The 57,671-nt window shown below is 66.7% G+C and carries 50 protein-coding genes, 2 tRNA genes and 1 pseudogene (1 of these 53 running past the window's edge); 27 read left to right on the top strand and 26 right to left on the bottom strand.

Features of this window, described 5'->3' with window-relative positions; genetic code table 11:
• From ACP96_RS00260 to ACP96_RS00250, 3 genes are all read left to right on the top strand, one after another.
• On the top strand, positions 1–633 hold the final stretch of the coding sequence (locus tag ACP96_RS00260) for a TIGR00341 family protein (protein ID WP_050031700.1). It extends 642 nt beyond the left edge of the window; only the last 633 of its 1,275 coding nucleotides appear in the window; its start codon lies off the left edge, out of view; it ends in the stop codon at positions 631–633.
• A 112-nt stretch (positions 634–745) separates the two neighbouring features.
• The gene (locus tag ACP96_RS00255; RefSeq protein WP_050031671.1) at positions 746–3,013 is read left to right on the top strand and encodes a formate/nitrite transporter family protein; all 2,268 of its coding nucleotides are present in this window, start codon (positions 746–748) and stop codon (positions 3,011–3,013) included.
• Between the two features lie 92 nt (positions 3,014–3,105).
• Complete coding sequence (locus ACP96_RS00250) at positions 3,106–3,867, top strand: SIMPL domain-containing protein (RefSeq protein WP_050031670.1); 762 nt, start codon at positions 3,106–3,108, stop codon at positions 3,865–3,867.
• Positions 3,868–3,946: 79 nt separating this feature from the next.
• Here the strand turns inward: ACP96_RS00250 and ACP96_RS00245 are convergent, their stop codons facing one another.
• Positions 3,947–4,933 carry an NOG1 family protein gene (locus tag ACP96_RS00245; protein ID WP_050031669.1) on the bottom strand — a complete coding sequence of 329 codons (987 nt, stop codon included), beginning with the start codon at positions 4,931–4,933 and terminating at the stop codon, positions 3,947–3,949.
• 198 nt (positions 4,934–5,131) lie between these two features.
• Between ACP96_RS00245 and arcD the strand changes: the two genes are divergently transcribed.
• A complete protein-coding gene (arcD, locus tag ACP96_RS00240; RefSeq protein WP_050024227.1) occupies positions 5,132–6,595 on the top strand; it encodes an arginine/ornithine antiporter ArcD in 1,464 nt (487 codons plus the stop codon).
• 69 nt (positions 6,596–6,664) lie between these two features.
• On the opposite strand, the gene ACP96_RS00235 is transcribed toward arcD, so the two are convergent.
• From ACP96_RS00235 to ACP96_RS00225, 3 genes are all read right to left on the bottom strand, one after another.
• A complete protein-coding gene (locus tag ACP96_RS00235) occupies positions 6,665–7,384 on the bottom strand; it encodes a DUF2270 domain-containing protein (RefSeq protein WP_050031667.1) in 720 nt (239 codons plus the stop codon).
• Positions 7,385–7,511: 127 nt separating this feature from the next.
• Positions 7,512–8,321: a class I SAM-dependent methyltransferase gene (locus tag ACP96_RS00230; RefSeq protein ID WP_050031666.1), complete on the bottom strand. Its 810-nt coding sequence runs from the start codon at positions 8,319–8,321 to the stop codon at positions 7,512–7,514.
• 9 nt (positions 8,322–8,330) lie between these two features.
• Positions 8,331–9,215, bottom strand: coding sequence for an aldo/keto reductase (locus tag ACP96_RS00225; RefSeq protein WP_050031664.1), 885 nt, complete (start codon positions 9,213–9,215; stop codon positions 8,331–8,333).
• Between the two features lie 121 nt (positions 9,216–9,336).
• Here ACP96_RS00225 and ACP96_RS00220 point away from each other — a divergent pair, with 121 nt between their 5' ends.
• The gene (locus ACP96_RS00220) at positions 9,337–9,867 is read left to right on the top strand and encodes a DUF2240 family protein (RefSeq protein ID WP_050031663.1); all 531 of its coding nucleotides are present in this window, start codon (positions 9,337–9,339) and stop codon (positions 9,865–9,867) included.
• Entirely contained in the window at positions 9,867–10,265 is a 399-nt protein-coding gene (locus tag ACP96_RS00215; protein WP_050031662.1) for a hypothetical protein, read from the top strand. Before ACP96_RS00220 ends, ACP96_RS00215 begins: the two co-directional genes overlap by 1 nt.
• A gap of 24 nt (positions 10,266–10,289) precedes the next feature.
• Here the strand turns inward: ACP96_RS00215 and ACP96_RS00210 are convergent, their stop codons facing one another.
• Positions 10,290–12,233 (bottom strand): methyl-accepting chemotaxis protein, encoded by a 1,944-nt coding sequence (locus tag ACP96_RS00210; protein ID WP_082222419.1) that lies wholly within the window; start codon positions 12,231–12,233, stop codon positions 10,290–10,292.
• A gap of 280 nt (positions 12,234–12,513) precedes the next feature.
• Between ACP96_RS00210 and ACP96_RS00205 the strand changes: the two genes are divergently transcribed.
• Together ACP96_RS00205 and ACP96_RS00200 are read left to right on the top strand one after the other, a co-directional pair.
• Positions 12,514–12,789 carry a hypothetical protein gene (locus tag ACP96_RS00205; RefSeq protein WP_050024220.1) on the top strand — a complete coding sequence of 92 codons (276 nt, stop codon included), beginning with the start codon at positions 12,514–12,516 and terminating at the stop codon, positions 12,787–12,789.
• 57 nt (positions 12,790–12,846) lie between these two features.
• Positions 12,847–14,127, top strand: a complete 1,281-nt coding sequence (locus ACP96_RS00200; protein ID WP_050031661.1) for a DNA double-strand break repair nuclease NurA — start codon at positions 12,847–12,849, stop codon at positions 14,125–14,127.
• 267 nt (positions 14,128–14,394) lie between these two features.
• Here ACP96_RS00200 and ACP96_RS00195 read toward each other — a convergent pair whose 3' ends face one another.
• The 6 genes from ACP96_RS00195 to ACP96_RS00170 form a co-directional block, all read right to left on the bottom strand.
• Positions 14,395–14,823 carry a DoxX family protein gene (locus tag ACP96_RS00195; RefSeq protein ID WP_050031659.1) on the bottom strand — a complete coding sequence of 143 codons (429 nt, stop codon included), beginning with the start codon at positions 14,821–14,823 and terminating at the stop codon, positions 14,395–14,397.
• A 107-nt stretch (positions 14,824–14,930) separates the two neighbouring features.
• Entirely contained in the window at positions 14,931–15,524 is a 594-nt protein-coding gene (locus ACP96_RS00190; RefSeq protein WP_050024217.1) for a DJ-1/PfpI family protein, read from the bottom strand.
• Between the two features lie 87 nt (positions 15,525–15,611).
• A complete protein-coding gene (locus tag ACP96_RS00185; RefSeq protein ID WP_050031658.1) occupies positions 15,612–16,028 on the bottom strand; it encodes an SRPBCC family protein in 417 nt (138 codons plus the stop codon).
• A gap of 260 nt (positions 16,029–16,288) precedes the next feature.
• Positions 16,289–17,386 carry a copper-containing nitrite reductase gene (gene nirK, locus ACP96_RS00180; RefSeq protein ID WP_050031656.1) on the bottom strand — a complete coding sequence of 366 codons (1,098 nt, stop codon included), beginning with the start codon at positions 17,384–17,386 and terminating at the stop codon, positions 16,289–16,291.
• A 210-nt stretch (positions 17,387–17,596) separates the two neighbouring features.
• Entirely contained in the window at positions 17,597–18,256 is a 660-nt protein-coding gene (locus tag ACP96_RS00175) for a helix-turn-helix domain-containing protein (protein ID WP_050024213.1), read from the bottom strand.
• A gap of 255 nt (positions 18,257–18,511) precedes the next feature.
• Complete coding sequence (locus tag ACP96_RS00170; RefSeq protein WP_050031654.1) at positions 18,512–18,949, bottom strand: hypothetical protein; 438 nt, start codon at positions 18,947–18,949, stop codon at positions 18,512–18,514.
• A gap of 163 nt (positions 18,950–19,112) precedes the next feature.
• Here ACP96_RS00170 and ACP96_RS00165 point away from each other — a divergent pair, with 163 nt between their 5' ends.
• Entirely contained in the window at positions 19,113–19,595 is a 483-nt protein-coding gene (locus ACP96_RS00165; RefSeq protein ID WP_161785346.1) for a metal-dependent transcriptional regulator, read from the top strand.
• Between the two features lie 277 nt (positions 19,596–19,872).
• Entirely contained in the window at positions 19,873–20,973 is a 1,101-nt protein-coding gene (nirK, locus tag ACP96_RS00160; RefSeq protein ID WP_050031650.1) for a copper-containing nitrite reductase, read from the top strand.
• A gap of 37 nt (positions 20,974–21,010) precedes the next feature.
• Here nirK (ACP96_RS00160) and pdxS read toward each other — a convergent pair whose 3' ends face one another.
• Positions 21,011–21,919: a pyridoxal 5'-phosphate synthase lyase subunit PdxS gene (gene pdxS / locus ACP96_RS00155; protein ID WP_050031649.1), complete on the bottom strand. Its 909-nt coding sequence runs from the start codon at positions 21,917–21,919 to the stop codon at positions 21,011–21,013.
• Between the two features lie 162 nt (positions 21,920–22,081).
• On the opposite strand from pdxS, the gene mobA reads away from it, so the two are divergent.
• A complete protein-coding gene (mobA, locus tag ACP96_RS00150; protein WP_050031648.1) occupies positions 22,082–22,777 on the top strand; it encodes a molybdenum cofactor guanylyltransferase in 696 nt (231 codons plus the stop codon).
• Between the two features lie 41 nt (positions 22,778–22,818).
• Here mobA and ACP96_RS00145 read toward each other — a convergent pair whose 3' ends face one another.
• Positions 22,819–23,361, bottom strand: a complete 543-nt coding sequence (locus ACP96_RS00145; RefSeq protein WP_050031647.1) for a J domain-containing protein — start codon at positions 23,359–23,361, stop codon at positions 22,819–22,821.
• A gap of 112 nt (positions 23,362–23,473) precedes the next feature.
• Between ACP96_RS00145 and mutS the strand changes: the two genes are divergently transcribed.
• The 3 genes from mutS (at position 23,474) to ACP96_RS00130 (ending at position 30,037) form a co-directional block, all read left to right on the top strand.
• The gene (gene mutS, locus ACP96_RS00140; protein ID WP_050031645.1) at positions 23,474–26,329 is read left to right on the top strand and encodes a DNA mismatch repair protein MutS; all 2,856 of its coding nucleotides are present in this window, start codon (positions 23,474–23,476) and stop codon (positions 26,327–26,329) included.
• Entirely contained in the window at positions 26,319–28,088 is a 1,770-nt protein-coding gene (mutL, locus tag ACP96_RS00135) for a DNA mismatch repair endonuclease MutL (RefSeq protein ID WP_050031643.1), read from the top strand. The genes mutS and mutL overlap by 11 nt, the downstream gene beginning before the upstream one ends.
• Positions 28,089–28,216: 128 nt before the next feature.
• On the top strand, positions 28,217–30,037 hold the full coding sequence (locus ACP96_RS00130; RefSeq protein WP_154020372.1) for a right-handed parallel beta-helix repeat-containing protein: 1,821 nt from the start codon (positions 28,217–28,219) through the stop codon (positions 30,035–30,037).
• Here ACP96_RS00130 and ACP96_RS00125 read toward each other — a convergent pair.
• Positions 30,030–31,277, bottom strand: coding sequence for a mechanosensitive ion channel family protein (locus tag ACP96_RS00125; protein WP_202593890.1), 1,248 nt, complete (start codon positions 31,275–31,277; stop codon positions 30,030–30,032). The genes ACP96_RS00130 and ACP96_RS00125 overlap by 8 nt on opposite strands.
• A gap of 120 nt (positions 31,278–31,397) precedes the next feature.
• A complete protein-coding gene (locus tag ACP96_RS00120; RefSeq protein ID WP_050031640.1) occupies positions 31,398–32,780 on the bottom strand; it encodes a DUF7115 domain-containing protein in 1,383 nt (460 codons plus the stop codon).
• 191 nt (positions 32,781–32,971) lie between these two features.
• Between ACP96_RS00120 and ACP96_RS00115 the strand changes: the two genes are divergently transcribed.
• From ACP96_RS00115 to ACP96_RS00105, 3 genes are all read left to right on the top strand, one after another.
• Positions 32,972–33,125, top strand: a tRNA-Met gene (locus tag ACP96_RS00115).
• A 520-nt stretch (positions 33,126–33,645) separates the two neighbouring features.
• A complete protein-coding gene (locus tag ACP96_RS19435) occupies positions 33,646–34,050 on the top strand; it encodes a hypothetical protein (RefSeq protein ID WP_237561584.1) in 405 nt (134 codons plus the stop codon).
• 162 nt (positions 34,051–34,212) lie between these two features.
• A complete protein-coding gene (locus ACP96_RS00105; protein ID WP_050031637.1) occupies positions 34,213–34,707 on the top strand; it encodes a CBS domain-containing protein in 495 nt (164 codons plus the stop codon).
• A 515-nt stretch (positions 34,708–35,222) separates the two neighbouring features.
• Here the strand turns inward: ACP96_RS00105 and ACP96_RS00100 are convergent.
• Complete coding sequence (locus tag ACP96_RS00100; protein ID WP_050031635.1) at positions 35,223–36,332, bottom strand: zinc-dependent metalloprotease; 1,110 nt, start codon at positions 36,330–36,332, stop codon at positions 35,223–35,225.
• Positions 36,333–36,435: 103 nt separating this feature from the next.
• On the opposite strand from ACP96_RS00100, the gene ACP96_RS00095 reads away from it, so the two are divergent.
• Positions 36,436–37,500, top strand: coding sequence for a M28 family peptidase (locus tag ACP96_RS00095; protein ID WP_050031634.1), 1,065 nt, complete (start codon positions 36,436–36,438; stop codon positions 37,498–37,500).
• 132 nt (positions 37,501–37,632) lie between these two features.
• Positions 37,633–37,707: transfer RNA gene (locus ACP96_RS00090), tRNA-Glu, on the top strand.
• A 485-nt stretch (positions 37,708–38,192) separates the two neighbouring features.
• On the opposite strand, the gene rdfA is transcribed toward ACP96_RS00090, so the two are convergent.
• A complete protein-coding gene (gene rdfA / locus ACP96_RS00085; RefSeq protein ID WP_050031632.1) occupies positions 38,193–38,816 on the bottom strand; it encodes a rod-determining factor RdfA in 624 nt (207 codons plus the stop codon).
• Positions 38,817–39,155: 339 nt separating this feature from the next.
• On the opposite strand from rdfA, the gene ACP96_RS00080 reads away from it, so the two are divergent.
• The 3 genes from ACP96_RS00080 to xacR all read left to right on the top strand — a co-directional run bounded on the left by ACP96_RS00080 (position 39,156) and on the right by xacR (position 42,428).
• Positions 39,156–40,670: a phosphoenolpyruvate carboxykinase (ATP) gene (locus ACP96_RS00080; RefSeq protein ID WP_050031631.1), complete on the top strand. Its 1,515-nt coding sequence runs from the start codon at positions 39,156–39,158 to the stop codon at positions 40,668–40,670.
• A gap of 255 nt (positions 40,671–40,925) precedes the next feature.
• The gene (locus tag ACP96_RS00075; RefSeq protein WP_050031630.1) at positions 40,926–41,567 is read left to right on the top strand and encodes a polysaccharide deacetylase family protein; all 642 of its coding nucleotides are present in this window, start codon (positions 40,926–40,928) and stop codon (positions 41,565–41,567) included.
• 105 nt (positions 41,568–41,672) lie between these two features.
• Positions 41,673–42,428, top strand: a complete 756-nt coding sequence (xacR, locus tag ACP96_RS00070; RefSeq protein WP_050031629.1) for an HTH-type transcriptional regulator XacR — start codon at positions 41,673–41,675, stop codon at positions 42,426–42,428.
• Positions 42,429–43,137: 709 nt separating this feature from the next.
• Here the strand turns inward: xacR and xacF are convergent.
• Positions 43,138–44,616, bottom strand: a complete 1,479-nt coding sequence (gene xacF / locus ACP96_RS00065; RefSeq protein ID WP_449272131.1) for a 2,5-dioxovalerate dehydrogenase — start codon at positions 44,614–44,616, stop codon at positions 43,138–43,140.
• Positions 44,617–44,754: 138 nt separating this feature from the next.
• On the opposite strand from xacF, the gene gfo6 reads away from it, so the two are divergent.
• Complete coding sequence (gene gfo6 / locus ACP96_RS00060; protein ID WP_050031626.1) at positions 44,755–45,843, top strand: D-xylose 1-dehydrogenase Gfo6; 1,089 nt, start codon at positions 44,755–44,757, stop codon at positions 45,841–45,843.
• A gap of 494 nt (positions 45,844–46,337) precedes the next feature.
• Here the strand turns inward: gfo6 and ACP96_RS00055 are convergent, their stop codons facing one another.
• The 6 genes from ACP96_RS00055 to ACP96_RS00030 form a co-directional block, all read right to left on the bottom strand.
• Positions 46,338–47,621, bottom strand: a complete 1,284-nt coding sequence (locus ACP96_RS00055; RefSeq protein WP_050031624.1) for a TRAP transporter large permease — start codon at positions 47,619–47,621, stop codon at positions 46,338–46,340.
• On the bottom strand, positions 47,614–48,195 hold the full coding sequence (locus ACP96_RS00050; protein ID WP_050031622.1) for a TRAP transporter small permease: 582 nt from the start codon (positions 48,193–48,195) through the stop codon (positions 47,614–47,616). The genes ACP96_RS00055 and ACP96_RS00050 overlap by 8 nt, the downstream gene beginning before the upstream one ends.
• A gap of 127 nt (positions 48,196–48,322) precedes the next feature.
• Positions 48,323–48,760 (bottom strand): universal stress protein, encoded by a 438-nt coding sequence (locus ACP96_RS00045; RefSeq protein ID WP_050031621.1) that lies wholly within the window; start codon positions 48,758–48,760, stop codon positions 48,323–48,325.
• 68 nt (positions 48,761–48,828) lie between these two features.
• Complete coding sequence (dctP, locus tag ACP96_RS00040; RefSeq protein WP_050031620.1) at positions 48,829–49,797, bottom strand: TRAP transporter substrate-binding protein DctP; 969 nt, start codon at positions 49,795–49,797, stop codon at positions 48,829–48,831.
• 743 nt (positions 49,798–50,540) lie between these two features.
• Positions 50,541–51,614, bottom strand: a complete 1,074-nt coding sequence (locus tag ACP96_RS00035) for a C-terminal binding protein (RefSeq protein WP_237561583.1) — start codon at positions 51,612–51,614, stop codon at positions 50,541–50,543.
• A gap of 51 nt (positions 51,615–51,665) precedes the next feature.
• Complete coding sequence (locus ACP96_RS00030; protein ID WP_050031618.1) at positions 51,666–52,427, bottom strand: HpcH/HpaI aldolase family protein; 762 nt, start codon at positions 52,425–52,427, stop codon at positions 51,666–51,668.
• Positions 52,428–52,609: 182 nt separating this feature from the next.
• Between ACP96_RS00030 and ACP96_RS00025 the strand changes: the two genes are divergently transcribed.
• From ACP96_RS00025 to ACP96_RS00010, 4 genes are all read left to right on the top strand, one after another.
• Positions 52,610–53,611: an ABC transporter substrate-binding protein gene (locus tag ACP96_RS00025; protein WP_050031617.1), complete on the top strand. Its 1,002-nt coding sequence runs from the start codon at positions 52,610–52,612 to the stop codon at positions 53,609–53,611.
• Positions 53,608–54,282, top strand: coding sequence for a DsbA family protein (locus ACP96_RS00020; protein WP_050031616.1), 675 nt, complete (start codon positions 53,608–53,610; stop codon positions 54,280–54,282). Before ACP96_RS00025 ends, ACP96_RS00020 begins: the two co-directional genes overlap by 4 nt.
• On the top strand, positions 54,279–54,935 hold the full coding sequence (locus tag ACP96_RS00015; protein WP_050031615.1) for a hypothetical protein: 657 nt from the start codon (positions 54,279–54,281) through the stop codon (positions 54,933–54,935). The genes ACP96_RS00020 and ACP96_RS00015 overlap by 4 nt, the downstream gene beginning before the upstream one ends.
• Before the next feature lie 315 nt (positions 54,936–55,250).
• The gene (locus ACP96_RS00010) at positions 55,251–56,117 is read left to right on the top strand and encodes a fumarylacetoacetate hydrolase family protein (RefSeq protein WP_050031696.1); all 867 of its coding nucleotides are present in this window, start codon (positions 55,251–55,253) and stop codon (positions 56,115–56,117) included.
• Between the two features lie 115 nt (positions 56,118–56,232).
• Here the strand turns inward: ACP96_RS00010 and ACP96_RS00005 are convergent, their stop codons facing one another.
• Positions 56,233–57,408 (bottom strand): mandelate racemase/muconate lactonizing enzyme family protein, encoded by a 1,176-nt coding sequence (locus ACP96_RS00005; RefSeq protein WP_050031695.1) that lies wholly within the window; start codon positions 57,406–57,408, stop codon positions 56,233–56,235.
• A 47-nt stretch (positions 57,409–57,455) separates the two neighbouring features.
• Positions 57,456–57,671, bottom strand: a pseudogene (locus ACP96_RS17405) (IS66 family transposase); the annotation flags it as partial.

Here is a 57,671-nt window from a genome sequence, read left to right as displayed (position 1 = left end):
GTCCTGGTGCTCGTCGTGGCGATCGGGGCCGGCGTCGCCGGGATCCTCTCGCTGATGACCGGCGTCTCCGCGACGCTGGTCGGCGTGATGATCGCGGTGGCGCTCATTCCGCCGGCGGCCGCCGTCGGGATCGGGATCGCGTTCCAGATCCCGCGGCTCGTGATCGGCGCGGGCGTGATCGTCGCGGTGAACGTCCTCTCGATCAACCTCTCCGCGCTGGTGATGCTGTGGTACGAGGGGTACCGCCCACAGCGCTGGTTCCGCGAGGACGAGGCGCGAGCGGCCTTCGTGAAGCGTGTCGCGGTCCTCGTCGCCGCCATCGCCGTGCTGTCGGTGTTCCTCGGCGGCGTCACCTACGACTCGTACGTCGCCTCGACGACCGAGACGGACATCCGGTCCGCCGTCGGCGACGAGCTGGCCGCGATGGACCCCGGGATGGAGCTGATCGAACTCGAGGTCGAGCGCGGCGGGACGATACCGCCTCTCGACACCGAACGCGTGGTGGTTACCGTCGGAGCGCCTCCCGGCGTCGGTGCGGAGGCGGTCGCCGACGCCCTCGACCGCCGGATCGAGGCGGCGATCGGAGAGGACGTGCAGGTCGAGGTGCGGCTCGTGGCGGTCAGCCGCGCCTGAGACCGGGGGGTTCGGCAGTTCGGCGATTCTCCGAGGACGCGTTCAGCGCCGTCTTTTTTCGACCCCTGCCGAAAGAGGAACTACTTTTTATCGCGCCGACAGTGATCCGGCAGTGACCGACTCACAGCGACCCGACGACGATTCGATGCGCGAGGTCGTCGAGCGCTCCCGAAGCGGCGCCCCGGCGGTCGGCGAGGCCGTTCGGGATCGCTTCTCGTCCGACGAGGTGTTCCAGCGGATCATCGCGGCCGCGGACGAGGAGGTGACATCCGGGAGCCGCGAACTCTTCTTCAGCGGGCTCGCGGCGGGGCTGGCGATCACGATCACCTTCATGCTGTACGCCTCCCTGACCGCTGCGACCGACTCTCATCCGATCTTGAGCGTGCTCCTCTACCCGCTCGGGTTCATCTACATCATCATCGGCGGTTACCAGCTGTACACCGAGAACACGCTGCCGCCGGTCGCGCTGACCTTGGAGCGGCTCGCGAGCCTCCCCACGCTCCTCCGCCACTGGACGATCGTGCTCGCGGGCAACTTCGTCGGCGGCGGGATCGGCGCGCTCGTGCTGTCCTACGGCGGCGTCTTCACGGGCGACACCGTTGACGCGGCGCGGTACATCTCCGAGGGCGGATTCAGTATCGGCGTCGTCCCGCTGTTCTTCAAGGCAGCGATGGCGGGGCTGATCGTCGCCGGCGTCGTCTGGGTCGGGTTCGCCTCCACCGACTCCGTGAGCCGGATGCTCGTCGTCTACCTCGCGTTCCTCGCGATCCCGCTCGGCGACCTGTTCCACGTCGTCGTCTCGTTCACCGAGGTCCTCTACCTGTTCTTCGAGTACAGCATTCCGCTGTACGGCGCGGAGATCAGCCTCTACTCCGGGATCGTCGGCTTCGTGATCCCCGTGTTGCTCGGGAACACCATCGGCGGGGTCGTCCTAGTCACGCTGGTGAACTACTTCCAGACCAGCGAGGAGCGCTTGGAGGAGGCGCGCTTCGAGGGGATGACCCGCCGGCTGACGGTGCCCGAGTGGGTGCTCGGCCGCGCCGCGGGGCGCTCGTACGTCCCGATCCTCGACGCCACGGAGGCGACGCTGTTCGCCAACGAGGGCCACCGGATCATGGTCCCCATCACGAACCCGCGGACCGACGGCCCCATCGTCGAGCTCGCGAGCCGGCTCGCCAGCGACCACGAGGACGGGCTCGTCCACATCGTCCACGTCGTGCAGGCGCCGGAGCGGATGTCGCTGTCGGCGGGCGCGGGCCGGATCGCCGACGTCTCCGAGGAGGGGATGGCCGGGCTCCGCGAGACCGCCGAGGAGTACGACATCGGCGTCTCCACCTCCACGGTCGTCTCGCACCGCTCCTTCGAGGAGGTGTTCAACATGGCCCGTCGGACCCGCCCCGACGCCGTGTTGATGGGGTGGGGCGACGACCAGCTGTGGAACGCCGCCCGCGCGGAGCGACCGATCGACGAGCTGACCAACCAGCTCCCCTGCGACTTCCTCATCCTGAGCGAGAGCGACCTCGACACCTCGCGGGTCCTGCTCCCGACCTCCGGCGGCCCGGACTCGACGCTGGGCGCGGAGGTCGCGAGCGTGCTCTCCCGGACCGCTGGCGCCGAGGTGAGCCTGCTCCACGTGGTTGACGGCCCCGAGAACCGCGCCGAGGGCGAGGGGTTCCTCACCGCGTGGGCCGCGGAGCACGGGCTCTCGGACGCCGAGCGGATCGTCGACGACAGCGGCGACGTCGAGGGCGCGATCGCTCGGGAGGCCGCGGACAACACCCTCGTCATCATCGGCGCGACGGAGAAGGGGATGCTCTCGCGGCTCGTCTCGAACTCGCTCCACCTCGACGTGGTTCACGACGTGGACTGCTCGCTGCTGCTCGCCGAGCGCCCCAGCCGACGCACGTTCCGCGAGCGGCTCTTCGGCACCGGTCGGCGCGTGTCCGGCCCGCCGGATGGCGGCGTCGACCGCGACCCGGACGCGTCGAGCGGGGCGAAGATCGGGGCCGGCGAGCGAGACGACGGGGAGTCCGATCGCGGTGATCGCGCCCCCGAAGGCGACGCCGATGACGACGACAGTCGGGGTGACGGCGGCGACGCTACCGGTGGCGACGACGGCGGCCGCGCCGAGAACGACGACGCGCACCGGACGGTGATCACGGATCACGACGACCCCGACGAGGATGAGGGTGGCGAGGCGGAATCGGACGACGACCTCTCGCCGGAGCCCGCGGTGATCATGGATCACGACGACTCTGACGACGCGGAAGACGACTCGGACGACGACGCGGAAGACGACTCTGACGACGACGGTGAGGAAGCGGACGAGGGCGGGACCAACGGGGGAGACACGGACGGCGACGACGCCCGATCCGCCTGATCGCGGCAGTCGGATCGCCTCTCGTCCGATAGCGCAAACGGCTCTTTGTCCTTTCGGCGACTTATTTGATGGTTCCCGACGACGGGTCAGGTATGAACAGGAAACTGGCAACTGCCGTCGGCGTCGCGCTGATCGTCTCGCTCGCTGGCTGTTCGGGGTTCGTCGGCTCGACCGGAGGCGCCGGCGTCGACGCGGGAGACGAATCGGCGCTCGACAGGAACATCGAGGTGACCGCGGACGGCGAGGCCACCGCCGAGCCGGACCGCGCGACGATCAGCGTCGCGGTGACCGCGACCGGGAACGACTCCGCGGCCGTCCGCGACGAACTGGCTGCGAGCGACGACCAAGTTCGCGCCGCGCTCACCGACTGGGGGCTCGACGAGGACGACATCCGGACCGAGCAGTACGACGTGCGAGAGTCCTACGAGACGCGCGAGAACCCCGAGCGAACGCGGTACCAGGGCGTCCACCGCTACGCGATCGCGCTCGACGACGTGGACGCGGTTGGCGAGGTCATCGACGTCGCGATCGGCGCCGGCGCCGACGAGGTCCAGCGGATCGAGTTCGGGCTGAGCGAGGAGCGCGAACGCGAGGTCCGCGAGACCGCCATCGAGAACGCGATGGCGAACGCCGAGGACGACGCGGCCGTGCTCGCGGATTCCAGCGGACTGGAGATCGCCGGCGCATACAGGGTCTCCACCGCGGACGCGGGCGTGACACCGTATCGGGTGTCCGACGCGTCCATGATGGCCGAGAGCGACGGCGCCGACGCCGGCGCCGCCACCGGCGTCGAGACGGGAGACGTGAGCGTGCAGGTCAGCGTCAACGTCGTCTACGCCGCCGAACAGGCCTGAAGCGAGCGCTCGCTCGGCGATTTTTCGAGGGAGAAGACCAACCGTCGAGCCGCGGCGCTACCTGCTTATAAGCGACCGCTCACTCCTCGCCGTCGCGGGTCGGGAGGTCGGGCTCGAACGCGGCCGCCTCGACGGCCATGTCGAGCACGCGCTCGACGTTCTCGTCGTTAGTGACGCTCATCGTCGCGTCCACGGACTCCGCCTGCACCGCGTCGAAACGGTCGTGTTTGTTCGCCACCGTGAGGAACGGGACGGCCTCGCCGAACAGCGCGCGGACCTCCTCGCGGAGTTCGAGCTGCACGTCGAGGGGGTAGCCGCAGTCGCCGGACGGATCCAACACGAACACGACCACGTCCGCGAGGTGTTCGAGGGCGCTGACCGCCTGCCGCTCGATGTCGTTGCGCTCGTCGGCGGGTCGGTCGAGCAGGCCGGGGGTGTCGACGATCTGGTACCGGACGTGGTCCCGCTCGAAGTGGCCGATCTGGACGCCCTTCGTGGTGAACGGGTACTCCGCGATCTGGTTCGAGGCGCGGGTGACCCGGTTGACGAACGACGACTTGCCGACGTTGGGATAGCCCGCGATCACGATGGCGGGCTCGTCGGTGCGCACGTCGGGAAGCACCTTCAGCTGGTCCCGCGAGTCGCCGATGTACCGCAGGTCGTCCTCGATCTGGTCCATCACGTCGGCCATGCGCGCGAACGCCTGTTTGCGGTGCTTCCGTGCGGTGTCCACGTCCGAGTTGCGGACCTTCGTCGTGTACTCGTCGCGGAGGTCCTCGATCTGGCGGCTGGCCCACATCACCTGCGAGAGCGCCTGTCGGAGCCGGTCGACGTCGACGATGGCGTCGGCGAGCTCGTAGTAGAACGGCTCCACGTCGAAGCCGAAGTCGGGCCACGAGACGACGACGTTCTCCAGGTTGTCCGAGAGCACGTTGCCGGCGGTCCGCAGCATCGACTCCTGCGCCTCGTGTCCGTGCTTGGCGCGCCCCGCCCGCGCCGCCCGCGAGAACGCCTTGTCGACGAGTTCCTCCGATCGGGGGGTCGTCGGGAGGCCCTCAAATATCATGTTGCCCCGACTTGACCGCCGACGCGTATAAGACCGTCCGTTCGGCGACCCCCGCGACACGGCGGCGCACGGACGGACGCGCGTCACAGCTGCGGTGTCGGGTGGGTTCGCCGCCTGCCGCAAACGACGATGAACGATCGTTATCTTCCTCGCTCATATTTCGAGATATATTTATGCCCCAAAGGAATATAGGAGGGCATGGCACGATCGTTCACGCCGACGACCTACGAGGACCTCGATCCGGACCGCCGCCCGAGTCTGGCGCTGGCGCTGATCCCGGTCCTCGCCGTCGTGGCGTTCCTCGGTATCGGCTCGGCCGTTCTCGGCCTCGACCCGCACCCGCCGCTCCTCTGGAGTATCGCCTTCGTCGGCGGCTTCGGGCTGTGGCTCGGCTACGACTGGGAAGAGCTGTTCGACGGGATCGCCAACGGCCTCGTGATGGGGCTGCAGGCGCTTTTAATCATCTTCACCATCTACGGGCTGATCGCGACGTGGGTCAGCGCCGGCACGATTCCGGGGCTGATGTACTACGGGCTGGAGATCCTCTCGCCGACGACATTCCTGCCGGCGGCCGCGGTCGTCGCCGCCGTCGTCGCGTTCGCCATCGGCTCCTCGTGGACCACGGTGGGGACGCTCGGCGTCGCCTTCGTCGGCATCGGCGCGGGGCTCGGCGTCCCCGCCCCGATGACGGTCGGGGCCGTCCTCTCGGGCGCGTACGCCGGCGACAAGCAGTCGCCGCTCTCCGACACCACCAACCTCGCCGCCGGCGTCACCAACACCGACCTGTACGCGCACATCCGTCGGATGCGGACCGGAACCGCCGTCGCCTTCGGGCTCGCCGTGCTCGGCTTCCTCGCGCTCGGCCTCCGCGCCAGTGGCGAGATCCCGACGGGACGGATCGCGGAGATCCAGGGCGCGCTCGGCGAGGTCTACGCCATCACGCTGCTGGCGTTCATCCCGCTCGTCGTCACCTTCGGGCTGGCACTGCGCGGATACGCCGCGCTCCCGACCCTCGTCGCCGGCGTGTTCGCGGGCGCGATCACGACAATCCTCGTGCAGGGGGTCGGCTTCGTCGCCGCGTGGGAGACGTTCATGTACGGCACCGCGCCGGAGTCGGGCTCCGACCTGGTGAACGAGCTGCTCGCGACGGGCGGGCTCACCGGCTCCGCGTGGACGATCACGGTCGTCGTCGCCGCGCTCGCCCTCGGGGGTATCTTGGAGCGCACGGGAGTCCTCGCGGTGATCTCCCACGCGTTCACCTCATCCGTGAAGAGCCCGGGCGCGCTCGTCGCTGGGACCGGCGTCTCGGCGATCGCCATCAACGCGCTCACCGCCCAGCAGTACATGAGTATCGTCCTCCCGAGCGTCACGCTCCGGAACACCTACGACGAGTTCGGGCTCGACACCGACCAGCTCTCCCGCGCCGTCGAGGCCGCCGGGACGCCGACCGGCGCGCTGTTCCCGTGGCACGCGGGCGCCGTCTACATGGCGGGCGTCACCGGGGTCCCGACGCTGGAGTACGCGCCGTACTACCTGTTCGCGTTCCTTTCGCCGCTCGTGCTGTTCGTCATGGCCGCGACCGGCTACTCGCTGAACGTGACGCCGGCCGCGGACCGGGCGCCCGCCGCCGACGAGCCGTCCGCGGCGACTGACGACGACTGACGACGACTGACGGGTCGATTGCGGCGGCCGACTGACGTATCGCTGCGGCGATCGGACGACGCGTTTCGACTATCCGCCCGTCTCTTTCCAGTCGTCCGGGTCCCCTTCGCGGAATTCGCCCTTGGCGTGGCGCTCGCGGGGCCAGAAGGCGAGGCCCAGCAGGACGACGTAGAACACGCCCACGACGGCGACCACAGCAGTTCCCGGGATACGGTCGACTCCGGCGGTCGTCAGCCAGTCTTGGCGCGGCGCGAACGCCGTGATCCTGAACGCCCACGCGCCCAAGAGGACACCGAGCAGAGCGAGGTACACGCTCCGGAGTCGGTTCGCGAGCGCTTCGTGCAACGAGACTTTCAGCGTCGGCCTGCGGTAGTCCCTGCTCAGTTCCGCTCGCCAGTCGTGACTCTCGGTGCCTTGGGACGGATCGAGGGCGTTTGCGAACAGATTCTCTTGGATGACTCGAACGCGAGAGCGAAAGACGTCGTAGTCCCGGTACCGCCGCGCTTCGATGCCCAGAAAGACGGTGACGACGACGATTCCGACCAGCAGGATGTAGTGCGGGTTATCGGTGCTCGAAAACGCCCACGTCAGGATCGCCGCCATCAGCGTCACCGCCCACGTCGTCGTCTCGTCGAGGCGCTGCCGCCACGTCCCCACCCGATCTATCTCCCCGCGGTAGGCGTGGGCCATCACCGAACCGAGTCCCGTGCTGTCGTCGACCATCTCGCGGCCGATCTCCCGTTGATCCGATGCCGTCGGGTCGAACTCGTCGCTACTCGAATCGGTCATAGCGGATAGACAGCTCCCCGCTGCATAAGTAGACACTGTGATAGTATAATTTAAGTGTTATATACGGAGAACATCGCGGGTCGCTCAGTTACGGAGCGCTTCGACGGGGCCGCTGCTTCCGCGGCCGTCAGCCCGGTCGGCGAAACGCGAGACTGTACATCCGCCCGGCCGATTCCGACCCGATCTCGGCCGCGAGCCGCCGAGCGGTCGCCGCTAGCGCGTCGCCCGCTCCACCGGAACCGTCCGCGGCCGAGGCAGCCGCGTCGGCCGCCTCGTCGGCGTGTGCCGAGACGTGGCTCTCGGTCCAGGGCACCGGCTCTAAAAGCGCCCGCTCTCGCTCGAACTCCCAGCCGTGGCCCGCGAAGAATCGCCGCAGGAACGCCGCCGGGTAGAAGGTGAGCGCCGGCCGGCCGCGGGCCAGCTCCGACGCGGCGTTCTCGACGGCGAACAGCTCTCGCATCGCGGCGCCGTCGGGCGGCGGGTCGTAGTCGTCGACGACGAGCTGCGCGCCCGGAGCCGCGACCCGCGAGAGTTCCTCGGCCACCGTCGACAGCGACGCGGGATCGAGGACGTTACAGAGCCCGTGTGCGGTGATCAGATCGACGGATCCGTCGGGGAGCGGGATCGCTCGGAGGTCCGCCTCCAGCACGGCCAGGCGGTCGCCGTGGTCGCCGCTGTTCTCGTCGCTATCGTCGCTGTCGTTGGCGCCGTCGCCGTTCTCGTCGCCACCGTCACCACCGTCACCGCCCTCGCCGTCAACGCGCCGTCGCGTCGTCCGCGCGTGATCCCGGTCGTTCGTCACGGCGTACACCCGCGCGGCGCCGTTCGCGAGCAGTCCGCCGGTCGTGTTTCCGACGCCCGCACCGGCCTCCAGACAGCGCTTCCCGGCAACCGGTTGATCGTCGAGCGCGGTCGTAACCGTGTGCGGCACGTCCATCCGTCTCGCTCAGTGGTGCAGCTGTTCGGGAACCGGACTGTCGTCGTGGCGCACCCGTTCGATCAGCGACCGCTGGGCGGTCGCGTCCATCCCGTCGTAGTCGGCGGCAGCTTCGAGGATCATGGTGACGAGCTTCGGATCGCCGGCGCTGACGACGCTGGTGAGCCCCTGTGCGGCGGCGAAGTCGAACCGGTCGCTGATCTCGTCGGGCGCGGTGACCGGTCGGTACCAGTTCGCCAACGGTCGGTCCGCCTCGGGGAGCTCGTCGGTCGAGGGCCACGAGCCGCCGGCGAACGCCTTGATCCCCAGCGTGCCGACGTTCTTCTCGTCGGCGCGTGCGAGGACCGCCTCGTAGTCGTACTCCTCGTCGTCCTTCCCGGCGACGACGGGGTTCAGGGGGAACATCAGCGACTCGAGGTCGTCGATACGGTCGAGCGCGTCGAGGATGAGTCCGGGGTCGCCGTGGCTCGTCAGACCGATGTGGTCGATCAGTCCCTCCTCTTTGGCCTCGCGAAACGCCGCCAGCGCCCCGTCGTCGCCCGTGATCTCGTCGAGCTCCGAGTCGTACTCGAGCCCGTGTACCTGATACAGGTCGATGTTGTCGACGCCGAGGCGGTTCAGCGATCGGTCGAGCTTGCGCCACGCGCCCTCGTAGGTTCGCTCTTGGGTCTTGCAGCCGAGGAAGATATCCTCGCGGTGTTGGCGGAGCTTCGGGCCGAGCTTCAGCTCCGCGTCGCCGTACTCCGGCGCCACGTCGAAGTGGTTGACGCCGTAGTCGAGGACGTGTTCGACCATTTGGTTCGCGCCCTCCTGTTCGAGCCAGTTGAGCGCGATCGCGCCGAACGTCATGACGGTGCTGTCGTGACCGGTGTCGCCGAGCGGGCGGGTCTGCATACGTACGCCATCACGCCGGCGCGGCATAACGGTTGTCGGCCGCGAGTCGGATCTCGCAACTGCCCCGAGTCCGGCTCGCGGTCCGGTAGGTTTACCGCCGTCGACGCCCCCCGATTCGCACATGAGCCTCGAGGTCGCCGTCGCTGTGCCCTTCCAACAGCGAGCGACGGAGCGGTTGGGCGAGGGGGAGTTCGTCGTCGCGCTGTCGCTCGATCGGGACTGGTTCTCCCCCGACCAGGCGAAGCGGCTCGTCGACGTCGCGGTCGGGCGCGGGCTGGTCGCCGAGGAGGACGGCGACCTCGTCGCCCGCTTCGACCCGGCCGACGTGACCGTCCCGGAAGGCTTCGCGCCCGACGAGTCGATCCTCCGCGAGCAGTCCACCTTCGAGACGGCGCTCGACGCGATCGTCGCCGCCGGCGTCGAGAAGCAGCGCGCGGTCGCCGGCATCAACGAGCGCCAGCGCTCGCTCGCGGTCAGCATCGAGGCGGCCGCGGTCCTCTTCGCGAAGGAGCACGGCGCCGCCGTCGACCAGCTCGCGGCCGACGTTCGCGAGGGACTGGCCGCCGCCGGTGATGAGACCGGCGAGGGAGATGCGGCCGGCGACGGTGACGAGACGGACGACCCGACCACCGGCGCCGCGGAGGCCGAGTGATGGTCGACGAGCGCCTGACCGACGGGGTTCGGATCGGCCAGCTGCTCGCCTCGGAACTCTCCGGCAACGAGGGTCGCCTGCGGCACCTCGCGCTGGCCGACGCGGACCCCGATGTCGAGCCCACCCCGGACGGCGCGCTCGCGTATCGGGTGGTCCGCGGCGGCGAGAACGACGGCGACCTCGTCGCCGAGGCCTACGTCCAGCCGGACCGGCTCCGGATCGAGTTCGTCGTCGCGCCCGACGCGGCCGCCGATGCGGCGGGCGAGGCCGACCTACGCGTCAGGCCGAAGGCGGTCCGCCCGCCGCGGACGCTGGTGTTCGTCGAGGGCGGCGCGCAGGTGAAGCGGGCGCTCCCGGCCTTCGAAGCCGTCGTCGACGCGATCGGAGAAGAGCAGTAGCGCGGGGGAAAACGCGTCGCCGCCTCAGTTCGTCTGTCCGCCGTCGCCCACGGCGACGTTGCGTGATCCCGACGCCGACGGGTCGTCGAGCGACCCCCCGCCGACCTCGAACTTCCGGAGCAGCGCCCGGAGCCGCTCGGCCTGCTCGGCGACCGAGCCGGCTTCGGCGGTCGCCTGCGACATCGCGGCGAGCTGCTCGTCGGCCGCCGTACCGACCTCGTCGGCCTCGTCGGCGGTCGACCGGCTGATCCCCGCGACCTCCTCGACCATCGACACCGCCTCCTCAGTGCTCGCGGCCTGGTCGTCAGTCGCCTTGCTGATCTCGCGGATCCCGTCGTCGGTCTCCCCGGCGTTGGCCGCCACCTCGGCGAACGCGTCTGCGGCGTCCCCGACGGCCTCGGCACCCTCTTCCATGTGCTCTTCGGCGGTCCGGACCTCCTCGACGGTCGCCTGCGTCTGCGCCTGCGTGCCGGCGATGAGCTCCTCGATCTCCTGGGCCGCCTCCTGCGTCTCCTCGGCCAGCTGTTTCACCTCGTCGGCGACGACCGCGAACCCGTCGCTCCCGCCGCCGGCGCCGCCGGCCCGCGCCGCCTCGATGTTGGCGTTCAAGGCGAGCAGGTTCGTCTGCTCGGCGATGTCGCCGATGAGGTCGACGATCTCGCCGATGTCCTCCATCCGCTCGTCGAGGACCCTGACCTTCTCCGCCGTCTCACCGATCGCGTCCTGCGACTCCCGGACGCTGTCGATCGCCTCGCCCGCGGTGTCCTGCCCCTCGTCGGCGATCGACGCCGTCTCCTGGGCCGCGTCGGCGACGGTCTCCGTCGAGGAGGCGACCTCCTCGATCGTCGCCGAGAGGGTGTTCATCTCGCCGGAGACCTGTTCGAGCATCTCGCGCTGGTCGGCGGCGCCCTCGGCGATCTCCTCGATCGACCCGCGAACGTCCTCGCTGCGCGCCTCGGCGGCGTCGACGCCCTCGACTGTCTTCCCGCTGGCCGCGGACACCTCGCCGGCGAACGACTGCACGTCCCGCATCGTCGCCTCCATGTCGTCCATCATCTCGTTGAACGCCGCGCCGATCTGCTCCATGGCCTCGCTCTCGCTGTCGGCGTCCAGCCGGACGGTGAGGTCGCCGCCGGCCGCGCGGTCCATCGTCGCGCTGTAGTCGTCGGCCTTCGTCTCGAGGTGTCGGTTCAGCCGTTCGACCTCCTCGCGGCGCTTCTCGACCTCCGCCTTCGCCGCCTCGACGTCTTGGATCTCGGCCTTCTGCTCGGCGACCAGATCGAGCTGCCGTTGCGCCTCCTCGCGGGATTTCTCGATGGAGTACCAGTTCACCATCAGCGCGCCCACGAGCCCGAGGACGAAGGCGGCGTGGATGCCGCCCCACGCGACGGGGTTCTCGATGGCCGCCGCGTGGTTGTACACGAGGCTGGCGTCGATCTGACTGAACGCGGCGTGGCCGACCGCGACGTACGCGACTCCGACCCCGAACGGGAGCCAGTCCTCGTACAGCGCCAGCACGCCGGCGAACACGAAGAAATGGAAGTGCGCCTCGATGTAGCCGCCCGAGAGCTTGACGAGCGCCATCGACACCGTCATGACGCTGAACGCGGCGAGCACGGCCCGCTTTCGCCGGTCGATCGGCGCCCACATCGATAGCGCCGCGGTGGCGAGGATGGTCGTCACGAACGCGACGAGCATCCACGTCGGGGTCGCGGGGATCTGCGCGCCCGTGACGAGCGACTCCGTCCCCTCGTACAGCCCCAGCGCGATCAGGAACGGCACCTGTGCGACGACGACGAGGAGGATGTTACGGTGGCGTCCGTGCCACATCTCCTCCGGCATCGACGTGCCGTCCGGGACGTATCTGAGCACCTCTCGGAGCTTCTCTACCGGTCCTGACGGCCCGCTCTCCTCCGCACTCGACGGGTCGTAGTTCCCCCCGCTCGACCCGACCGTTGACTCGGCCATGGTGAATACACGTCGTACCATTTAAAAGAATACACCCTCCGAATATTACCCCTGATACTCTTCTCGACGCTCAAGCGGTTCCGTGACGCGCGAACGGGCGTTCTCGGGACTGGTGGTGCGGACCCGCGCCAACTTCGGTGAGCGTTCTCCGAACAGGGGTTGAACGAGTTCGAGTTGGCGAACTGAAAGACGTTGAAAATCGCACAGTCACACAATAAGTACGGTCTTATTTATATGAAAACAACTTATGTACCACCACAAAGATACTCCGGTTAAGGTGATGATAACAGTCACATTGCTGAGACTGATACGCGACGCCGACGAGGATCTGCTCAACCAGCTCACCGGTCTCACGGGGATCGGCTGGACCGCGTCGGTTCTGGGGTATCTGAGCACCGTGATCGGCTACGGGAACAGCCTGATCAGCCGACTCGTCTCCGAGCCGCAGTCGCTGCTGTACGTCGGCGGCAGCTTCTTCCTTCTCACGCTCGGACTCGACAGATTACAGAGCAAACTCGTGGCCGAACGGGACGGCGAGGACGGAGCGGGCGAGTAGCGCTCTGCGCCCGCCTGAGCCGACGCGTTTTATATCCCTCCGAACCGCGGTACGGCCGTGACGCTCGATCCGATCCACGTCGAGAACATCGCGCAGCTCGCGTACGGCATCGCGGGCGACGTGGACACGACCGATCACGACGACCTCGCGGGCCGGGTGTGGCGCGACTGGCTCCCCGAGCTCCGCCGCGACGGACGGGTCGTGATCGAACCCGTCGACGGGCACGAGCGCCGGCGGGCCCCCATCGACGACGCCGCCCTCACCGACCGCCCGTTCGAGACGGTCCACGGGCTCGACTCCGGGACGATCAACCCGACCACTTTTAAAAACGGGCTCGTCGTCGACGTGGCGCACGCCGCGATGGCGAGCACGCCGAGCGACCTGGACCTCCACCGCGACCGGACCATCGTCGCGACCGTTCACGCCGGCGACTCGACCGCGAACTTCGACGGCGAGTGGCGCTCGCGCGACGACGGCCACACCCGCCAGCGCGTGCTCCACGCTCCCCGGGTAAATCGGTACGCGGAGGGAGTCGTCCACGCGCTCGCCTTGTACCTCGCCGAGGGGACCCACGCGCTCGACCACGCCGACGAGGTCGACGACCTGCTCGTGTTAGACGGTCCAATATACCCGAAGGAGCTGTTCACGTGGGACGACCGCAACCCCGAGCTCGGCGCGCTCGCTCGCGAGGCGAAGCCCCGGGCCGTCGTCGAGAAGTACGTCCGGCTCGTCGAGCGCTTCGTCGAGCGCGACGTGCCGCTGGCCGGGTTCGTGAAGAACCCCTCCAGCGGGACGATCGTCCGCGCGCTGACCCGGAAGGGCGTCGAGCCGCCGTGGCCCGACGACACGGCGCTCTTCACCCGGCTCTTAGAGCGGCGCGAGGGCGACGGCTCTGGAAGCGGCAACTCTGTCGGCGACGGTCGATCCGACCGCGTCGACGACGAGCTCACCTTCACCACGTGGTTCCGCAGTCGGGGTGGCGCCGACGCGACGATGGCGGCCGACGGCGACGCGCTCGGGATCGACCGCGAGCTCGACCCCGAGCTGTACGAGCCGACGTTCATGGTCGTGTACGACCCCCGGACCGACGTGACCTACAAGCTGGAGGCGCCGTACGCGTTCGCGCGCGACGCTGAGACTCGCGACCGGCTCACCCGGCAGGTGCTCGCCGACGTGGCGACCACCCGCGGGCCGCCGGAGGCGGTCGGCAAGGCCGACGAGCTGGCGCGGATCTCGGCGACGGAGAAGGCTGCGCTCCGCCGGAAGTTTGAGGAGCGCTTCGACAGCGACCAGCAGGCGACCTACGACGACCGGCGGTGGGGGAAGGAGCCGTATTAAACGACCCGTCGACGCGGTCGGTGCGGTCGGCGCGTGCCTGCGAGTGGCCGCCGAAGGCGGCCGCGAGTCAGCACGCGCGAGGTCGCCGGCGACGAGGCTGGGGCTTTGGAAGTGTTCACCGCGGCGGTAGGTTTATAAACAAACGGCTGGGACTTCGGCGGCGTTCACCGCCGCTCCGGAAGTAACGATTCATTAATGAACGATTGCGGCTCCGGACCCGTACTCCGCCTCTCCGATCACAGAGGAACAAGGAGGAAGCCCACGGCTTCAGTCGTGGGCCACTGACTCCGTATACGCCTCGCGCAGGAACACCAAGGCCCCACCGAGCATCGCGAGGTTGCCGAAGAAGGCGAGTCGCTCGCCGCTTTTGTCGTCCTCGTCGGCGTTCCAGAAGTCGTGCATCGTCGCGGTCACGACGGTCAGGAACGCGACCGCCGCGCCGGTCGCGACTCGGGGGAGCCGCCAGAGCGCGATGCCGAGGCCGGCGGTGACCATCATCCCGGAGGCGAACGGGGCGGCGAGGTCGGGCGCAGGCACTCCCGCCGACTCCGCGTACTCGATCGTGTCGTCCATGTCGCGGAAGTCCTCCGAGGCCTGCGCGGCGAGACCGGCGCCGAGCAGGATTCGGCCGAGCCGCGACGGCGCGCCGCGGCCGACCGCCTCGTCGGTCGTCTCCGTGGGTTCGTCGTCGCTCATGGGACGCACAACGCGGCCGCACCTCATAAATCGCGGTGGCGGACTGATCCGTCTTCGGCGAACGACCCTCTCCGCCCACCGGCCCGTCTCCGGCGGCCGCGACGACCTCAGTCCGCGGTCGCGGCCGTCGCCTCGTGGTCGATCTCCGTCCCGAGCACGTCGAGGAACTGCGCGATCCACTCGGGGTGGTCGGGCCACGCCTGTCCCGTGACGAGGTTCCCGTCGGTGGTCACGCCGTCGACCCACGAGCAGCCGGCGGCCTCGACCTCGGGTCTGACCGCGGGGTACGCGGTGATCTCGTAGCCGTCGAGCACGCCCGCCGCTGCGAGGATCTGCGGCCCGTGACAGATCGACGCGACCGGCTTGTCGGCCTCGAAGAAGTGCCGCACCGCGTCGAGTACCTCGTCGTAGCCGCGCAGGTACTCCGGAGCGCGTCCGCCGGGCACGACCAGCGCGTCGTACTCGGCCGGGTCGACTTCGTCGAACCCGTGCGTGAGCGCAAAGTCGTGGCCGCGCGTCTCCAGATACGTCTGGTCGCCCCGGAAGTCGTGGATCGCGGTCTTGACCGTCTCCCCGTCTTCCTTCTCGGGGCAGACCGCGTGGACCTCGTGGCCGACCGCCTGTAACGCCTGGAACGGGACCATGATCTCGTAATCCTCGCCGAAGTCGCCGACGATCATCAGTATCTGTTGTCCTGTCATGTGTGCAACACCACCGCGATCTACGCGCCGCGACCCCATAACGATACTGGCGAGCGGTACCGTGCCACAGGGGAGCGGGTTCGTCGCTCACTCGGAGCAGACGTCTTCGAGCCAGTCGAACTGCGCCGCCAGCTCCGTTCGCCGTTGCCGTTCGATGATCGTCGAGTCGAGCACGTCGCCGACGATCGCGACGTCGAGCGCGAACTCCGTCGTCGCTTCCACCTCGCTTCCGTCGGGAGCGGGCGCGACCGCGTACGTCGTCCGCATCTCCTCGAAGATGCCGTCGCGCTGTTCGTACGCGAGGTCGACCTCGGGGCGGTCGACGAGTTCGAGCGTGAGATCGATCGTCGCGATCCCCACCTCGTTGGCGACGCGGACCGTCTCGCCGTCGACAGTCACGTTGTCGAACCCCGACGCCCGCATGAATCGCTCGATCCGCGTCATCGACTCGCGGACGACCGCCGGCGGTGCGTCGATCGTTCGCGAGAGCGTCACCGAGTTCATGGAACCCTCTTCGCGCCGGAAAACGACCGTCGTCTCGGTAGCGGTGTGGCGACCATTCGACGGCTCATGGAAGGTGCTCAGGCCGCTTCCCACGTGTGCCGAACATGTTCGGCCAGAGCGCGATCGGACTTACGGACGGTCGCTGTCCGAGAGCGCGGTCAGCGGACCTGTGCGACCCCGAAGGGAACGCCGAAGTCGCCGATCGGTCCGTGCGTGGCTATCTCTCTACAAGTTCCGGCAGCGGGATCGGCCCGCGGCGATCACTCGCCGCCGGAATCGCCGTCGGGGTCGGGGTCGTAGATCTCGGGGTTCTGTTCGCCCTGCACGTCGAGCACACCGAGCAGCCCCTTGCGAGCCACGCGGGTCAGCGAGTGGTCGACGATCTTGATCGGACCGGGGACGGGGGTCTCGATCTCCGCGGCGGTGACGGTACCGGGCTCGACCGGCGTCGTCTCGACGAAGCGCGCGGGGTCCGAGACGAGGTCGCCGTCGCGGTAGAGCCTGTCCCAGACGTTGCCGATGGCGTGCCACGAGCTGCTGAGGTTCGGGCCGCCGTTGGAGAGGAAGACCCGGACGGTCTCACCCTGCTCGATCGGGACCCGACCGTAGCCGTCCTTCGTGAACGCGTACGCCTCGCCGTTGAACGCCATGTAGGTCGGGTCTTCCGACTTGGCGGCCTCCACGCTCCACTTGTGGTGACCCTCCTCGCCGGTCTCCTTGTCCGTGTACAGCTCGTGCTGACCGAAGTAGAGCTCCTTGTCGACCTCCGGGAGCCCGTCTTTCGGCTCGACGAGGATAGCGCCGAACATGCCCGCGCTGATGTGCTGGTCCATGTTCGGGACCGCGCAGTGGTAGATGTGGGACCCGGGGTAGGTGGCCTTGAACTCGATGGTGGCCTCCTCGCCCGGAGCGATCGTCGTCGCGTTGGCCCCGCCGCCGGGACCGTAGACGGCGTGGAAGTCGATGTTGTGCGGCATGTCGCTGTCCTCGGGGTTCTGTAGCGTGAGATTCACCGTGTCGCCCCGGCGGACGCGGACCATCGGCCCCGGAACCCGACCGTCGAAGGTCATGTAGTCGAAGGTGACGCCGGGCTCGATCTCGGCGGTCACCTCTTTCGTCTCCATCGTGATGTCGTGCGTGCGCGGCTGGTTCCAGTCGACGGGATCGGGGACATCTGTCGGGTCCGCCGCGACACGGTCCACGTCGACCGACGCGGCGCCGGACTCGTCCGACGTCTGGGCCGCGGTGGTCGACGCGGCGTTCGCGCTGTCCTCGGTACAGCCGGCGAGCGCCGCCGCGCCGCCGAGACCCGCCACTTTCAGGAACGAGCGCCGTTCGATGTTGGGAAGTAGCGCCATCGTGTCTCTCCTCCGGTTGTGGATTGGCGGTTATAGCCCGTATAACGCCACAATTATTCTCATTCAGTGAGCAAATACCTGAACATCATCGTCGTTTTGAGTTAAAGGATGTCCAGGTCCGATACCGGTAGTCCGAATACGTTCGGTCGGCGGGTGGTCGCGGCGAGTCGACGGTTCCCGACGGCGGGGTCGGACCGGGGTCGCACCTCACTACTGGGCCGCCTCGTCGGCGCCGACCTGCGGGGGGAGGTCCTCGACGAGCCGATTGATAGCGATCTCCTCGACGCGATGGAGCGCCTCGCTGCAGGTGGACTTCGCGACCCCGACGCGGTCGGCCAGCTCCGTGAGCGAGCAGTCCCGCGGCGTGTCGTAGTACCCCTCCTCGACCGCGCGGAGGAGCAGGTCCTGATCGGTCTCGGTCAGGAGCTGGCTCGCCGGGAGCCGCTCCCGGACGTACTTGACGCGGAACTCCAAGTCGAGTTCGTCGAACTGCCGGCCCAGCTCCGCGATCCGGTCTTGGGCCCCGGTGACGTCGATGACCGCCTCGCCGCCGCTGATCTCGACGGGCATCTCGATGGGGACGCCCGACCGCTTCGCCGCGAGCTGCAGCAGCGGCGCCGACGTCTCGAACTGCACCGTCGCCTCGTGGTCGGACCGGTCCATCACCGACGTGTCGGTGACGGCGGGGTGGGACTCCATCGCCTCGAGGACGGCCGCGACGTCCGGAGCGGTTATCCACACGAGCGCGAACCCCGGACCGTCCCCCGGGAGCGCGGCGATCACCCGAAACGTCGCCGCCGGGAACTCCCGGGAGACGTCGGCTGCCCACGGCCCCTCCGGCAGCTCGACGACGAGACGCGCCTGTGTCATCGGCCTTCTGGAAGGGGTACTCCCACCTGTCGGTGAGGCGCACCGGCCGGGCACGACCGAGTTCGGCTCCGTCGGGAGCCGGGGAGCGGTTCGGATCGCGGTCGCGGGAGCGGGCGTCCCCTCCCCGACCGCCGGGACGTGAGCGTGACGCGTCGTCGGTCGAGGGCGTGTTCGGCCATGGTCGGACGGATTCACCTACGTCCCGGATGAAAAGGCAGCGTCGGACGTTTTTACGGAGTGACACGGTCGACCGAATTATTCGAGGCGCGGGCTTATACCCGCATCTGAGCGGAGCGACGCCGCCGCCGCAGGGCCCCTCGTCGGGGTGGACGACGGGCGCGACGACGACGGCGGGAGTTCGGGCGACGACGCTTCGCCCGCACACGTGCCGAACACGTTCGCGAGTTCTGTTGCTGCGGCTGTCTCGAGGTGACCCGTCGGCTCGACGCCGGCCTGCGCCGCGTAGGCGATCAGGACCCCGATCGTTCCGAGGCGGACGCCGCGCGAGGCCGCCGTTCGGTGTGCGAGCAGCGCCGCGGCGGCGAGCAGGACGCCGACGGCCACCGCGGCGGCGTGGTGGACCGCGTCGATCGCGGAGCCCGCGTCCGTGGCGGCCGTCGCGCCGAGCGCGAGGAGCAGGTACGTCCCCACGACCGCCCAGATCAGAAGCGCCGTGAGCCGTGGTCGATCCATACGTCCGACTCGCGTCCGCCCCCGCGTTTCTTCCCCCGAATATGTTCGACGAGCCGATCTGAACCCTCTCCCCGGCGCCTGGAGCGCGCGTGACGAAGCACCAACGGCCGGCGAGAACATGTTCGGGAGCGCCCTCATGTCCGGAGCCGTCGAACACGCGGTAATGGCTATCGCCCCCTCGCGGACGGATGCCTGCGGCTGCGTGCGCCCCACCGCCTGCGTCGATCGGAACAGAGGGTTGTACCTCGTCGCAGTCAGGCGGATCGGCGCCGACCGCGACGGTCGGGTCCGGACGGGAGAGGTGAGCGATCTCCTCGACGTCGCGCCCGCGAGCGTGACGGGAGCGTTCGAGCGGCTCGCCGACGCGGGGCTCCTCCGATACGAGAAACGAGAGGGCGTCGCTCTCACCGATCGAGGGCGGGAGGTCGCGCTGGAGCTGGAAGCGCGCCAGTGCGCCGTCCGAACGTTCTTTCGCCGTCGAACGGGGTTCGACATGTCCCTCGAAACGGGCTACCGGATCGGATACGTCCTCTTGGACGAGGCGATCGGTCGGCTTCGCGCGCTCGCGGACGAGACGCCGAACGCGTGCTCCGAGCTCCCGGGCCAGGGTGTCGAACGGTGCCCGTTCGCGGAGACGGAGTGTTGACCCTGATCAGCGGGTGAATTCCCGATACGCTCTGAAAGCGCGTCCCCCGCCGTCACCCGTTGAGCCGGGGCGGTCGCGAGCGACCTGAAAGCGAGACGAGAGTGAACCGAGGCGATCGGGGCCTAAGGCACCAATCGATCGATTCCCGGTCTCATACATTTATCTAGGTATTTAATATCCCCTATATGGGGGTTGATAGCCCGTTTCGTATCAATACTGGGGAACAGTATATATCATATATGTCATTGGGAAGCCTCTCCTGAAACAGAGAAGAATCATGTCACAAGACCTCAGCAGGCGGAAGGTGGTTTCGGCACTCGGGATCGGAGCGGTCGGCGCCGTCGCCGGCTGTATCGGCGCGCCGGTGAACGCGGAGACGACGCCGGAGGGCGAGACCGAGCGGGTCGCCCCCGAGCTGGACCCCGCACGCGACGTCGACGCCGACCGGATCGCGGCCGACCCGACGGACGTGCCGGCCCCGGTCGACTGGGACGAGCCGCGCGAACACGACGTGACGCTCCGTACGAAGGAGCTCGTCGCGGAGATCGAGCCCGGCGTCACGTTCGAGTACATGACCTTCGAGGGTCGGGTCCCCGGACCGATGATCCGGGTCCGGCGGGGCGACACCGTGAACCTCCGGTTCGAGGTGCCGGCCGACGACAACAGCGACATCCACAACGTGGACTTCCACGCCGTGTACGGCCCCGGCGGCGGGGCCGTCGAAACGACGCTGGTGCCCGGCGACGACGCAGCGGAACTCAGTTTCCGCGCTGAGTATCCCGGCCTGTTCACCTACCACTGCGCGGTGCCGGCGATGGACCACCACGTCAGCGCCGGGATGTTCGGCACGATCCTCGTCGAGCCCGAGGGAGGGTTACCGACCGTGGACCGGGAGCTCTACCTCGGCCAGCACGAGCTGTACACCAAAGGCGACCTCGGCGAGAAGGGCCACCACGCGTTCGACCACGGCGCGATGCTCGACGAGGACCCGACGTACGTCGTGTTCAACGGGACCGATCACGGCTTCACGAAGGACCGGCTCGGCGCGATCGACGCCGCGGTCGGCGAGACAGTCCGCGTGTTCTTCGTGAACGGCGGCCCGAACCAGTCCAGCTCGTGGCACCCGATCGGGAACGTCTGGTCGCGGCTGTACCGCGACGGCGACCTCGTCTCGGACCCCGGTCAATACGTCGAGACGACGCCGGTCGCGCCCGGGACGGCGACGGTCGGCGAGATGGAGCTACCGGTTTCGGGACCGATCAAGATCGTCGATCACGCGCTCTCGCGGGCCGGCCGGCGCGGCGCGCTCGCGGTCGTCAACGTCGAGGGAGAATCGAACTCAGACGTGTATGATCCGGGGACCGAGGGGTCGGCCTGAGTGGGACCGAAACCGCGGATCACCTATAAACAGGCGCTCAGACGCCGCGGCCCTGCAGCTGCTCTTCTTCTTCCATATCCTCGTTTGACTGGCCCTTCATCCCCTTGCCGATGCCGGAGGCGATGTCGGCGAGCTCGTCGGGGTCGTCCCAGTTGTTGACGGCCTCGACGATCGCGTTCCCCATCTCGACCGGGTCCTCCGCGCCGAAGATGCCGGAGCCGACGAAGATGCCGTCGCAGCCGTGGTGCATCATCAGCGCGGCGTCGGCGGGCGTCGCGATGCCGCCGGCCGCGAAGTTGACGACCGGGAGCCGGCCGGCCTCGGCGGTCTCGTGGACCAGATCGCGGGGGGCGCCGTGCTCGCGGGCCCACTTCTCGCGCTCCTCGTGGTTCAGTCCGGTGAGCGTCCGGATCTGGTTCTTGATGGTGCGCTGGTGCTGGACGGCCTGGTTCACGTCACCGGTGCCGGCCTCGCCCTTCGTCCGGATCATCGCCGCGCCCTCGCGGATCCGCCGGAGCGCCTCGGGGAGGTTCCGGGCGCCGCAGACGAACGGCGACGCGAAGTCGCGCTTGTCGATGTGGTATTCGTCGTCGGCCGGCGTGAGCACCTCCGACTCGTCGATCATGTCGACGCCGAGCGACTCCAGGATCTCCGCCTCCTTGCGGTGGCCGATCCGCGATTTCCCCATCACCGGGATCGACACCTCGTCGATGATCTCGGTGACGTTCTGCGGGTCGGGCATCCGCGCGACGCCGCCGCGCTTGCGGATGTCGGCCGGGACCGCCTCCAGCGCCATCACCGCGACCGCGCCGGCATCCTCCGCGATCCGCGCCTGTTCGCGGGTGACGACATCCATGATGACCCCGCCCTTCTGCATCCGCGCGAAGCCGCGCTTGACCAAGTCGGTCCCCCGCTTCAGCTCCTCCAGATCCGTGGCCTCTGCCATGTCCGATCCGTGGGTCGCCGGCCACTTAACGGGTCGCTTTGCCGGGAGTTGAAGGGCCATCGGGGCCTCGGATCGGCGGATCCGACCCGACCGCTCTCCCCGGCCGACCGCTCTCCCCGGCCGACCGCAACCGCGAAGTCCCTCGGCGACGATAGGCGACCCGTGACAACCGGAGCCATTCTCGCCGGGGGGCGCTCGACCCGCTTCGGCGACCGCGACAAGGCCGTCGCTCCCCTCGCAGGCGTGCCGATGGTCCGCCGCGTCGCGGACCGGCTCGCCGGCGCCGACGACCCCGTCCCGCCGGGCGCCGACCGCGCCGCCGGCGGCGACCCGGTCGTCGACGAGCTCGTGGTCAACTGCCGGCCCGATCAGCGAGAAGTGATCGAGGACGCACTCGACGGCCTCCCGCTTCCCCGCCGCTGGGCGGTCGACGACGAGCCCGACTTGGGGCCGGTCGCGGGCATCCGGAACGCCTGTCAGGCCGCCGAAAACGAGTACGTCGCCGTGGTCGCCTGCGACATGCCGTTCGTCGACCCGTCGTTCCTCGACGCGCTCCGCGGGGACGCCGCGGGGCGCGAGGCCGCGATCCCGCGGCTTGACGACCGCTGGCTCCAGACGACGCAGGCGGTGTACCACGCCGACGCGATGGCGGCCGCCTGCGACCGCGCCCTCGCCCGCGGCGACCGGAAGGTGTTGGCGCCTATCGACGACCTCGACCGCGTCGTTGTCGGGGACGCCGAGATCCGCGAGCGCACCACGGCACAGACGTTCACCAACGTCAACACGCGGGCGGAGCTCGCGGAAGCGGAGACCGCGATCGCGGCGTCGCTCGACGGCCGCGACGCCGACGCTCGGTGATCGGAGGTCGAGAGAAGACGGGAGTGGACGGAAGACCGCAATCAGTCAGTCAACAGCTCGTACGCCTTGTTCAGCTCCTTGAACGCCGCCTCGTCGCCGTCTGCTCCGTCCGGATGGAGCCGCTTCGCCCGCTCTCGGTAGGCGGACCGGATCGCCTCGCTGTCGGCGGTCCGGTCGAGGCCGAGCGTCTCGTAGGCCTCGCGTTCGGACATCCCGCTCGCCGGCGGGGCGCGGTCTCGGGGGTCTCCGGGGCCGCCGCGACCGCCTGCCGCGGACCGGGCCCCGCCGCGGCCGAACCCGCCGTCCGTCGCGCCGGCGGACCGGTACGCTGACCGGCGGTGTTCGGCGGCTCTCGCGCGCTGTCGGGCCCGTGCGCGCTCACTCGGGCCAGCCCCCGCGGCCTCGCGTTGGACGCGGTCGCGGAGCCGGCCGCTGGCGTGGTACCAGAGGAAGTACGCGACGACGGCGAACGGAACGGCGACTGCCAACAGGACCGGGGAGACGACGACTCCGGCGACCAGCAACAGGGCCGTCAGCCCGATGAACGTCGCTGCCATGCCGACGACGATCGCGCGGTTCGTCACGGGCTCTCTCGGGGCTCCAGCGTTGTAAGCGCTCGGGCGCGGCGGATCCGCTCGGACGATTCCACCGCTCGCCTCCGCACCGTTTATGCCCGCGGGCGCCCGGATACGTGGTATGCCGACCCCGGACCGAGAGACGGTGACCGGGCTCCCGCCGGGGATCGCCGCCGCCCGCGAGGAGCTGACGCCGATGCTCTCGCAGTACGCCGACCTGTGTGCGGCCCACGAGGACGCCCTCGTGCTGTTCCAGGTCGGCGACTTCTACGAGGCATTCTGCGAGGCGGCCGCGGCGGTCGCCCGCGTCTGCGAGGTGACGCTGACGGAGCGCTCCGACTCCACCGGCGACTACCCGATGGCCGGGATCCCCATCGACAACGCCGCGCCCTACCTCGAATCGCTGCTCGACGCGGGCTACCGCGTCGCGCTCGGCGACCAGATCGAGGACGCCGAGCAGGCGTCCGGGCTCGTCGACCGCGCCGTCACCGAGGTGATCACGCCCGGAACCGTCGTCGAGGACGAGCTGCTGGAGGCCGGGACGACGAACTACGTGGCCGCGGTTGCGGGCGGAGGCGACGAGGCCGGCACTAACGCGTCAGATGTCGTCGGCCTCGCCGCCGTCGACGTTTCCACGGGCGAGTGCCTCGTCACGTCGGGCGACCGCGACGCGGTCGCGGAGGAGCTCGACCGGATCGCGCCCGCGGAGCTGATCGCGGGACCCGACTCCCCCGACTTCGAGCCGACCGACGCCGAGCGCGGCTGGACGACCCACGCCTACGACCCCGACGCCTTCGAGCGGCGGGCCGCGACCGAGCGGCTGGAGCCGTACCTCCCCGCCCCCGACCGCCGGTTCGACGGCGACGCCGAACTGCGGGCGGCGGGGGCGGTGCTCGCGTACGCCGAGTACACGCAGGGCGACGACGGCCCGCTCTCGTACGTCACTCGGATCCGGCGGTACAACCCCCGCGACCGGCTCCGGCTCGACGCGGCCGCCCAGCGCAGCCTCGAACTGTTCGAGAACCGCGGGCTGGGCGCCAGCGACACCCTGTTCGACGCGCTCGACGAGACGAGCTGCGCGCTCGGCCGGCGGTGTTTAGAGCGCTGGCTCCGGCGCCCCCTCGTCGACGCCGACGCGGTCCGGAGCCGCCACGACGCGGTCGACGAGCTGGCCGACCGGACGCTGGTCCGAGAGGGGCTCGCCGACGCGCTCGGGGCCGCCTACGACCTCGAACGGCTTGTCGGCCGGATCTCCCGCGGGCGCGCCGACGCCCGCGACCTGCGCTCGCTGCACGCGACGCTCGCGGTCGTGCCGGAGCTGAAGGCGACGCTGGCGGGGGCGGAGGACGGCGAGGCGGGCGCGGACGGCGCCGTCTCCGGGGACGACGACGCCGACCTCCCCCGCACCGACCACCTCCGTGACCTCCGCGACCGCCTCGACGAGCTGACCGAGGTCCGGGAGCTGATCGACGACGCGATCGCCGCGAATCCCCCGCCGGAGATCACCGAAGGCGGCGTGATCGGTTCGGGGTTCGACGGCGACCTCGACGCCCTCCGCGCGACCGAGCGGGAGGGACGAGAGTGGGTCGCCGACTTAGAGGCGAGCGAGCGCGAGCGCACCGGGATCGACTCGCTGTCGGTCGGCCACAACCAGGTCCACGGCTACTACATCGAGGTGACCGACGCCAACCTCGACCGGGTCCCCGACGATTACCGCCGGCGACAGACGCTGAAGAACAGCGAGCGCTACTACACCCCCGAGCTGAAGGAGCGCGAGGAGGAGATCGTCGGCGCCGCGGAGCGCGCGGACGCCTTGGAGTACGAGCTGTTCGCCGACGTGCGCGAGCGCGTCGCGAGCGAGACGGAACGGATTCAGGAACTGGCGGACGCGATCGCGGCGCTCGACGCGCTCCGCTCGCTGGCGACCGTCGCGGTCGATGGCGACTACGTCCGTCCGGAGATCGTCGATGACGCTTCCGATCCCGACGCCGGCATCGAAATCGAAGGTGGCCGTCATCCGGTCGTCGAGCGCGCCGAGGAGTCGTTCGTCCCGAACGACGCGGACCTCCCGCGCGGGTCGATCGCGGTGATCACGGGGCCGAACATGAGCGGGAAGTCGACGTACATGCGGTCGGTCGCGCTCGCGGTCGTGCTCGCGCAGACCGGGTCGTTCATCCCGGCGCAGGCGGCCTCGCTTCCCGTCTTCGACCGGCTGTTCACCCGCGTCGGCGCCTCCGACGACATCGCCGGCGGCCAGTCCACGTTCATGCGCGAGATGAGCGAGCTGACGGAGATCCTCCACGACGCCGGCCCGGACTCGCTCGTCCTCCTCGACGAGGTGGGCCGCGGCACCGCCACGACCGACGGGCGCGCCATCGCCCGCGCCGCCGCCGAGTTCATCCACGACGAGCTGGGCGCGACCGCGCTCTTCGCCACGCACTACCACGACCTGACCGACCTCGCCGACGAGCGGGAGCGCGTCTTCAACCTCCACTTCACGGCGACCCGCGAGGGCGGCGACGTGACGTTCCTCCACCGGGTCGTCCCCGGGGCCTCCTCCTCGTCCTACGGCGTCGAGGTCGCCGAACTCGCCGGAGTTCCGGCCTCCGTCGTGGATCGGTCCCGCGACCTCGTGACCGCGGAGACGGGCGACGCCGAGGCGGCAGACGACGAGACGGGCGGAGCCGAACTCGCGTCCGACGGCGACGACGGCAGCGACGCGGACGCCTCGCTTCGTGAGTTCCTCGCGGAAGAAGAGGGGACTGACGGTGAAGCGGAGGCGGAGCGTGCTGAAGGCGCGAGCGCCGGGGGCGATAGCGACTCCGCGACCGACGGCGACCCCCAGAGCGACCAGTCGGCCGGCTCCCGGACAGATCTGACCGCCGCCCTCCGCGATCTCGACCTCGCCCGGATGACGCCGATAGAGGCGCTGAACGCCCTCCACGACCTCCAGTCGCGAGTCGACGATGGCGGGTGAGGAGCGCGCCCGCGGCGGGGGCGAGACCGACCCGGACAAGTCGGAGGAACTGAACCGCGTCAGCCGGCTCGATCCTGCCACTGTCGACCGGATCGCCGCGGGAGAGGTGGTGACGCGTCCGGCTCGGGTCGTCGGCGAGCTGATCGACAACGCGCTCGACGCCGGCGCCTCGCGGGTCGAGGTCGCGGTCGACGGCGACGGCACCGACCGGATCCGCGTGGCCGACGACGGCCGCGGGATGAGCCGCGAAGACGCCCGGCTCGCGGTCGAGCGCCACGCGACGAGCAAGCTCGCACCCGACGGCGACCCCGTGGGCGTCGACTCGCTCGGCTTCCGCGGCGAGGCGCTGGCGGCGATCGCCGAGGCCGCGCGGCTCGAACTCGTCACCAGCGACGGCAGCGCGGTCGGGACACGGGTGGTCGTCGATGGGGTGGCGTCGGGCGGCGAATCGACCCGCGGTGCCGATTCCGGAGAGCCGACCGTCGCCGACGCCGGGCGCGCCCGCGGCACCACCGTCGTCGTCGAGGACCTGTTCGCGACCCGGCCCGCGCGCCGGGAGTCGCTGGCGGGGGCGGCGGCGGAGTTCGCGCGGGTCTCCGCGCTGGTCGCCGACTACGCGCTCGCGAACCCCGATGTCGCGTTCACGCTGGAGCACGACGGGTCGCGGACGCTGTCGACGCCGGGCACGGGGATCACGGAGGCCCTGCTCGGCGTGTACGACCGCGAGACTGCGAGCCGGTCGACGGAGGTCGCGGCGAGCGTCGAGGTCGAGACAGAGGGATCCGAGAGAGATTCGGTCGAGGTGTCCGGCGCCCTCGCGTACCCCTCGGTGACGCGGTCCTCCCGCGACCACGTCCGGGTCTCGGTGAACGGGCGCCCGGTCCGGAACGACCGGCTCGCGGCCGCGGTCCGGGCGGGGTACGGCCGCCTGCTCCCCGACGGCCGCGAGCCGGTGGCGGCCGTGGACGCGTCGCTGCCGCCCGCCCGCGTGGACCCGAACGTCCACCCCGCCAAGCGGGAGGTCGGGCTCCGCGACGCCGGCGCGGTCGCGGACGCGGTCGAGTCGGTCGTTGCCGACGCGCTCACGGGCGCCGACCTCCGGCGGAAGACCGAGGTCGACACCGGGCTCGACGAGGCGCTGAATCCGGTCGGCGGCGACGAGGGCGAGCGCCCGGCGGCGTTCGCGGACGCGGATCCGATCGGGACGTTCCGCGACCTCTACCTGCTCGTCGAGTCCGGCGACGAGCTGCTCGTGATCGACGGTCACGCCGCCCACGAGCGCGTGAACTACGAGCGGCTCGCCCGCGCGTTCGACGGCGAGGCGGTGCCGACCGCCCCGCTCGATCCGCCGGCGACCGCGTCGCTGTCGGCCGACGAGGCGGCGGCCGCGGAGGCGCACACCGACGCCCTCGCCGCGCTCGGCTTCGAGGCGGAGCCGTTCGGCGGGGGGACCGTTAGGCTCCGGACTGTCCCGGCACCGTTCGGGCGGGCGGCCGACGCGGACGCGTTCCGCGACGCGCTCGCGACGCTCGCGGACGGGGAGTCGCCGCGGGACGCTCGGGAGGCGCTGCTCGCCGATCTGGCGTGTCACCCGTCGCTGAAGCGCGGGGAGATCGGAGAGCTCGACGCCGGGGAGCTGCGCTCGCTGCTCGATCGACTCGGCGAGTGCGACCGCCCCTACGCGTGTCCGCACGGGCGGCCGACCGTCCTCTCGGTCGACGAGGCGACGTTCGCGGCGGGGTTCGGTCGGGACGGGTGAGCGGCGGTTTCGGACGACCCGGGCGGGGCGGAGGTCTTCGACGACCCAACGTCGAGACGCGAGTAGCTGGCTTCTAACGCGAGATTCGCCGGCGCATAACGATGAGAGCCGAGGGGCTCTCTCCGTCCATGTCGAACGAAGCGAATCCGCCGGACGACGGCTCGCAGGACGGGCACTCGCGGCGGGCGGTCCTTCAGAGAAGCGTCGGCGGGTTCGCGTTCGCCGGCTTCGGGACCGTTCGGATGATGACCGCCGGCGACCACGACGGCCCGGGGACGATCACCGAGCCGACGACCGTCGACGAGTCCGGGAGATACGTCCTCGAGAGCGACCTCTCCGCGGCGGGGGAGGGGATCGAAATCGCCGCGAGCGACGTGACGATCGACGGGCGCGGACACCGGCTCGAAGGCGACGGGCGGCGATCGGGAATCCGCGTTCGGGACGGCGCGCGCGGCGTCACCGTCGAGAGCCTCACCGTGCGGAACTTCCGGCTGGGCGTCGACGTCGGGTGGGACAGCTCACTGACCCTCTCCTCGGTGACGATCGAGGGGAACGCCGCCGACGGCGTGGGGAGCGACGGTAGGGCGGAGATTGCGTGCAAGGGCTCGACGATCCGTGAAAACGCCGGTAACGGGGTGCACGTCTACGACGGTCGCGTCTCGATACGCGACTGCGAGATACGGGGAAATGCCGGACGTGCGCTCGACACCGCCGGATCGGGCGCCCGCGCGACGGCGGTCGTCGAGGGCTCTGTCGCCGCGGGCAACGGCGGCGGGGTCCTGCTCCCGGTGACCGCCGGGTCGGGGGTCGAGCGGACGCTGATCGAGGCGAACGACGGCCCGGGAATCGAGACGGCCCCCGTCGATCCCGCCTCGGTTGCGGGGGACGAAGAGACGGGACGCGGGGCGACCCACGTCGGCCGGTCCCCGATCGAGTCGAACGGCGGCCCGCACCTCGAAACGGCTCCGGCCGACGGTCCGCAGCTCGACGAGCCCGTCCCCGTGCGCCGCTGCGACGTTCGGGACAACGCCGGGGCGGGCATCGAGCACACCGACGGCTTCCTCGAAGTCCGAGGCTGCACCCTCGCCGGGAACGAAGTCGGATACAGAGTGCGGGCGGGAGACGAGTTCGAGGGGGTGCTCCGGCACAACGTCATCGAGGGCAACGAGGAGGGCGGTGCGGTCGCGGACCGGGCGTCGTACCTGAACCCCATCGACGCGACGTGCAACTGGTGGGGCGACGAGACGGGACCCACCCATCGGGACAACCCCCTCGAAGACCCGGGAGGGCAGCCGGTCAGCGACCGCGTCGCGTTCCTCCCGTGGAGCGCTGACCGGCCCGGCGACGCCGGCCGAGGCAAGGAGTCCGACGGGGCCGACGGGTCGGATCAGACCGAAGTCTCTGACGGGACCGAAGTCTCCGACGGGACCGAAGTCTCCGCCGGATCCTGCGTCGGAGGTCTCGAAACCGACGATAGCCCCGGCCTCGAACCCGGAGGGGGCGGTGTCGGCTACGTCGCGACGAAGTCGTACCGGCGGATCGTTGGCGCCGACCCGTACGGGGCGGGGTGTTGGGACGGGACGTTCTACGTCACCGACCCGTCAGATATCGAGCGCAACGGGTTCGACGACCCCGGCGCGATCCTTGTCGGGGAGGACGGGCGGTTGGCCGACGGGCACGTCATCCGCGCCGCGGCGGACGCGACCCCGGTCACGCTCCCGACGTGGGGCGGCGAGCGCGGGGACTGCGAGTCCGTGCTGTTCGTCGAGCTGAACCAGTCGCTCTCCGTCGATCGCGCGTATCGAATCGCCGCCGTTCACGACCCGGAGCCCTACCAAGCGGGCGTCGACACGGGCGGGTTCGCCGGAACTCTCGACGACGTGGTCCGGGTGACGTTCGAGCCGGCGGAGTCGGACGCGTCGATCGACGGCGCGGCGCCACTCAGGTAGGGCGGTCGCTCGCCCGTCCGTCGCTTCCGCGGCCCCCGCGCTCGTCGCCGTCGGCGTCGAGGCGCTCGACGCGCTCGACGGTCTCGGCCGCTTCCGCCGTCTCCGGCGGGTACGAGACGGTCCGCTGCGGGTACGGGATGGAGATCCCGGCGTCCGCGAAGCGGTCCTGTATCATCTCGACGGCGGTCGCCTTCGAGCGCCACCGGGCCTGCGGGGTCGGCGGTTCGATCCAGAAGCGGAGGTCGAGTAAGATCGCGGAGTCGCCGAAGCCGGAGGGGATAACGTACGGTTTCGGGTTGTTGGCGATGGTGTCGATCTCGGCCAGGACCTCCTCGGCGATCTCGCTGGCCTCGTCGGGGTCGTCGTCGTAGCCGATCCCGACCTCCATGTGGATCCGGAGCCGGCCCTCGCGGCTCCGATTCGTGATCGCCTGGTTGGTGACCAGGTCGTTCGGGACGACGACGTACTCGCCGTCGAAGTTCCGCATGTGGGTGTTCATGATGGTGATGTCGGTGACGAACCCCTCCTCGTCGCCGATCTCCACCCAGTCGCCGATCTCGAACGGGCGCGCGAACATCAGCACGAAGCCGGCGATAAGCGATCCGAGCGTCTGGCGGGCCGCCATCCCGAGCACGATCCCTAAAAAGCCCGCCCCGACGAGCAGTCCACCGAGGTTCACGCCCCAGATCCCGAGAACGGTTATCCCCGCGATCACCAGCACGCCCACCTGCATGATCCGGCTGAGAAGCTGCTCTTGGTGGGCGGTGATGCGGTCGCTGTCGGCCGAGAGGTCCTCGACGTACTCCTCTAACACGTCGCTCGCGACGTAGGCGGCACCGAGGAGTAGCAGGGAGAGGAACGCCTGCGCGCCGATCGAGAGCGCGTTCCCCGCGACCGGAAGCACCGCCACCACGATCGCGAACTGTCCCCACAGCGCCAAGATCGCGACGGCCGCGAGCGCGAACAGCGCGAGCTGGAGGACCCCGACGAGGAACCGCAACGCGAACGAGGTCGGCACGGCCTCCCGCATCGTCTCTATCGAGTGTTCCCCCCGCCCGTCGAGGAACCGTTCCAGCCAGCGCGTCGCGACGCGCTCCGCGGCTCGGACGACCCGAGGGAGGAGCAGCCAACCGACGGCGAGCGTTGCGATCAGGATCCCGGCGGTCACCGCGACGCGGGCCTCCGTGGTCGCGACGCTCCCCAACAGTGCGTCGAGTCGCGTTCCCAGTTGTGCGGTCACTGTCCGACGGTTCTCCTTCGCATTTAAAAATGGTCCCCTGCGGCTATCGCCCGAGAGAACGGGCCGGAGATCCGGCTTCACCGACCCCGGATTCGGCGGGTCGGAGCCTCCGATCCGGGGTCATCGACCGCGACGGAGCTCCTCGATCAGCTGTTCGATGAGCGAGGACTGCCTGTCGAGACGCTCGGACTGCTGTTCGACGGTGTGACGGAGCTCCGCGACTTCCGTCGCGAGGTCCTCACCCTCGACGCCGGCGCTCTCGAACGGCGAGCCGTCGAAGGCGTCCGCGTCGGTCGCCTCGGCGCCGGCGGGGTCAGTCGGATCGGTCGTCTCGGTCGCCGCGATCTCTTCTGCGGTCGCCTCTCCCGCGGCATCGCTCGCGAAGTCGGTCTCGGAGCGGGCCGTCGGGTCCGCGCCGGCGATCGGATCAGTCTCCGCGTCCGCGACCGGGTCGTCAGCGATCGGATCGTCGCCGAGCGGGTCGTCGGTAAGCGAGTCTGCGTCGGTCCCGTGACCGCTGACCGGCCCTTCGACGGACTCCGCGTCCGCGACATCGGCGGAGTCCTCCGCGAGTGACGAGGACGCTTCTCCGGCACGCGTCGGATCCCCGCCGCGCGCCGGCTCTTTGCCGGCGACCGACTCGCCCCCGGACGTCGAGTCCGTTCCGGACCTCGTTCCCGTGTCGAGGTCGCGATCACCCACAGCCCCCGATTTCGGCGTCGTCTCTGTTCCGGTCTGCGCTTCGACTCCCGCTTCCTCCTCCGCGTCGGCGACCGGCGAGGCCGACAGCGGGTCGGGCCCCTCGCCGAAGTCGGTCGTGCCGCCGGAGTCTCCCGTGGCGTCGGCGGTTGCGTCGTCTCCGTCGTCGGCGACGGTCACGCGGAACTCCTCGACGCTGTCGACGCCGTGGTACGCGCAGACGGCGTCGACGAGCGTCTCACGGACCGCACGGGCGGACTCGTTGGGCGCTTTGAACCGCTCGGAGCGGCCGTCGTGGGTCAACACGACCGCGGTCGCGACGGTCCCCTCTTCGAAGTCGAGGTCGGTGAGGTCGGCGTAGGCGAACTCCTCGAACTCCTCGTCCCAGACGGCGGAGCCGACGTGTTTGACGAGGCGCTCGCTGGTGACGACGAGCGTGAGTTCGGAGAAGCGGAAGGTGCGGACGACCGACTCGCCGGGGCCGGTGACCCCCCTCGCGGAGAGGACGCCCGCGAGGATCGGGTGGAGGACGTCGTCGGCGCGCTTGGCCGGCACCGAGATCGTCTCGTCGCCGTCGAGGCCGTAGCCGAGGGTGAGTTTCGCCTTGCGGCGACCCGTCGAAACCGCGATACGCTCGACGTCGTGGGAGTACTCCGCGACCGACTCGTCCGACAGCAGGCCGTCGCCGCGGTAGACGAGCGTCCGCGTCGGCGTGACCGCGAGTTGGTCGGCTCCCCCGAGCGGGACCTCGGCCACGACCTCCTCGTCGCCGACGGTCCCCGCGAGCAGTTCGGGAAGGCTCATATCCCGGAGATCCGCCCCGTCGGCCATAAATCCGCGGGGTCCGCGTCGGCGCCTCGCGAAAGCGGTGGAAACGGTCGTCGTCACCGATCTCGCGGTCGGTCCCGCCGTCGACCCCGCCGACTCTGTCACGGGTTCGCAACCTTCCGACGGATGGGAAGGTTAAAGGGTTTCATCGCGGTACGGAACAGTGAGGCCGGGTGGCTTAGCTGGACATAGCGCCGCACTCATAGGGTTCAGAGATTCGGTGCGGTGACGCCTTGGAAGCGTCCGCGTCCTTCCCGTGGCTCCGCCGAGCCTCGGACCTGGGACATGCGGAGATCGTGGGTTCGGAGCCCACCCCGGCCATCTACTATACTGTTGACGTGATACGTCAAAATCTCTCTAGTGGGAGATATCGGAAGTCTCAACAGGACGAACGAGCAGAACTGGGGTCGAAACAGACTCGTTCGTCTATTCCGGTTATTTTATTAACATTGCTAGAGACGCCACGATCGGAATGGCCCTCCAACTTACCCAGGCGGTTAGCGACGGCATTCGACGGACAGTCAGTCGAACTGGCGGGATCCTGTTTTTGGGGTTCCTTATCATCCAGCTCGGGGTTCAAACAAGCGTCAACAGCGCCGTGTTGGGGTTTCTCCCGCCAGCGGCGGCCGAGCAGTTCGAGCAGAATGTCGGACTTGCGCTTCCCATTCCCGGAAGTGTTGGAATCGCGCTGTTCATCGCGCTCACGGTTTTGAGCTCGACGTTCTTTGTCGTTCTCTCGCGAACGTTCGCTCAGCCGCTCAGTGACGTATCGACGTTCCCCGCAACGTCGACGCGACGACTTGGGCGTGCAACAGCTATCGCACTCGTCGGCGGAGTGATCGTGAGCTTCTCGATTATGATCGGGACCATCCTCCTGTTATTCCCGGGGCTGTTCCTCGCGGCGTCGTTCCTGTTCTTCATCTTCGCGGTCGCCGTTGAGGATCGTGGTCTCATCGGTAGCCTCAAGCGGAGCTGGGGGCTGGCTCGCGGGTCCCGGCTCAAACTCGGTCTCCTCGTCGTCGTCTCCGCGCTGTTCGGCGGGCTCCTCGGCGGCGTCGGATCCCTGTTGGATCTCGCCGGTATGGCGGTCGTCTCCGACGTTGTGACGGTCGTTCTCACAACGGTGTTCTTCCTGCCGTACTACGCGATCATCGCGTCGGCGTACCTCCAGTTGCGAGACGGGCGAGACGCTCCGAACCGATCGACAGCAACCCCGGTTGACGCGTCACAGACGCCGGAGCTCTAACCGGCTCTGGTTCGGGAGTCACACCCCATCTGGAAGAGAACAGTTCCACTCCCACTATTGATCCGAGTCTGGTTGTTAACAGGAGCTACGTTCAGACCCATCTCCAATCCGAACACGGCGCCGGTCGAAACGCCTACGGGTCCCGGCCGCGACGGCGACCGTATGCAAGCGCGTGACCTGATGGAACCCGACGTGAAGACGGTCGCCCCGGACGACGACGTGGCCGACGTGTTCAAGAAGTTCGCTCGGTACGACTTCAGCGGCTTCCCCGTCGTCGACGACGAGGACCGGCTGGTCGGCGTCGTCACCGAGTCTGACCTCGTCGATCTGTTCGAGCCGGACGACGAGACGCTGTGGATCCCGATCGGGCTCCCGCCGTTCGTCGACACGCTCACCTATCAGGTGAAGGCGCCGTGGGCCGACCTCGATCTGGGCGTCGACATGGTGCGGAACGCCGACCGCCCGATCTCGGAGGTGATGAGCACCGACGTGGCGACAGTGACGCCCGAGACAGATATGAACGAGGTGCTCGATCTGCTCACCGGCGATGATCCGAACATCAACCGCGTCCCGGTCGTCGACGATGCAGGTCGGATCGTCGGTATCATCGCCCGTCAAGACGTTATTCGGGCGTTCCGCGATAAGCGACTGACGTAAGATCGGTGGTGTAGTCGAACTGCGGTGGAGTTCCAGTCGATCGTTTATAAGTAGCAGATTGCGGGTCGAGAGAAAAAATCACCGTCAAAGCTCCAGCCGCTCAGCGATATGTGATCGGTGACTCGGTGGTGAATACTTCCGAAGCCCCAGCCGGTTGTTTATAAGCGATCGAACACTGCTCGGAGAACACCTCCAAAGCCCCAGCCGTGAGGGCGGCGCACGCTCGCTGTGCGCTTCGGTCGCTCGCGTTGCTCGCTCCCTGTAGTGCTTACATCGCCTGCGCCGCCCTCACGGCTGCCCCTTTGAGTCCCACCCGCACCGCAACCGCACCTCGCGCCTCCCCAGCCTCGTCGGCGCGGCGCTTAAAAGCGCCGCGCCGACTCCCTCGCGCGGTCTGCTCGCGGGCCTACGGCCCGCTCGCAGGCGCACGCCATCGCCTCGTTCATTTATAAGTAACCGTCGCTATCGAGGGGTGACTGGTCCACACACCGAGAGTCGCTCGCTCGTCCGCCTCCTCAGGGGTCGACCCGCACCAGCCACGCCGCGGGATCGTCGAGTTCGGCGCTCGTCGGAAGGTTCTCCGGGCGCTCCCAGACGACGCCAGCCGCCTCGATTCCGCGGGCGTCGACGACCTCGCGGAAGAAGGCGGCGCCCTGCTCGTACTGCCGACGCTTCAGTCCCAGCCCGAGCAGCCGGCGCGCGAGCCGCTGAATCGGACCGCCGCCGCCACGGCGCTCGTCGAGCTTCCGGCGGAGGTCGGCGTACTCGCCGTCGAACGCGCGGTCCATCAGCACCTCGGCGTACCCCTCGACCGCCGTCATCGCCGCCTGCAGCTCCGCGAACGGCTCGGTGTCCAGAGCGTCGACCGGCAGATTGCCGGCGGTCAGTCCGTCGCTACCGGCCGATCCCCCGCCGCCGGTGAATCCCTCGATCCCGCGCTCGACCCGCGATTCGAGGTACTCGGGGAGCCACGGCGCCGCGCCGAACTCCGCCGCATGCGTCACCTCGTGGAACGCGATCCAGCGCCTGAACCGCGGGAAGTCAACGTCGAGCGACGCCGCGACCGCGACGATATTCGGGTGGACGAAGTAGAGCCCGTGGTCGGCGTCGGGCTCGTCGGCCAACAGGAGCGGGTCGTACTGGCCGAGCACGTTGCGCGCTAAGAATCCGAGCGTGAACGCCATCGACCCGGTGTTGGCGACCCGCGAGAGGTCCCGCGCGAATCCCCGCGTGAGGTCGCCGGCCGGGAGGTCCACGGGCCCGCCCGCGGGGTCGACGATTCCGCCGGCCGACCCGCCGGCCACGCCGGCCGACTCTTCGTCCCCGGTCGCGGCCGCCTCGATCGGCGCCATCACGTTCCGGAACGTGTCGACGCTGGCGTCGATCCAGTGGTGACGGTTCTGCACCTCGATCGCGTCGGGCACGTCGAACTCGATGCCTGCGACCTCGCGGAGTCGGGTGCGCGCGTCGCGCACGTCGGTCGCGTACCCCGCCCGCTCCGCGTCGCTGAGCGCGAGCGACCCCGGATCGGTGCCCGCCTTCGCGGCCGTCGCGGCCCGCTCCCAGTCGACGACGCCCGGCCCGCTGGCCTCGGAGACGGTCCGGAGGCTTCGGAGGATGTCCATACGGACTGGAGGGGAGCGCGCCTCAAGTCCCTTGTGTCGGTGAGGGGGTAGAGAGACCGCCCCGTATCGGCGGTTTCTTGCCGACCGCCGGACCAACACGCGTATGCGCGACTCTCAGAGAGCGTTTCTCGACGACCTGCTCGCGACCGCCAGTCCCTCCGGCTTCGAGACGCCGAGCCAGCGGGTCTGGGCCGACTACGTCCGCGGCTTCGCCGACGAGGTCACCATCGACGCCTACGGCAACGCCGTCGCCGTCCACGAGGGCGACGACGACGCGCCCACCGTTGCGCTGACGGGCCATGCCGACGAGATCGGCTTCATCGTCCGCGACGTGCTCGACGACGGCTTCCTCCGGATCTCCCGAATCGGCGGCTCGGACCGCACCGTCTCGAAGGGGCAGCACGTCACCGTCCACGCCGACGAGCCCGTGCAGGGCGTGATCGGCCAGACCGCGATCCACCTGCGCGACCCCTCCGAGGACGAGTACGAGGAGATCGCCGAGCAGTTCGTCGACATCGGCGCGGCCGACGCCGAGGAGGCCCGGGAACACGTCGAGATCGGCGACCCCGTCACCTTCTCGACCTCGGTCGAAGAGCTCGTCGGCGACCGGATCGCCGCCCGCGGGATCGACAACCGGACCGGCACCTGGGCGGCCGCGGAGGGGCTCCGCCGCGCCGCCGAACGCGACGCCAAAGCCACCGTCTACGCCGTCTCCACGGTGCAGGAGGAGGTCGGGCTCAAGGGCGCACAGATGGTCGGCGTCGACCTCGACGCAGTGGACGCGTTCGTCGCCGTCGACGTCACCCACGCCACCGATAACCCCGACGTCGACAGCGAGCACCGGGGGCCGGTCGAGCTCGGTGCCGGCCCCGTGATCGCCCGCGGCAGCGCGAACCACCCCGTCCTCGTCGAGCTCGCACGTGACGCCGCCGCTGCCGACGACATCGACGTACAGCTGCAGGCGGCGGGCTCCCGGACCGGTACCGACGCCGACGCCTTCTACACGTCCCGAGGCGGTGTCCCGTCGCTCAACGTCTCGATCCCGAACCGCTACATGCACACGCCGGTCGAGGTGGTCGACACCGGCGACCTCGACGCCGTGGCCGATCTCCTTGCCGCGATCGCCGACGCCGCTGCGGACGCGACCTCCTTCGCAGTCGACGTGTGAAGTCGACGCGAGCGATGCGTTACGCCGGCAGCAGCGAGACGGTCAGGCACGGTAAACCGGGACACGGCAGGGTCGAAACGGAACAGTTTTACAATATCCTGCCATACCCGTAATTGCGTCGAACGGACGTGCGCTCTGGTGGTGTAGTCCGGCCAATCATATCACCCTCTCACGGTGATGACCTGGGTTCGAATCCCAGCCGGAGCATTTCTACGACGAACAAACCGTTGAGCGACAGCATCTGCGGCAGTCGTATTCGACCTCGACAGTGACGAGTGATATCGCCGCAGTCGATCAGATAGTGGTTCAAATGGCGCGTAGCAAGAAATCATCAATCTCACATATATGCAAGAATAATGATGTTTTGGACACGCAAAGTACTCCGCGGCTCAGATTAAGTGTCACGACACCAGTAAATACTGTCTATTAGTGCGATCTCGACTCTTGTCATGGTTGAAAAGGCGTGATTCGGATTGGTTGTAAAATCGGTTGAGTAAGTGTAGTCATACGTATAGATAATACAACCACCACCACTTGCTTGTTCGGAGATTCGTTTTTCGAACCGCAAGCCTGCGGTTGATCCGCAGAGAATATCAGATTACAATAATAAATATCATTCTGATATATTGGCAGATCGGACATGCGTTGAGCGAGCAGTGTCGGTCACGTCGCGAGCCGCCGTGATACCTGACTCACCCATCGTCGGTAACGGGCTCCGCCGTGCAGCCACAGCCGCCTCGCCGGATTATCTCCCCGACGGGCGCGTCCGTCCCGCAGTTCGGGCAGACGGCGCGTACGTCGACGAGCACGTCGTAGTCGCCGCGGTCCAGCTCCTCCGCGTTCGCGAGCGACGAGATGGCCGACTCGGCGACCGCCGAGACCCGTCCCTGCAGCTTCTCAATGGTCTCGACCTTTCGATCGGCCATATCGTCGTCCGCCGCGGGGAGGCTCGCCTCGCGCTCCTGCGTGAGGTACGTGTGGATCGCCTGATGAGTGACGAAGTCCCCGGTGAGCTCGTCGACGTCGATCCCCTCGCGTTCGAGGCGGCGACGCGCCCGCGTCGCCGACGATCCAGACTCGCCGCGGAGGGCCTCGTACGTGCTCGATACGTCGACGCTGAGCGACGAGACGCCGACCTCGCGGAGGGCTGCCTCCAACACCGCCTCGTTGAACTCGTCGGCGAGATCCCGCAGGCTCGTCCGCTCGCCCGCCTCGCCGGTCCACGCGGCCTCCAAGTTCGCTCCCATGTCGTCGAGGTCGTACTCCCGGATCACGCGCGCGACCTTCGTGTTCGTCCCGCTCGCTTCGGTGGTCATACCCGGAGTTCGATCCCGGACGTGACAAAATCATCGGTGTCTCGCCCCGCTGATCGTTCGGAAGATAACCGAGCCGGTGTCCGCCTCGACGACGACCGCCGTCGACACCGTCCGGAACTCGTGACCCCGGACGGGATCAACGGCCCCAAATGCGATTGATAGATATTATAGATATCACGCACGTTTTCTTAAACACCATTTTAGATATATTTTGAGGGCAGGGGAGTTCGAGCAGCTACCGTCCGCGCTGACGCGGCTGCTTCGACTGATAGCGGCTCGGCTTTGGACAGTGTTCCACCGTTCAGTACGCTTATTATACTCTCGCTCGGAATGCCGTACATGGCTTTCCATGACGCGGTCCCGGAACCCGCGGACTATCCGGATCCGGCGACAGCGGACCACGTTACGTACAACCCCTCGTTTGCGGAGTTACGCGAGCTGTCGGCGGGCGAGGAGGTGACGACGGAGTACGGGTCGCCGTCGTACGTGAGCGACTATCGATCGCGGAGCGCCGACGCGACGGCGAACGTCATCGACGACGACTTCGGTGACGGGGATTACGACGTGTTCGCGCGCGGCGTCGAGTGGGTGAACGACTCGGACAACGACGTCGTCTGCGTCGACCGGGTCGTCGGTCGACACGCGGAGACCTCATACGCGTGTCGGCTGTTCCTCCCCGCGGCGTACGGTCGGATCGCGCTCTCGTGGGCGAAGCTCCTCGAACCGGCCGAGGGTCGATCGCCGGACTTCGTCACGGTGCAGTTACCCGACGCGACGGACGATCCCCGAATCCGGGTTCACCCGGAGGAGGGCGTCACGACGGTCCTCGGAAGCGATTACACGGGCGAGGCGAAGAAGTCGTTCCTCCGGTTGTTCATGCACCGCGCGAAGCGACAGGGCGGATTAGGCCTCCACGCGGGGAGCAAGCGCGTCACGCTCATCGAGGGAGACGACACCCGCGACGTGGGGCAGCTGTTCCTCGGGCTCTCTGGAACTGGAAAATCAACGCTGACGAGCCACGGGCTCTGGCTCGACGACCCCGAAGGCGTCGAGATGATCCAAGACGACGTCTGCGCGCTCCTCCCTTCGGGCAGCGTTGCCGGAAGCGAGGGCGGCGGCCTCTACATCAAAACCATCGGCCTCGACGCCGGTGAACAGCCCGAACTGCACAGCGCCGCGACGGACGAGAGCGCCGTCTTGGAGAACGTGGCGGTCGACGAGGACGGCGCGGTCCACTTCGACAAGCCCCGGTACGGACGCAACGCGCGGGCGACCATCCGACGGAACCGACTGGAGAGCTCGGCGGACGACATCGACCTAGACAGCGTCGATCAGGTGTTTTTCATCACGCGCAACCCGCTCATGCCACCGATTGCACGCCTCGACCACGAGCAGGCCGCGGTCGCGTTCATGCTCGGGGAGTCCGTCGAGACGAGTGCGGGCGACCCCTCGCGGGTGGGCGAGCCGATCCGAGTCGTCGGGACCAACCCGTTCATCGTCGGCTCAGAGGGCGAGGAGGGGAACCGATTCCGCGACCTCATCGCCGACCTCGACGTCGAGTGTTACGTCATCAACACCGGCGCGGTGGGGACCGACGATCCGATCGATGTCGGCGTCGAGGAGACCGTCGCCGTGCTGGAGGGAGCGGCCCGGAACCGCATCGAGTGGGAGCGCGACGACGACCTCGGGCTGACCGTCCCGAGCGACGTTCCGGGGATCGACATCGAGCGGTTCGCCGTCGCCGACCGCGTCGGCGACTTCGAGACAGCCCGGGACGCGCTCCGCGAGGACCGCCGCGAGTACCTCGACCGGTTCGACGACCTCGACGACGACATCCGCGACGCGATGTACTAGCAGGGCGCTTCGGGCGGTCAAGCGCGGTACCGATCGTCGAAGAGTCAGTCGGCGCCGTGCCGCAACGTGCGGCCGCAGTTTCGGCAGACGAGCGAGCCGTGGTCTCTCGCGACTGTGTCTCCACACTGGGTACATGTCGAACGCATACGCGAATGGTGGTTCGACGGTCACATAACTCTTACTCGTTGATCGTCGATTAGCGTCACGTTTACTACGTCCGGTCGCGACGCGTCAAACGGCTGCAAGAGATCGCAGATGACCTGTTATCTCACCGTCGACGACGCCCCCTCGTCGACCCTCGACGAGAAGCTCGACGCGCTCGCGGCCCGCGACGTGCCGGCGCTCCTCTTCTGTGAGGGGAGCCGTCTCGACTGCCACCCCGAGTACGCGACGCGAGCCGTGCGGGAGGGCGTCCACCTCGGCAACCACACGTGGTCGCACCCCCGCGCGTCCGAGCTGTCCGAGGCAGAATTCGTCCGCGAGATCGAGCGCACGGAGCGCCGCATCGAGGCGGCCTACGACCGAGTCGGAGCGACGCGCCCCGCCAAGCTCTTCCGGTTCCCGTACGGCGACACCGGCGGCGAACGCGCCGCCCGGTTCGAGCGAACCCTGCGCGAGCGCGGGTTCGCGGGGCCGAACCGGATCGTCGAAGTTGGGACTGACGGGGAGACACTCCACCACTGGCCGTGGACATGCAGTGTCGAGGACTGGACGACCGACTCGGTCACCGAACTTCGGGACCGGTTCGAGGCTGCCGTCGGTCCGTTCGCGACGGACGACCCCGAAATCGTGCTGTTTCACGATGCCGCGAACTCGCCCGCGCTGTTCGAGGCGTTCGTCGGCTGGTTGTGCGACCACGATCGGGAGCCGGGTGATCCGGTCGATCTGGTCACGTGACCCGGCCGATCGCTCCGTTGTTCTCCGCGAGCGTGACGGCTCGGTCCCCGATTCTGTTCTATTATCCAGAACACTTATCACCGGTGTCTGTCTTGATCAATCAGTATGGACGCCAAACACCCGGTGCGAACCACCGAGAAGACCCTCGCGCTGGTCGAGGAGCTGATGGACCGCGGGCCGTGTGGGGTAACGGAGCTGGCGAATGGGCTAGAGATGGGGAAGAGCGCGGTTCACAACCACCTCACGACCCTCCAGAAGCACGGGTACGTGCTGAAGACCGGCGACGAGTACCAGCTCGGGCTGAAGTTCCTCGAGGTCGGCGGCTCCACCCGGAAGTCGATGGAGTTCTATCAGGTGGCCGAGCCGGAGGTGAAGTCGCTCGCGAACGAGACCGGCGAGCTCGCGAACCTCCTCGTCGAGGAGCAGGGTATGGGCGTGTACCTGATGCGGTCGAAGGGCGAGGAGGCCGTCGACCTCGACACGTACGCCGGGCTCAGGACGTACCTCCACACCACCGCGCTCGGGAAGGCCATCCTCGCACACCTGCCCGAGTCCCGCGTCGAGGAGATCATCGAGCGGCGCGGACTGGAACGGAAGACCCCCCGAAGCGTCGGCTCTCGCGAAGAGCTGTTCGAGGCGCTGGAGGGCGTCCGCGACCGCGGGTACGCGATCGACGACGGGGAGCGGCTCGAAGGACTGCGCTGTATCGCGGCCCCGGTCAAGGACTCCTCGGACGAGGTGTTGGGCGCGATCAGCGTGTCGGCGCCGGCCAGCCGCGTCAGCGACGACGACCTCCACGGCAGACTCCCCGAACGCGTGCTCAGCGCGGCCAACGTCGTCGAGCTGAACATCAACTACTGATATTGGTTCTGATATTCAGAATGCCTTTCGGGCGAGATGGGAGCATCGATACGAGGAGTATTGTCACGTAAAGCCCGTTATTCGGCCGATATGGATCGATTTTTCCCAAATCAATTACAGTCGTAGATTTGTAACGTATATCGGTAGTTCATCGCATTTTCGTTCTGGTTCTCAGAACGACTATCATGCCACACGGAACGCCGACGTGACTGGGAGCGTTACTGATCGCCCGCGCCCCAGCCGTATGCCTGCCAGCCGCCGTCGGCGTACAGCATTTCACCCGTGACGACTGCCTGTACAGTCGAGTACCACCAGCCACTACCTATCAACTTGAACGCATTTTCTGTCACGCTGAACGACCGGCACGCTTCTCAGACGACACCCGTCGAGTTGGTACAGTTGCATCGACGGCTCACCGCGGGCCAACTTCCGGATAGAGAGTCTCTCGACGGCTCGTTCCGGTTAGCTCGTGCGAACGGTGACGAATCCGAAGAACTTGAGGATGAGTTGTTGGGTGATGTCGCCGAACATCGCGTTCCCGGTCGGGGACCGCCGCCGTTCCGTGGTGTCTCGGTGGTCGCAGCGTACTTCTCCGCGAGCTCGATAAAACTCCCCTCCGGGACGGAAGTCGGACCGGCCGTCAGTGGGACAGACGAGGCCGGTTAATTGCGCGACGATGCCCGCGGGACAGAGGGAACGGACGACCGCCTCAGTAGTTGTCGTAGACGGTCTTTTCGATGGTGTAGAACTCGAGGCCGGCATCTCCTTGCTCGCGCCAGGTTTCGGAGGAGGAGCGCTTGAAGCCGCCGAAGGGGACGTGGAGTTCGAGGCCGGTGGTCTTCTCGTTGACCTTCGCGACGCCGGCCTCGATCTCGTCGATGAAGCGCTTGGCCTCGGTGTGGTCGTCGGTGACGACGCTGGCCGAGAGCCCGTACTCGACGTCGTTGGCGACGTGAAGCCCCTCGTCGTAGTCGCTCACCTTGATGACGGCGACGACGGGGCCGAACACCTCCTCACACGCGATCGTGTCGTCGTTGTCGACGTCGGTCAGGACGGTCGGCTCGACAAAGTAGCCGGTCTCGACCGCGTCGCCGGCCGGCTGGCCGCCGCCCGCCGCGACCGTCGTGCCTTCATCCTGGGCGATATCGATGTACTCCAAGGTAGACTCGAGCTCGTCGGCACTGACCTGCGGGCCCATCTCGTGGTCGAGCCCGGGTCCGATGTCGATAGCCTCGGCCCGCTCGACGAGCTCGTCGACGAACTCGTCGTAGACGTCCTCGTGGACGATCGCGCGGGAACACGCGGTACACGACTGGCCGGTCGTCCCGAACCCGCCGCTCGCGACTATCTCGGCTGCCTCCGCGGGGTCGGCCGAGTCGGCCACCAGCGTCGGGTTCTTCCCCCCCATCTCGGTCTGGACCCGCTTGCCGGCGTCCGTGGCCTGATCGTAGACCATCTCGCCGACCTGTCCGCTGCCCGTGAAGGAGACGGCGTCGGTCCCCTCGTTCGTGATGAACTCGTTGCCGACCGAGCTTCCCGGGCCGGTGACGACGTTGAGCACGCCGTCCGGGAGCCCGGCCTCGTCGAGCGCTTCCGTGACCGCGAGGACGACGCCCGGAGCGGCGCTCGCGGGCTTGATGACCACGGTGTTGCCCGCCGCGAGCGCGGGGGCGAGCTTCCACGCCGGGATGGCGATGGGGTAGTTCCACGGCGTGATCAGCGCCGCGACGCCGACCGGCTCCTTGCGCGTGTAGAGGGTCGTGTCGCGGCTGCTCGATCCCTTCACCGTCCCGCCGAGGTCCGAGGCCTTCCCGGCGAAGTAGTGGAAGATGTCTATCGCGCGCTGTACCTCGCCGGCCGCCTCGGGACGGGCCTTCCCCTCCTCCTCAACGAGCATCTCGGTGAGCTCGTCCTTCCGATCGGCGAGGATCGACCCCGCCTGCCGGAGGATCCGACCGCGCTCCGGACCGGGCGTGGACGCCCACTCTTCGCTCGCGTCGGCCGCCGCCGTGACTGCCTCGACGGCGTCCGCCTCGTTGGACTGCTGGTAGCTCGCTACCGTCTCACTGGGATTCGCGGGGTTCTCGACGTCGAAGGTCTCGCCCGTCTCCGAGGAGACCCACTCTCCGCCGACGTAGTTCTGGTTGGGCTCTGACACGCGTCGACGTTCGCGACCGACCCATACCATTCTTACGGTTCTAGTGACCCGCGAGGCGTCGATGACGCTCGTCAAGAGTCGAGAGCCGTCGCGGATCGAGAGGCGTCGCCATCACCGCCGAGCCGCGTCGTCCAATACACTTTTGCGGGTAGCCGCGAACGTCGAGCTATGTCAGCCGCCGACTATCTCGAGAGCGTCAGGCACCGGGACTGGGAGCAGTTGAAGTCGGGAACGCTCCGGATCGCGATGATCAGTCTCGGGTGGTGGACCCGCGAGCAGGCGATCCCCGCCGTCGAAGACTCGAAGTTCTGCGAGACGACCGTCCTCGTCAGCAGCACCCGAGAGAAGGCGTCCGCGGCCGCCGAGGAGATCCCGTCCGTCGAGGCCGCGCTCACCTACGAGGAGTTCACCGACGGAGAAGCGACCGACGAGTACGACGCGGCCTACGTCTGTACGCCGAACGCGCTCCACCTGCCGTACGCGGAGGCCGCCGCCGAACACGGGAAGGCCGTCCTCTGTGAGAAGCCCGTGGAGTCGACCCGCGAGCGCGCCGAGCGCCTCGTCGAGGCCACCGAGGACGTCCCGCTGATGGTCGCCTACCGGATGCAGACGGACCCGCAGGTCCGCCGGATGCGCGAACTGATCGCGGAGGGCGCCGTCGGCGATCCCGTGGGCGTGCACGGGAGCATGAACCAGCAGATGCTGGAGACGGTCTCCGGCGATCCCGACCAGTGGCGCCTCGATCCCGACCTCGTCGGCTACGGTGCGAGCGTGATGGATCTGGGCATCTACCCGCTCAATACCGCGCGGTTCGTCCTCAACGCCGACCCCGTCAGCGTGACCGCCCAGATGCGGTCGACGGACGAGGCGTTCCGCGACGTGCCGGACCAACACGCCGCCTTCACGGTCCGATTCGACGACGGGACGCAGGCGGCCTGCACCGCCAGCCAGCACGCCGCGTACACGGGCCACCTCCGCGTCGTCGGCACCGACGGCGAACTGGTCTTCGAACCCGCCTTCCTCGGACAGCCCGAAGGGACGCTAACGCTCCACAGCGACGACCGGCGCCTGGAGGTCGCCGACGGTCGGCGAGACGTGATGAAAGACGAAATGACCGAGGAGTTCGACTACTTCGCCGACCGCGTGCTCCGCGACGCGCCGATTCACCCCGACGGCGACCACGCCCTCGTCGACATGCGGGCCCTCGAAGCGATCTACGCCGCCGCCGAGACCGGCGCGACGGTCTCGGTGTCGTAGCTCGGCCGTCGAAGGGAAGTCACACCGGACCTACTCGGACGCCGCGGACGCGTCTTTCCCCTGCGCGTCGAGGATGTCCAGCACTTCGTGCGCGACGATTACGATCCCGAGACCACCCGATCTGCCGTCCAGTACACTATCTGAGAGGTGCCACGAATCAAAATACCACCTCAGTTTTGCACGTTAGCCTTAACGGTTGAGTGAATGAAGAATGGTCAATCCCGGTCATGCGGACACCGATGCGACCAATATCGTTGCCCCGAGCCCACAAGAGAAGGCTGTAGACAACTTCTTTTATATAATGTTATTGGTTTATTCAAAAGAGTTATTTCTTCGATCGAACTGATTCCAAGGCGATCGAATCAGGATCAAGACGCACGAGACTGTAGGCAGCCATCAGAAAGTGCCAGTGGGACATGGAACCGGCCCGCTGTCTCGCGTTGTCACCGCGGGGATGTCAAGCCTGAGACGAAACAAAAACGGTTGAAAAAGCCTCAGAATCCGGTCAGACGCGGGAGAGTGAGGGTGAGAGACGGCAGGTAGATAATCGACAGAAGCACCGCGATGTCAGCGACGTAGAACGGTACGATTTCCTTGCTGATCTCCCAGACTGGACGGTCAGAGACGCTCGACGCCGCGAACAGGCAGATACCGAGCGGCGGCGTGATGAGGCCGAAGTTGAGCGTCACGATAAACATAATCCCGAATTGGTAGGCTGGGATGCCGAGCGTCTCCGCAATCGTGGCGAGGGGGGGTGCGAGAATGATAGCCGCAGCTCCGATCTCGAGCCAAGTGCCGACGAACAGCAGGATTACGCCGACGAATAGCATAAACATCTCGGGACTCAGTCCCATCTGAACGAGGGCGGCCGCAAGATCTCGGGTGATCCCCGTCCTCGCGAGCATCCACGACAGGATCATTGCGAAGGCTATGATCGCGTACAATTGCGCCGACCGCTCCAAGGTAATTGACAGCGAGTCATAAATATCTGAACTGCCGAGCGACCGGTAGAAGACTCCGCCGATTAGGAGTGCGTAGATGCAGGCGACCGCCGCCGCCTCGGTTGGGGTGAACACTCCGCCGAGGATGCCGCCAAGGATGATCGCGGGCATAGTGAGTGCGATCAGGGAGTCAAACAGCAGCCTCGGAACCTCCGAACGCTCCACATCCGGTGTGTGGCTCGGGAAGTCTCGTTGGACCGAGAGGATTCCGGTGATGACCATGAGCGCTCCACCGAGCAAGAGCCCGGGGATGATCGCAGCGGAGAACAGCGCACCGATCGACGTACTCGTCACCGATCCATAGATAACGATGATAATACTTGGCGGGATGATCGGACCGACAATCGAAGATGCCGCCGTGATCGCTGAACTGAAGTCGGTGTCGTACCCCTCCTCGTCCATCGCAGGGATAAACACGGACCCAAGCGCCGCGACGTCGGCAACTGCCGCACCGGTTATGCCGGCGAAGAACAGACTCGCGAGGACGTTCGCTTGCGCCAGCCCGCCCCGGAACCGCCCGATGGTGTAGTTCGCGAACTTGACGATCCGATTGGTGATGCCGGAGTTGTTCATCAGTTCGCCCGCCAGCAGGAAGAACGGAATCGCAAGCAGGACGAACGAGTTGAGCCCGCTGAAGACCCGCGTGACTCCTGTGGTCATCGACTCGCCAGCGATGAATAACCAGAGGTACGAGGCAGCCCCGATGGCGAATGCGATGTCGATCCGGACGAAGATCAGGAACAACAGGAACAAGAGCACCGGGAGAAGTTCAATCATTGCTGGTCACCTCTTCCGTAGCAGGAGCGTACTGCGTCTCAAGTTGGCCCGTCTCGCCGAGAATGACGAGCCGCAGCAGCCGGGTGAGCGAGAAGGCAATCACGAGCAACCCACTTATCGGGATAACTACGTATACCCAGATGAGTTGAAAGTTGAGGGCAGGTGCCTCCGCTTGTAATCCCGCCGTCAGGGTGTAGTCTAGCCCGAAGGTCATCCAGACTAGTCCGATCACGACGTACATAAGCATCATCACAACCTGGATCCAGTACCGAGTCCGCAACGTAAACTTCTCGTAGACGAGGGTCACGTTGAGGTGGTCGTCCGTGTTGATCAGGGCGGCCGTCATCAGGAGGGCGAACCAGACCATGAGGTACCGTGACAGTTCGTTCGCCCACACCAGCGAGTTATCGAACACGTACCGCATCACGACGTTGAGGACGACGACGGCGAGAAGGAGTGATAACAGCCCCAGACACAGTTTCCTGATCGCTTGGTCCACCGCGTCCATTATGCCGACGATCCGAGTGGCGACGGTCCGGAACTGTCCGTCCGTGTCGAATGGAGATGTTACCATCCGTTCACCTCCGTTCCGCTGGTCGATCGCGTGGGAAGAGTTACAGTAATTCCGATAGCCATGACAGCCGTGCCAAGGGAATCGGAGAAGTTGATTTTTCCGGTGCCGGACGAGTAGTTCCACATCATTACTGTTCCTCACCGTCGCCGTCTACCGTCTGTACGACGGTCACCGGTACCTCGGAGTTGATCACAACCGCCTGGGCCACGCTCCCGAACAACACCTTTCCGGCGGGCGAGCGACGGTGGCCGGTCACCAGAATGTGATCAACGTCCCGCTCGTCAGCTATCGAGACGATGAGGTCTTTGGGATCTCCCTCGGCGATGATCGGGTTGATTTCGAACCCTAGTTCGGTGAGCCGGTCCGTGGCTTGACTCATCGTCTCGGGCACGTCACTGTACTCCTTCGTGGACACGACGCCGCCGAGATCGGAGTCGAGCTCTTCGAAGACGTATAACGGCGTCACTTCGACCTCGTCCCGCTGGAGTGGAAGGTCTTCGACGGCCGCTATCTGACGGATCGTGCGCGCGCTATCGGTCGTTATCGGGAGTAGTATTTCGTACATTGTCACTGGAAAGAGAGAACCGGTTCGGTCGGATCGCTGTACATCGGACGGACACAGGTGGTGAACGCTTACTGGTACCCGAGATCTTCTTCAGCCTGCTGGATCGCTTCCTGCATCTCGTCGACCAGACCAGGGTCGTCCATCTGGTCGCGGACGACTTCGCCGACAGGCTCCTGTGTCGCCTCCGCGAAGTCGTCGATGACGTCCTGTGGCGGATCGTAGACCGTGACCCCGGCGTCCTCAACCGTCTGTCTACCCCGCTCACGTTGGATGCGGTTGATACTCCGTGCCTCCTGCGAAGCCAGCTGTCCTGCTTGGACGACTAGCTGCTGGTAGTACTGCGGGAGACCTTGGAACCACTCCTCGTTACCGTGGATAAAGTTCATCGTGAACACGTGTCGATCAAGGATGATCCAATCGAGCACCTCGTGGAGGTCACCAGAGATCACCGTCGGGATAGAGTTCTCTTGTCCGGCGACGACGCCTTGCTCGATGGCTTGGTATAGTTCATTCCAGTCGATCGGAGTCGGGTTGGCACCCAACTGACTTACCAGCTCTTGGTGGGCCTCGATCTGCATCGTCCGAATATCAAGCCCCTCCATGTCCTCTACAGATTCGATCTCGACGCCAGAGACGCCGAACGACCGGAATCCACCATTGTCGTACCACGTCAACATCCGGAGCCCAGTCTGGTCGCGGAAGTCCTCCCAGAGGGTGTCACCAAATTCGTTATCGAAGACGTAGTTAGCCACCTCGACATTCCGGAACGCGTACGGCAGGGCGTAGACGTTGATGTTCGGGTAGAATGGAGCGATGTGTCCCTCCGCGGTTGACCCAACGAGCTCCAGCGATCCCGACTGGTTCTGCTCGATCATCTCCCGCAGGCTCCCCAGCGCGCCACCGGGAGAGATCTCGATGGTGAAGTTCCCATCAGACGCCGATTCGATGTGATTCTTGAACGTCACTGCGGCGCGGTGCTGATGTTGGGTGATATCCTCCGGACCGGAGTGACCAAGCGTGGCGGTCATCTCGGGCATCTCGGGACCACCGCTGCCAGACCCCGAGTTACTCCCGCCTCCACTACTATCGGAGTCACCGCCACCGAGGGAGCTACAGCCAGCGATCGACATCATGCCAGCGGTTACACTTGCAGCCCCAGCTTTGCGCATGAAAGACCGTCTATCACTATCGTCTTGCATCACACAACACCGTGTATCATGTTTTATTATAAAACTTGTGGTGGGGGGGGGGAGTGTTTACCCCGGAGAATCAACACCCGGATCAGTCCGATAGTGATTGTTGCGGTTAGTTTCATCTATTACACGGATGCATTCCTCAGCACGGCTGACACTGTCATCAGTTACCAACCACGTGTGAAAAATCGCAACGATTCTTATGAGTCTATGAGACCATCTCGTTGTCGCGGATAACTCGCTTGTTCAACCGTCTTTAGCTTGACTTCGCACGTTAGATGGAAATTTCTTCGATCTAGTGTATTAGCTCGCCGATACTACGATCTGGACTGGTCAGTTCCCACAATAATATGGTCTAAGCTGCTCTGTTGAATAGCGGTGCCATCAGCAAATGCCGGAATGAGAAGCAGCATATGAGGGGTTGCTGTAGGTGATCCTAAAGTGGAGGACACTTTGTTTCGACTCAGAGGACGCTATTCAACAGAGCAGTCTGAACGCTTTCACAGAAAGATGGCATGATGTCGTTGCTGAGAGAGTGGCGAAATCGTTCTGGGGAATACATACAACTTGAACAGGTCGGTGAGTGTTTACTTGTCGGGAAGTGAAACACTGGACTCGTTAACGAATCCATGGGGGGCTTCCCCATGCAGATAGCGAACTAGGTTCTCGGCTGCCTTCTGCCGGAGCTCAGTCAAAGAAGATTCCGAGTACCACGCGACGTGCGGCGTGACAACCGTGTCCTCCCGCTCGAACAGCGGCGACTCGTGGGTCGGCTCTTCCTTCATGACGTCGACCCCGACCCCGGCGATCTCGTCCGCAAGCAGTGCCTCATTGAGGGCGTCTTCGTCGACGATTGGTCCGCGTGCGGTGTTGAGAAGAAACGCGGAGTCTTTCATTTGCCGGAATGCGTCCGCATCGAAGAGGTGTCGTGTCTCCTTGACGAGCGGGGCGTGTATTGAAATGACATCCGACTCGGCCAACAGGGTCTCAAAGGAGACGAGTTCGACCGAGTGGTCGGCGACATCTTCCTCTGAAAGGTACGGGTCGTACGTGAGGTATTCGAGGTCAAACCCGTCGAGCAGCTTCGCGAACGTCCGTGGGATCTTCCCAAACGCCGCGAAGCCGACAGTTTTCCCCGTCAGCGGCTCGATCGGCCGGCCGATCTTCCAGTCCCAGTTGCCGGACTTGACCTCGCGGTCGTAGCGCGAAGTCTTGCGCACGAGTGTCATGAGTAGCGAGATCGCGTGGGTCGCCACTTCCTCCTCGCAGTACGACGGAACGTGGGTGACCGCGACGCCGTGTTCCGTCGCTGCCTCTACGTCAATGTTGTCAACGCCGATACCGTACCGTGACACCACCGACAGCTCCGGGAGCTGTTCGAACACCGACTCCGTGACCTGCGCGTACTGGACTAACAGGCCGTCTGCGCCCGAGGCCAACTCGATGAGTTCTGCCTCCGATTCGGCCGATCCAACGGTCACGGCGATATCTTCGTCTGCGAGTTCGAAGACCTCGAGTTCCGTGTTCGCGTTCGGAAAGTCCGCCTGTGAAATCGCGATCGTGTATGTCATCACTACGAAATAGGTGGCTATATGATAAAAAAAGTCTGCGGTCGTGTTGCCAGCGGGATTCCCCGAGAGATCCCGTTCCTCGACGATCACATCTTGTCAGGCGCGTCGGCCGTTCCAGCGTTATAGGGTATCGACCGCCGTCTACGACGTGTCCACGGCATCCACGACTTCAGTGAATCGGCCCTTGAGCAGCGCGGCGTCGACAGAGATTGCGACGTACTGCACACCGACATCAATCCAGCGGTTGGCCAGTTCGGGTGTATCCGCGTAGGTACCGACGATCTTCCCGGCATTGCGGGCGCGACTGCACACTTCCTCCATCGTCTCTTCGACGCGCTCGTCTGTCACCTGTCCGGCGATACCAAGCGACTGCGAGAGGTCGTACGGCCCGAGGAACACCACGTCGATCCCTTCGACGTCGAGGATGCCGTCGAGGTTGTCGAGCCCCTCCTGTCCTTCGACGTGGATTGCGACGAGCGTCTCCTCGTTCTGTTCGGCGGTGTAGTTGTCGCTCCCATCGTACCCGCCCGCACGGACGTACGGCGAGAGGCCGCGCTCGCCGAGAGGGTCGAAGCGCGCCGCTGCGACAGCAGCCTCCGCGTCTTTGCGTGTCTCGATCTGCGGAATCTCGACGCCCGACGCGCCGATGTCGAGAGCACGCTGAATCTCCGACGGTGAGTTTTCTCGGACTCGGACGATGGGGCTGGCGCCGCCCCGCTCGGCTGCCGCACAGAGGGGCAGTGAGGACTCAGCGGTGAGCGGCCCGTGTTCCTGATCGAGGATCGTGAAGTCCATCCCAGAGAGACCGGCGATCTCCGCGATGGCGGCCGAGGGAATGCTCTGGAAGGTTCCGACGGTCGTGTTTCCGTTCTCCAATTGCTCCTTGAGGGTTGGCTGACCCATAGATGATACCTTTTTGCGACGTGATTAAAACGTTACTCTTGTGTCACCCGCACACATGGGATATATTACCTCTCTTGTGTCTGCGTGAATCGATGTCGAGGATTTCTGTGATCTGTGTCACCGTAACACATACATTGATAGAGTGTATGAAATTATGTATGACCAGATCACGACGAAGAATCATGGCCGAAATCGGCGCCGTGGGCGCGAGCGGGATCGTGGGGTGTCTCGCTCGCGGACAACAGCGGCGGAGTGCGGCGTCGCTCGACGAGTGGCCGCCGTTGTCGTCCTCGGAGGAGCTGACCTACTGGTCGTGGCAGCACTACTGGCGGTCACAGGCCGAGGCGTTCCAGTTCGACGCGGAGCTTGAAGATATCGAGAGCGAGACCGTCTCGGCTGCCGAGCAGTACGCCCGCCTCACCAACGGCGAGACTCCGGACGTGGTTACGCTCCCATCTCGGCGGTTCCAGCGCGCCGTCGACGAGGATCTCCTTGAGCCGCTCCCTGGCAACACCGTGCCGTTCTGGCCGCCAGAGGAGGAGCGGTACGACCACGACGAGTCGTTTTACGTCCGCGACGGGGAGCTGTACGGGGTCCCGCAGACACCAATGACGTACGCGCTCGCGTTCCACCGCGACACGCTCGATCGCCCCTCATCTTGGGACCTGCTGTGGGACGAATCGCTGTCCGGCCACATCTCGATGCCCGCAGATCCGATCCTCGCCGCGCAGATCGCCGCACTGTACACGGGACAGGATCCGAACAATCCGGACGATCCCGACGCGATCCGCGAGGCACTCGTCGCACAGGAGCCGCTCGTGACATCGTACTGGACCGACTGGAACGACTGCTGGCGGGCGTTCCGCGACGCCAGCGTCCAAGCAGCCGTGCTCCCGAACCCGCGAATGTGTCTCTGTTCGCAGGACGGGACGCCGATCGTTGAGGTGGCTCCCGAGGCCGGCGTCCTCTACTCACAGAACACCTTCGCCGTGCCGAGAGGGGCCAAAAGCCCACATACGGCACTGGAGTTCATCGACTGGGGACTGGACTTCAAGACAGGAACTGACGCAATGTGGCGACCGACCGAGTGGACCCGTCACCCGCACCGCACACTCGACGAGTCGGCGCGCAGTGCGTACCTCAACGCCGCGTCGGCGGTCGGAATTGAACCTCTCGATCTGTGACCCGAACGTTCACCCGACGGGCGGCACTGGTAACCGGTGCGGCGGTCGCCAGCGGGTCGCTCAGCGGATGTCTCGGCGACAAAGAGGAGTCACCGTCGCTCACGACGCACCCGGCTGGCGATGGACTCAAAGAGGCACCGACGCTCGGTCCCGATCCGTCCGACGCGGAGGCGGTAGTCGTCGCGTTCGAGGATCCCTCCTGTAGCTCGTGTGCAGCGTTCGCCGACTCGACGCTCCCACAGCTGCGGGCAGAGATGATCGACGCGGGGCGCGCGACCTACGTCTGGCGAGGCGTACCGAGCGTCGAGCCCTGGGGACGACCAGCAACCCGTGCGCTGTGGGCCGTCCGCGAGCGCGATCCAGACGGATTCTGGACGCTGAAAGAGGGGTACTACGACGAGCGGGATGCCATCGACGCGGACACCGTTGCAGACGCGACACGGTCTCTCCTCGCAGACCTCGATATCAACGCCGATCCGGATGCGGTTGTCGGCACGATGGACGGCGGGAACCCGGATATCGAAGACCGCGTGGCGGCGGACGAGGCGGCCGCGAAGGAGAACGAGGTGGACACATTGCCAGGATTTGTGCTCTTCCGCGAGGGGTCGTACGTCACGACCGTCGTCGGAAACCAGCCGTACGGGGTCTTCGAGGGGGCACTCGAGCTATGAGCCGGAGCGGTCACAGAGACGGTCGGAACGTCCCCTCGCGTCCGCTGCCGACCGACCGAGATGATCTGGCGACGGCGGTCCGGATCACAGTCGACACCCTCCGCAGACCACGGGGCACGGCGGTCGCCCTCCTAGCAGCGGCGTCGACGCTTGTCCTGTCGACGGCCGCGCGGAACCCGGCAGTGGTGCTCGATGTCGTCCTCGGTGAGGGGTTTCCACTCGCGTCTCGTGTGAAGGTGGCCGTCTCGCTCTTCCCCGGCGTCGGCACACCACCTACCGTCGAGGAAGTGAGCCTTGTTCTCGTTGCGCTCGCGACCGGTGTCGTGGTCACGCTGGCGACGTACCAGATCCGTCGCGCCGCGGGCGCCGCAGAGGGCGCGGGTGGCGCGGGTCTCGGCGTCATTGCTGCTACTGTCGGTGGGGGGTGTGCGAGCTGCGGATCGACCGTCCTAGCCGCACTGTTCAGTGCAGGCGCCGCCAACGGCGCTTCCGTCCTCCCCTTCGACGGGCTCGCTGTCCTCTGGGCATCGATCGGACTTCTCGGATTCTCCGCGTACCGGCTTACGGCGATAGAGGCCGACGTCTGCGAGATCGGCGAGCGGGGCGGCGGCGCGGAGAACGGGAATGGTAACGCGGAACCGAGCGGGAAGTAGTCGGAAAACTGTGGAGACGGTGATTCCGGCGGCCGACCATTCTGGATCGAGACCGCTGACGGTCGGGAGGCGGTACGCCGAACGATGAGTAGCTGTCGTAGACCGTCCTCATTGTCATTTGGAACGCTAGTCCTGCGTCCCTGTCGTGGTACGTGTTGATCGAGGGGATCTTCAGGCCGCCGACGAGACATGCATCTCTAGACCGGTCGTCTTCTCGGTAATCTTCACGACGCCGGCCTTGAAAGTCTTTCAGCCGAGGACAGTTCGTTTGCTCCCGTCGATAGAATTAACCCTCTTGTTTTCAATGATGAGATGATGCGGTACTACGCTATCCATGCAGAAAGTGAGCCACGTCTGGTCGTGGAAACCGATAGCATGGTTTACGACCTCACCAGCGCGCACAACGACATTGAACGGTTCAGAGACCTCGCGAGCGTCGCCTCGGTCACGGGAACCGATATTGACGACATCACCGCCGGGCTCCTTGACGACGCCTCAGAACTCGATCAGTCCGTCCTCAACACGCCTTTGCGCCCCGTCGTCCCTGACGAGGTGTGGGCCGCGGGAGTGACCTACGAGATCAGCGAGGAGGCACGGGAGGCAGAAAGCACCATGCCGGAGATGTACCTCAACGTTTACGAGAGCGAGCGCCCGGAAATTTTCTTCAAGGCGACGGAGAACCACACCGTCGGTCCGGACGACAATGTTGGGATCCGCTCCGACTCTACATGGGACGTGCCCGAACCGGAACTCGGGATCGTCCTCTATCGGGGTGAGCCAGTAGGATACACAATCGGGAACGACGTCAGTAGCCGAGATATTGAGGGGAAGAACCCACTATACCTTCCGCAGGCCAAGGTCTACGATCGGTGTTGTTCGCTTGGCCCCAACGTGACCTCGACGGCAACTGTCGGAGATCCGCACAGCCTCGAAATGCATATTGACATTACCCGCGACGGCGAGACGATGTACGCTGAGTCCACGACGACCGGCGAGATGGCGCGGACATGCGACGAGCTGGTCTCGTACTATACACGACACAACGCGGTGCCGGAGCTCGCGGTACTGTTCACCGGGACGGCACTCGTCCCCGAGGAAGGATTCACCCTCAAGCCCGGCGACGATATCACGATCGACCTTGAGACGATCGGAACCCTCCACAACGGCGTCAAGCACGTATAAGGTACCTTCGCAGGTAATACTGAGTGATACCGGGGAGCAAAACAGCCCACTACACTGTCTCGGGACGCGAGTCGAGGTCGGTGACCCCAAACTCGCGAGTGGTTCGATGACAGGGTTAGCGCTTGTTCTGTGCGCGGTCCTCCCAGCCGGATTCCCAGAGATCGATAGTATGGACCTTATCCTCGGTATATTCGTGTTCCTCGATAATGTCGTGGTCGAGCTCGATGCCGTAGCCGGGGCCGTCGGGAATCTGCATATAACCGTCTTCGACGACAAGCGGGTCCTTCAGTATGTTGTCGACCCAGTCGGCGTCGTACGTCTGGAACATCTCTTGAATTCGGAAATTCGGGATAGATGTACAGAAGTGCCCGTAGATAGCACCTGCGACGGGGCCTTGGGGGTTGTGCGGGGCGATATCGACGTGGTCGGCCTCCGATAGACCGGCAATCTTCTTTCCTTCGGTAATGCCACCTGTGTTCATCAGGTCTGGCTGGAAGACATCGACATCAGTGCGCGTGACCAGCTCGTAGAAGTCGTGTTTGGTCATGTGCCGCTCACCCGTGGCAACCGGGATGGGAGACTTTCGCGACACCTCCGCGAGGCTGTTGATAGAGTCCGGAGGACACGGCTCTTCGAACCAAGTCAGATCAAACTCCGCGAGTTCGCGGGATATCTCGACGGCCTGGCCAGCGGAGAAGCGGCCGTGGCACTCGATGAGGAGGTCGACGTCGGGGCCGACAGCCTCGCGAACCGCGCCCACAATATCAACAGCCTTGTTCTGCTCTTTGCGCGACATGGACTGCCAGGCGGTACCGAAGGGGTCGAATTTCATCGCATCGTAGCCGTCGTCGATGACCCGTTCGGCAGCCTCGGCGAAGCCCTCGGGGGTGCCGCCGGTCTCCTGATACCAGCCGTTCGCATATGTCCGTAGCTCAGTGCCGTGAACGGCTCCGCCGAGGAGGTCGTAGACCGGTTTGTCGAGGATCTTCCCCTTGATGTCCCAGCATGCCATATCGATGGCGGAGGCGACGGTGGTGTTGATGACGTTCTTGGAGAACCATTCGTCGCGATACATCTCCAGCCAGAGGGCTTCGGTGTCGAACGGATCCCGGCCAATGAAGAAGTTCGACATCTCGTCGATGGCTGCCGCAACCGTGCGCGGTTTGTCGTGCGTGGTCGCTTCAGCGATTCCGGTGACACCGGCGTCCGTCTCGACTTCGACGAACACCCATGGCTTCCACGGATTCGCGACCAGATATGTTTCTACGCCGGTGATGCTTACATCCGACATTGCGCTCATTCCGTCACCCACCGAACTATTAAACATATCGTATGAGTTTACCCCGAAGTCTCGACAGCCGGCACAGCGTGAGTCCGTGAGATCATCTCATTGTTGTTGACGACTCGGCGAAGTTCTTCGTAGGGATTGCGTCCCTGCTGGCGCCATGTCGCCAGCAGGGACAAGATCGTCTCGTGAACGAACATACCTCGATCGTTACGGAGTGTCCCGCTGATTTTACGGAGAACGACTGGTGCACGAGAAGCACGCGAATA

It is taken from the genome of Halorubrum halophilum (genome assembly GCF_000739595.1).
Taxonomy (GTDB): Archaea; Halobacteriota; Halobacteria; order Halobacteriales; family Haloferacaceae; genus Halorubrum; species Halorubrum halophilum.
The sequence above is the reverse complement of the archived record's forward strand: the minus strand, read 5'-3'. Positions and strand labels throughout refer to the sequence as shown.

Bases quoted from the DNA above. Each gene is read 5' to 3' on its own strand.
- ACP96_RS00220 (WP_050031663.1), top strand. From the start codon at position 9,337: ATGAGCCTCGAGGTCGCCGTCGCTGTGCCCTTCCAACAGCGAGCGACG.
- xacR (WP_050031629.1), top strand. From the start codon at position 41,673: ATGGACGCCAAACACCCGGTGCGAACCACCGAGAAGACCCTCGCGCTG.
- ACP96_RS00055 (WP_050031624.1), bottom strand. From the start codon at position 47,621: ATGATTGAACTTCTCCCGGTGCTCTTGTTCCTGTTGTTCCTGATCTTC.
- mutS (WP_050031645.1), top strand. From the start codon at position 23,474: ATGCCGACCCCGGACCGAGAGACGGTGACCGGGCTCCCGCCGGGGATC.
- ACP96_RS00245 (WP_050031669.1), bottom strand. From the start codon at position 4,933: ATGATATTTGAGGGCCTCCCGACGACCCCCCGATCGGAGGAACTCGTC.
- ACP96_RS00225 (WP_050031664.1), bottom strand. From the start codon at position 9,215: ATGCAGACCCGCCCGCTCGGCGACACCGGTCACGACAGCACCGTCATG.
- dctP (WP_050031620.1), bottom strand. From the start codon at position 49,797: ATGCCCGAGATGACCGCCACGCTTGGTCACTCCGGTCCGGAGGATATC.
- ACP96_RS00215 (WP_050031662.1), top strand. From the start codon at position 9,867: ATGGTCGACGAGCGCCTGACCGACGGGGTTCGGATCGGCCAGCTGCTC.
- gfo6 (WP_050031626.1), top strand. From the start codon at position 44,755: ATGTCAGCCGCCGACTATCTCGAGAGCGTCAGGCACCGGGACTGGGAG.
- ACP96_RS00010 (WP_050031696.1), top strand. From the start codon at position 55,251: ATGCGGTACTACGCTATCCATGCAGAAAGTGAGCCACGTCTGGTCGTG.
- ACP96_RS00025 (WP_050031617.1), top strand. From the start codon at position 52,610: ATGGCCGAAATCGGCGCCGTGGGCGCGAGCGGGATCGTGGGGTGTCTC.
- ACP96_RS00075 (WP_050031630.1), top strand. From the start codon at position 40,926: ATGACCTGTTATCTCACCGTCGACGACGCCCCCTCGTCGACCCTCGAC.
- arcD (WP_050024227.1), top strand. From the start codon at position 5,132: ATGGCACGATCGTTCACGCCGACGACCTACGAGGACCTCGATCCGGAC.
- ACP96_RS00100 (WP_050031635.1), bottom strand. From the start codon at position 36,332: ATGGACATCCTCCGAAGCCTCCGGACCGTCTCCGAGGCCAGCGGGCCG.
- ACP96_RS00045 (WP_050031621.1), bottom strand. From the start codon at position 48,760: ATGTACGAAATACTACTCCCGATAACGACCGATAGCGCGCGCACGATC.
- ACP96_RS00005 (WP_050031695.1), bottom strand. From the start codon at position 57,408: ATGTCGGATGTAAGCATCACCGGCGTAGAAACATATCTGGTCGCGAAT.
- ACP96_RS00250 (WP_050031670.1), top strand. From the start codon at position 3,106: ATGAACAGGAAACTGGCAACTGCCGTCGGCGTCGCGCTGATCGTCTCG.
- ACP96_RS00015 (WP_050031615.1), top strand. From the start codon at position 54,279: ATGAGCCGGAGCGGTCACAGAGACGGTCGGAACGTCCCCTCGCGTCCG.
- nirK (WP_050031656.1), bottom strand. From the start codon at position 17,386: ATGGCGCTACTTCCCAACATCGAACGGCGCTCGTTCCTGAAAGTGGCG.
- xacF (WP_449272131.1), bottom strand. From the start codon at position 44,616: ATGGTATGGGTCGGTCGCGAACGTCGACGCGTGTCAGAGCCCAACCAG.
- ACP96_RS00050 (WP_050031622.1), bottom strand. From the start codon at position 48,195: ATGGTAACATCTCCATTCGACACGGACGGACAGTTCCGGACCGTCGCC.
- ACP96_RS00205 (WP_050024220.1), top strand. From the start codon at position 12,514: ATGATAACAGTCACATTGCTGAGACTGATACGCGACGCCGACGAGGAT.
- ACP96_RS00130 (WP_154020372.1), top strand. From the start codon at position 28,217: ATGTCGAACGAAGCGAATCCGCCGGACGACGGCTCGCAGGACGGGCAC.
- nirK (WP_050031650.1), top strand. From the start codon at position 19,873: ATGTCACAAGACCTCAGCAGGCGGAAGGTGGTTTCGGCACTCGGGATC.
- ACP96_RS00230 (WP_050031666.1), bottom strand. From the start codon at position 8,321: ATGGACGTGCCGCACACGGTTACGACCGCGCTCGACGATCAACCGGTT.
- ACP96_RS00095 (WP_050031634.1), top strand. From the start codon at position 36,436: ATGCGCGACTCTCAGAGAGCGTTTCTCGACGACCTGCTCGCGACCGCC.
- mutL (WP_050031643.1), top strand. From the start codon at position 26,319: ATGGCGGGTGAGGAGCGCGCCCGCGGCGGGGGCGAGACCGACCCGGAC.
- pdxS (WP_050031649.1), bottom strand. From the start codon at position 21,919: ATGGCAGAGGCCACGGATCTGGAGGAGCTGAAGCGGGGGACCGACTTG.
- ACP96_RS00190 (WP_050024217.1), bottom strand. From the start codon at position 15,524: ATGACAGGACAACAGATACTGATGATCGTCGGCGACTTCGGCGAGGAT.
- ACP96_RS00030 (WP_050031618.1), bottom strand. From the start codon at position 52,427: ATGGGTCAGCCAACCCTCAAGGAGCAATTGGAGAACGGAAACACGACC.
- ACP96_RS00120 (WP_050031640.1), bottom strand. From the start codon at position 32,780: ATGAGCCTTCCCGAACTGCTCGCGGGGACCGTCGGCGACGAGGAGGTC.
- ACP96_RS00105 (WP_050031637.1), top strand. From the start codon at position 34,213: ATGCAAGCGCGTGACCTGATGGAACCCGACGTGAAGACGGTCGCCCCG.
- rdfA (WP_050031632.1), bottom strand. From the start codon at position 38,816: ATGACCACCGAAGCGAGCGGGACGAACACGAAGGTCGCGCGCGTGATC.
- ACP96_RS00185 (WP_050031658.1), bottom strand. From the start codon at position 16,028: ATGAACTCGGTGACGCTCTCGCGAACGATCGACGCACCGCCGGCGGTC.
- ACP96_RS00175 (WP_050024213.1), bottom strand. From the start codon at position 18,256: ATGACACAGGCGCGTCTCGTCGTCGAGCTGCCGGAGGGGCCGTGGGCA.
- ACP96_RS00080 (WP_050031631.1), top strand. From the start codon at position 39,156: ATGGCTTTCCATGACGCGGTCCCGGAACCCGCGGACTATCCGGATCCG.
- ACP96_RS00235 (WP_050031667.1), bottom strand. From the start codon at position 7,384: ATGACCGATTCGAGTAGCGACGAGTTCGACCCGACGGCATCGGATCAA.
- ACP96_RS00165 (WP_161785346.1), top strand. From the start codon at position 19,113: ATGGCTATCGCCCCCTCGCGGACGGATGCCTGCGGCTGCGTGCGCCCC.
- ACP96_RS00195 (WP_050031659.1), bottom strand. From the start codon at position 14,823: ATGAGCGACGACGAACCCACGGAGACGACCGACGAGGCGGTCGGCCGC.
- ACP96_RS00170 (WP_050031654.1), bottom strand. From the start codon at position 18,949: ATGGATCGACCACGGCTCACGGCGCTTCTGATCTGGGCGGTCGTGGGG.
- ACP96_RS00210 (WP_082222419.1), bottom strand. From the start codon at position 12,233: ATGGCCGAGTCAACGGTCGGGTCGAGCGGGGGGAACTACGACCCGTCG.